This is a genomic window from Methylorubrum salsuginis (assembly GCF_900114375.1).
GTDB lineage: Bacteria > Pseudomonadota > Alphaproteobacteria > Rhizobiales > Beijerinckiaceae > Methylobacterium > Methylobacterium salsuginis.
The window spans coordinates 170,018-225,254 of the sequence record NZ_FOSV01000004.1 but is presented as its reverse complement, the minus strand read 5'-3'; the positions used below and the strand labels follow the sequence as shown (position 1 = coordinate 225,254).

56 protein-coding genes (2 of these 56 cut by a window edge) are annotated in these 55,237 nt (G+C 72.3%); 17 read left to right on the top strand and 39 right to left on the bottom strand.

Annotated features, from left to right (window positions below; all coding sequences use genetic code 11):
* A protein-coding gene (locus tag BM140_RS07790; protein ID WP_091943715.1) for a L,D-transpeptidase family protein crosses the window boundary here: on the bottom strand, positions 1-1,093 show its 5' portion. It extends 200 nt beyond the left edge of the window; 1,093 of the gene's 1,293 nt are visible here — the first part of the coding sequence; the start codon lies at positions 1,091-1,093; the stop codon falls past the left edge of the window.
* Positions 1,094-1,430: 337 nt separating this feature from the next.
* Here BM140_RS07790 and BM140_RS07785 point away from each other — a divergent pair, with 337 nt between their 5' ends.
* From BM140_RS07785 to BM140_RS07760, 6 genes are all read left to right on the top strand, one after another.
* Positions 1,431-1,814 (top strand): hypothetical protein, encoded by a 384-nt coding sequence (locus BM140_RS07785; protein WP_091943713.1) that lies wholly within the window; start codon positions 1,431-1,433, stop codon positions 1,812-1,814.
* A gap of 137 nt (positions 1,815-1,951) precedes the next feature.
* On the top strand, positions 1,952-2,962 hold the full coding sequence (locus BM140_RS07780; RefSeq protein ID WP_091943711.1) for a DUF1775 domain-containing protein: 1,011 nt from the start codon (positions 1,952-1,954) through the stop codon (positions 2,960-2,962).
* A gap of 119 nt (positions 2,963-3,081) precedes the next feature.
* Complete coding sequence (locus BM140_RS07775) at positions 3,082-3,582, top strand: copper chaperone PCu(A)C (protein WP_091943709.1); 501 nt, start codon at positions 3,082-3,084, stop codon at positions 3,580-3,582.
* Positions 3,566-4,201 (top strand): SCO family protein, encoded by a 636-nt coding sequence (locus tag BM140_RS07770; protein ID WP_091943707.1) that lies wholly within the window; start codon positions 3,566-3,568, stop codon positions 4,199-4,201. Before BM140_RS07775 ends, BM140_RS07770 begins: the two co-directional genes overlap by 17 nt.
* Positions 4,202-4,332: 131 nt before the next feature.
* On the top strand, positions 4,333-4,653 hold the full coding sequence (locus BM140_RS07765) for a hypothetical protein (protein ID WP_342030025.1): 321 nt from the start codon (positions 4,333-4,335) through the stop codon (positions 4,651-4,653).
* A 45-nt stretch (positions 4,654-4,698) separates the two neighbouring features.
* Positions 4,699-6,852, top strand: coding sequence for a TonB-dependent receptor family protein (locus tag BM140_RS07760; protein ID WP_091943703.1), 2,154 nt, complete (start codon positions 4,699-4,701; stop codon positions 6,850-6,852).
* A 15-nt stretch (positions 6,853-6,867) separates the two neighbouring features.
* Here BM140_RS07760 and BM140_RS07755 read toward each other — a convergent pair whose 3' ends face one another.
* Positions 6,868-7,527, bottom strand: coding sequence for a GntR family transcriptional regulator (locus BM140_RS07755; RefSeq protein ID WP_091943701.1), 660 nt, complete (start codon positions 7,525-7,527; stop codon positions 6,868-6,870).
* 190 nt (positions 7,528-7,717) lie between these two features.
* Between BM140_RS07755 and dctP the strand changes: the two genes are divergently transcribed.
* The 4 genes from dctP to BM140_RS07735 all read left to right on the top strand — a co-directional run bounded on the left by dctP (position 7,718) and on the right by BM140_RS07735 (position 11,165).
* Positions 7,718-8,740, top strand: a complete 1,023-nt coding sequence (gene dctP, locus BM140_RS07750) for a TRAP transporter substrate-binding protein DctP (protein ID WP_091943827.1) — start codon at positions 7,718-7,720, stop codon at positions 8,738-8,740.
* Positions 8,737-9,414 carry a TRAP transporter small permease gene (locus BM140_RS07745; protein WP_091943700.1) on the top strand — a complete coding sequence of 226 codons (678 nt, stop codon included), beginning with the start codon at positions 8,737-8,739 and terminating at the stop codon, positions 9,412-9,414. Before dctP ends, BM140_RS07745 begins: the two co-directional genes overlap by 4 nt.
* A complete protein-coding gene (locus BM140_RS07740; protein WP_091943698.1) occupies positions 9,411-10,763 on the top strand; it encodes a TRAP transporter large permease in 1,353 nt (450 codons plus the stop codon). Before BM140_RS07745 ends, BM140_RS07740 begins: the two co-directional genes overlap by 4 nt.
* 222 nt (positions 10,764-10,985) lie before the next feature.
* Positions 10,986-11,165: a hypothetical protein gene (locus tag BM140_RS07735; protein ID WP_091943696.1), complete on the top strand. Its 180-nt coding sequence runs from the start codon at positions 10,986-10,988 to the stop codon at positions 11,163-11,165.
* Positions 11,166-11,168: 3 nt separating this feature from the next.
* On the opposite strand, the gene BM140_RS07730 is transcribed toward BM140_RS07735, so the two are convergent.
* Both BM140_RS07730 and BM140_RS07725 read right to left on the bottom strand, forming a co-directional pair.
* Positions 11,169-12,227, bottom strand: a complete 1,059-nt coding sequence (locus BM140_RS07730) for a cysteine synthase A (protein WP_091943694.1) — start codon at positions 12,225-12,227, stop codon at positions 11,169-11,171.
* A gap of 69 nt (positions 12,228-12,296) precedes the next feature.
* Complete coding sequence (locus BM140_RS07725) at positions 12,297-12,494, bottom strand: hypothetical protein (protein ID WP_091943692.1); 198 nt, start codon at positions 12,492-12,494, stop codon at positions 12,297-12,299.
* A 161-nt stretch (positions 12,495-12,655) separates the two neighbouring features.
* On the opposite strand from BM140_RS07725, the gene BM140_RS07720 reads away from it, so the two are divergent.
* Positions 12,656-12,880, top strand: a complete 225-nt coding sequence (locus tag BM140_RS07720; RefSeq protein WP_091943690.1) for a hypothetical protein — start codon at positions 12,656-12,658, stop codon at positions 12,878-12,880.
* 10 nt (positions 12,881-12,890) lie between these two features.
* On the opposite strand, the gene BM140_RS07715 is transcribed toward BM140_RS07720, so the two are convergent.
* Complete coding sequence (locus BM140_RS07715; protein WP_091943688.1) at positions 12,891-14,366, bottom strand: trypsin-like peptidase domain-containing protein; 1,476 nt, start codon at positions 14,364-14,366, stop codon at positions 12,891-12,893.
* Between the two features lie 157 nt (positions 14,367-14,523).
* Between BM140_RS07715 and BM140_RS07710 the strand changes: the two genes are divergently transcribed.
* From BM140_RS07710 to sugE, 3 genes are all read left to right on the top strand, one after another.
* Positions 14,524-19,824 (top strand): alpha-2-macroglobulin family protein, encoded by a 5,301-nt coding sequence (locus BM140_RS07710; RefSeq protein WP_091943686.1) that lies wholly within the window; start codon positions 14,524-14,526, stop codon positions 19,822-19,824.
* Between the two features lie 3 nt (positions 19,825-19,827).
* The gene (gene pbpC / locus BM140_RS07705; RefSeq protein WP_114435984.1) at positions 19,828-22,077 is read left to right on the top strand and encodes a penicillin-binding protein 1C; all 2,250 of its coding nucleotides are present in this window, start codon (positions 19,828-19,830) and stop codon (positions 22,075-22,077) included.
* 99 nt (positions 22,078-22,176) lie between these two features.
* Positions 22,177-22,497: a quaternary ammonium compound efflux SMR transporter SugE gene (sugE, locus tag BM140_RS07700; protein ID WP_091943685.1), complete on the top strand. Its 321-nt coding sequence runs from the start codon at positions 22,177-22,179 to the stop codon at positions 22,495-22,497.
* A 114-nt stretch (positions 22,498-22,611) separates the two neighbouring features.
* Here sugE and BM140_RS07695 read toward each other — a convergent pair whose 3' ends face one another.
* The 3 genes from BM140_RS07695 to BM140_RS07685 form a co-directional block, all read right to left on the bottom strand.
* On the bottom strand, positions 22,612-23,415 hold the full coding sequence (locus tag BM140_RS07695; protein WP_091943683.1) for a helix-turn-helix domain-containing protein: 804 nt from the start codon (positions 23,413-23,415) through the stop codon (positions 22,612-22,614).
* Between the two features lie 51 nt (positions 23,416-23,466).
* Positions 23,467-24,015 carry a class GN sortase gene (locus BM140_RS07690; RefSeq protein WP_244535335.1) on the bottom strand — a complete coding sequence of 183 codons (549 nt, stop codon included), beginning with the start codon at positions 24,013-24,015 and terminating at the stop codon, positions 23,467-23,469.
* Between the two features lie 245 nt (positions 24,016-24,260).
* Positions 24,261-26,405, bottom strand: coding sequence for a marine proteobacterial sortase target protein (locus tag BM140_RS07685; RefSeq protein WP_091943681.1), 2,145 nt, complete (start codon positions 26,403-26,405; stop codon positions 24,261-24,263).
* A gap of 242 nt (positions 26,406-26,647) precedes the next feature.
* On the opposite strand from BM140_RS07685, the gene BM140_RS07680 reads away from it, so the two are divergent.
* Positions 26,648-27,241, top strand: coding sequence for a histidine phosphatase family protein (locus tag BM140_RS07680; protein WP_091943679.1), 594 nt, complete (start codon positions 26,648-26,650; stop codon positions 27,239-27,241).
* Here the strand turns inward: BM140_RS07680 and BM140_RS07675 are convergent.
* From BM140_RS07675 to BM140_RS07540, 28 genes are all read right to left on the bottom strand, one after another.
* Complete coding sequence (locus BM140_RS07675; protein WP_091943677.1) at positions 27,232-27,960, bottom strand: hypothetical protein; 729 nt, start codon at positions 27,958-27,960, stop codon at positions 27,232-27,234. The two genes, BM140_RS07680 and BM140_RS07675, sit on opposite strands and share 10 nt — an antisense overlap.
* 67 nt (positions 27,961-28,027) lie before the next feature.
* On the bottom strand, positions 28,028-29,041 hold the full coding sequence (locus BM140_RS07670) for a nickel/cobalt transporter (protein WP_091943675.1): 1,014 nt from the start codon (positions 29,039-29,041) through the stop codon (positions 28,028-28,030).
* The gene (locus BM140_RS07665) at positions 29,032-29,694 is read right to left on the bottom strand and encodes a DUF1007 family protein (RefSeq protein ID WP_091943672.1); all 663 of its coding nucleotides are present in this window, start codon (positions 29,692-29,694) and stop codon (positions 29,032-29,034) included. Before BM140_RS07665 ends, BM140_RS07670 begins: the two co-directional genes overlap by 10 nt.
* Before the next feature lie 78 nt (positions 29,695-29,772).
* Entirely contained in the window at positions 29,773-30,228 is a 456-nt protein-coding gene (locus BM140_RS07660) for a cytochrome c-type biogenesis protein (protein WP_091943670.1), read from the bottom strand.
* The gene (locus BM140_RS07655) at positions 30,225-32,225 is read right to left on the bottom strand and encodes a heme lyase CcmF/NrfE family subunit (protein WP_091943668.1); all 2,001 of its coding nucleotides are present in this window, start codon (positions 32,223-32,225) and stop codon (positions 30,225-30,227) included. The genes BM140_RS07660 and BM140_RS07655 overlap by 4 nt, the downstream gene beginning before the upstream one ends.
* A 43-nt stretch (positions 32,226-32,268) precedes the next feature.
* On the bottom strand, positions 32,269-32,775 hold the full coding sequence (gene ccmE / locus BM140_RS07650; protein WP_091943666.1) for a cytochrome c maturation protein CcmE: 507 nt from the start codon (positions 32,773-32,775) through the stop codon (positions 32,269-32,271).
* 152 nt (positions 32,776-32,927) lie between these two features.
* Positions 32,928-34,487, bottom strand: coding sequence for a c-type cytochrome biogenesis protein CcmI (gene ccmI / locus BM140_RS07645; protein WP_091943664.1), 1,560 nt, complete (start codon positions 34,485-34,487; stop codon positions 32,928-32,930).
* Positions 34,488-34,702: 215 nt separating this feature from the next.
* Positions 34,703-36,118 carry an ATP-binding protein gene (locus BM140_RS07640; RefSeq protein WP_091943662.1) on the bottom strand — a complete coding sequence of 472 codons (1,416 nt, stop codon included), beginning with the start codon at positions 36,116-36,118 and terminating at the stop codon, positions 34,703-34,705.
* Positions 36,119-36,236: 118 nt separating this feature from the next.
* Positions 36,237-36,449: a hypothetical protein gene (locus tag BM140_RS07635; RefSeq protein WP_091943660.1), complete on the bottom strand. Its 213-nt coding sequence runs from the start codon at positions 36,447-36,449 to the stop codon at positions 36,237-36,239.
* Between the two features lie 96 nt (positions 36,450-36,545).
* Entirely contained in the window at positions 36,546-37,223 is a 678-nt protein-coding gene (locus BM140_RS07630) for a response regulator transcription factor (protein WP_091943659.1), read from the bottom strand.
* Positions 37,224-37,318: 95 nt separating this feature from the next.
* Positions 37,319-37,690: a hypothetical protein gene (locus tag BM140_RS07625; RefSeq protein ID WP_056241858.1), complete on the bottom strand. Its 372-nt coding sequence runs from the start codon at positions 37,688-37,690 to the stop codon at positions 37,319-37,321.
* 172 nt (positions 37,691-37,862) lie between these two features.
* Positions 37,863-38,087: a hypothetical protein gene (locus BM140_RS07620; protein ID WP_091943657.1), complete on the bottom strand. Its 225-nt coding sequence runs from the start codon at positions 38,085-38,087 to the stop codon at positions 37,863-37,865.
* Between the two features lie 27 nt (positions 38,088-38,114).
* Positions 38,115-38,468, bottom strand: a complete 354-nt coding sequence (locus BM140_RS07615; protein ID WP_091943654.1) for a hypothetical protein — start codon at positions 38,466-38,468, stop codon at positions 38,115-38,117.
* A 48-nt stretch (positions 38,469-38,516) separates the two neighbouring features.
* Positions 38,517-39,071, bottom strand: coding sequence for a hypothetical protein (locus tag BM140_RS07610; RefSeq protein WP_244535334.1), 555 nt, complete (start codon positions 39,069-39,071; stop codon positions 38,517-38,519).
* A gap of 30 nt (positions 39,072-39,101) precedes the next feature.
* Positions 39,102-39,686 (bottom strand): lysozyme, encoded by a 585-nt coding sequence (locus tag BM140_RS07605; protein ID WP_091943652.1) that lies wholly within the window; start codon positions 39,684-39,686, stop codon positions 39,102-39,104.
* 35 nt (positions 39,687-39,721) lie between these two features.
* Positions 39,722-40,159 carry a hypothetical protein gene (locus BM140_RS07600; protein ID WP_091943650.1) on the bottom strand — a complete coding sequence of 146 codons (438 nt, stop codon included), beginning with the start codon at positions 40,157-40,159 and terminating at the stop codon, positions 39,722-39,724.
* 11 nt (positions 40,160-40,170) lie between these two features.
* Positions 40,171-41,697 (bottom strand): DUF2793 domain-containing protein, encoded by a 1,527-nt coding sequence (locus tag BM140_RS26560; protein WP_280142584.1) that lies wholly within the window; start codon positions 41,695-41,697, stop codon positions 40,171-40,173.
* Positions 41,698-41,716: 19 nt separating this feature from the next.
* Positions 41,717-45,604: a baseplate multidomain protein megatron gene (locus BM140_RS07590; protein ID WP_091943648.1), complete on the bottom strand. Its 3,888-nt coding sequence runs from the start codon at positions 45,602-45,604 to the stop codon at positions 41,717-41,719.
* Between the two features lie 34 nt (positions 45,605-45,638).
* The gene (locus BM140_RS07585) at positions 45,639-46,091 is read right to left on the bottom strand and encodes an NlpC/P60 family protein (protein WP_091943646.1); all 453 of its coding nucleotides are present in this window, start codon (positions 46,089-46,091) and stop codon (positions 45,639-45,641) included.
* Positions 46,092-46,101: 10 nt separating this feature from the next.
* Complete coding sequence (locus tag BM140_RS07580) at positions 46,102-46,995, bottom strand: DUF2163 domain-containing protein (RefSeq protein WP_091943643.1); 894 nt, start codon at positions 46,993-46,995, stop codon at positions 46,102-46,104.
* 10 nt (positions 46,996-47,005) lie between these two features.
* On the bottom strand, positions 47,006-47,641 hold the full coding sequence (locus BM140_RS07575; protein WP_091943641.1) for a DUF2460 domain-containing protein: 636 nt from the start codon (positions 47,639-47,641) through the stop codon (positions 47,006-47,008).
* 117 nt (positions 47,642-47,758) lie between these two features.
* Positions 47,759-48,352: a phage tail tape measure protein gene (locus BM140_RS07570; protein WP_091943639.1), complete on the bottom strand. Its 594-nt coding sequence runs from the start codon at positions 48,350-48,352 to the stop codon at positions 47,759-47,761.
* Positions 48,349-48,585 (bottom strand): phage tail assembly chaperone, encoded by a 237-nt coding sequence (locus tag BM140_RS07565; protein WP_091943637.1) that lies wholly within the window; start codon positions 48,583-48,585, stop codon positions 48,349-48,351. Before BM140_RS07565 ends, BM140_RS07570 begins: the two co-directional genes overlap by 4 nt.
* Entirely contained in the window at positions 48,582-48,905 is a 324-nt protein-coding gene (locus tag BM140_RS07560) for a gene transfer agent family protein (RefSeq protein ID WP_091943635.1), read from the bottom strand. The genes BM140_RS07565 and BM140_RS07560 overlap by 4 nt, the downstream gene beginning before the upstream one ends.
* Positions 48,906-48,909: 4 nt before the next feature.
* The gene (locus tag BM140_RS07555; protein ID WP_091943633.1) at positions 48,910-49,320 is read right to left on the bottom strand and encodes a phage major tail protein, TP901-1 family; all 411 of its coding nucleotides are present in this window, start codon (positions 49,318-49,320) and stop codon (positions 48,910-48,912) included.
* Between the two features lie 32 nt (positions 49,321-49,352).
* The gene (locus BM140_RS07550) at positions 49,353-49,805 is read right to left on the bottom strand and encodes a DUF3168 domain-containing protein (protein WP_091943631.1); all 453 of its coding nucleotides are present in this window, start codon (positions 49,803-49,805) and stop codon (positions 49,353-49,355) included.
* Complete coding sequence (locus tag BM140_RS07545) at positions 49,802-50,119, bottom strand: head-tail adaptor protein (protein ID WP_091943629.1); 318 nt, start codon at positions 50,117-50,119, stop codon at positions 49,802-49,804. The genes BM140_RS07550 and BM140_RS07545 overlap by 4 nt, the downstream gene beginning before the upstream one ends.
* A gap of 39 nt (positions 50,120-50,158) precedes the next feature.
* Positions 50,159-50,731, bottom strand: coding sequence for a head-tail connector protein (locus BM140_RS07540; protein ID WP_091943627.1), 573 nt, complete (start codon positions 50,729-50,731; stop codon positions 50,159-50,161).
* 30 nt (positions 50,732-50,761) lie between these two features.
* On the opposite strand from BM140_RS07540, the gene BM140_RS07535 reads away from it, so the two are divergent.
* Together BM140_RS07535 and BM140_RS07530 are read left to right on the top strand one after the other, a co-directional pair.
* On the top strand, positions 50,762-51,523 hold the full coding sequence (locus BM140_RS07535; protein WP_207549442.1) for a S1 family peptidase: 762 nt from the start codon (positions 50,762-50,764) through the stop codon (positions 51,521-51,523).
* Between the two features lie 143 nt (positions 51,524-51,666).
* Complete coding sequence (locus tag BM140_RS07530; protein ID WP_091943623.1) at positions 51,667-52,512, top strand: S1 family peptidase; 846 nt, start codon at positions 51,667-51,669, stop codon at positions 52,510-52,512.
* A 69-nt stretch (positions 52,513-52,581) separates the two neighbouring features.
* Here BM140_RS07530 and BM140_RS07525 read toward each other — a convergent pair whose 3' ends face one another.
* The 3 genes in view from BM140_RS07525 to BM140_RS07515 are tightly spaced (at most 56 nt apart) and all read right to left on the bottom strand, a layout consistent with a single transcriptional unit that may run on beyond the window.
* Positions 52,582-53,847, bottom strand: coding sequence for a phage major capsid protein (locus tag BM140_RS07525; protein ID WP_091943621.1), 1,266 nt, complete (start codon positions 53,845-53,847; stop codon positions 52,582-52,584).
* 35 nt (positions 53,848-53,882) lie between these two features.
* On the bottom strand, positions 53,883-54,353 hold the full coding sequence (locus tag BM140_RS07520; protein ID WP_091943619.1) for an HK97 family phage prohead protease: 471 nt from the start codon (positions 54,351-54,353) through the stop codon (positions 53,883-53,885).
* A gap of 56 nt (positions 54,354-54,409) precedes the next feature.
* A protein-coding gene (locus BM140_RS07515) for a phage portal protein (RefSeq protein ID WP_091943617.1) crosses the window boundary here: on the bottom strand, positions 54,410-55,237 show its 3' portion. Its footprint extends 333 nt past the window's final position; 828 of the gene's 1,161 nt are visible here — the last part of the coding sequence; the start codon falls outside the window, past its right edge; its stop codon occupies positions 54,410-54,412.

Sequence of the window (55,237 nt, the reverse complement as noted above, 5' to 3'; positions counted from 1 at the left end):
TGCGCTGGCCGCCTTCCACCGCGCGCTCGACCGCGGCGCGGTCCCAGCCGGGGGTCTCCTTCAGCAGCCACGTGATGTATTCGCGCACGTTCTGCAGGCGGACGCAGCCCGAGGAGATGAAGCGGAAGTCGTCGCCGAACACGCCGCGGGAATTGGTGTCGTGCATGAACACGCCGTAGGGGTTCGGGATGTTGATGCGCACCACGCCCATCGAGTTGAAGTCGGCGCCCGAATCCTGGCGATAGGTGTAACGAGTGCCCTCGTCCGAGTTCCAGTTGACCTGGCGCGGCGAGATCTCCTGGCCGCCCGAGAGGATGCGGATCTTGTTGTCCGTGAGGTAGTTCGGATCCTTCTGCATCTTCGGGATCAGGTCCTTCTTCACGATGGAAGCCGGGACCGTCCAGGTCGGGTTGAAGTTGATCTCCACCGCCTTGGTGTTCATGATCGGCGACTGGCGGTCGATCTTGCCCACGCCCGCGGCGTGCAGGGTCACGACCTGCCCGTTCTCGACCGTCTGCACCAGAGCGGCCGGGATGTTGGTGATGACGAAGCGCCGGCCGAGATCGCCCGAATACGAGCGCAGGCGGATCACGTTGGTCTCGAGCTGGCGCAGGCGGATGTCGGCCGGGACGTTCATCGCCGCCTGGGTGGCCGGGCTCATCTGGCCGGTCTGCGACAGGCCGTGGCGGGCCTGGAAGCGCTTCACGCCCGCCGCGACGTAGGAATCGTAGACGCCCGCGCCACCCGCGTTGGCGTCGAGGTCACCCGTCACGATCAGGCGCTGGCGCACGGCGGCGACCGCCGGGCCGCGGGAGCCGACGCGCAGACCCGCCGCGCCGGAGACCGGCTGCCAGCCGCCGCGGGCGACGATGGCGCGGTACTTCTCGACCATCGCCTCGGTGGCCGCGATGGTCTGCGGCGACAGGATCGGCGTCGAGGAGCGCGTCACCTGCATGGTCGAGGGCGAGGAATAGTCCTGCGCCCACTCGGCCTGGGCGAAGCCCGGCTCGCGGGCGAGGGCCGGCCCGGCCAGCAGCGTGGCCGCCGCCAGAGCGAAAGCGAGGGAACGGGTGGGGCGCGCGGTCTTCAGCATCGATCCGGGGCTCTGGATGAAGGTGCGGTTCGGTGGGTCCGGCCGGGACGACAGTCCCGCCAAGTCCTCGTGCCGCCGTTGTCGGGGTCTTAGCGTTAAGAAGCCATGCCGTTCCGGGCCATATTGTGGCGCCCCTGGTGCCGTGGCGCACGTGACCGCGCGGGTGGGGCGCTGGAGTCACGGATAGCGGCCAAGAGGGCTTCCCGTGTTCGGGACGCCCGGAGCGCGGCGCGCCGCGGCTGCCGCTGCGCGAGGCCGGACCGGAGGCAGGGCGCTCGCCCGGCCTGCGACGCGAATCCGCTGGCGGCCCGCACGCGGCTGTTCTAGGTCTTGGATCATGCCGACGAACCACCGCGACCGGACCGGGCGTGCGCCGCGCCGCCTGCGCGCGCTCACGGCCGTCGTCGCGCTCTATGCGCTGGTGCTCCAGGCCCTGCTCGGGGGCATCGCGACGCTGCCGGTGACGGGTGCGTCCGGTCTCCTCTGCGCCGCCCAGGCCGAGGCGGCGCCCGAGAGCCAGTCCGCAACGCTCCCGCCCCACGCCGCCTGCTGCCATGCGGCGAGCCACACCCCGTCCGCCGCCCCGCCGCCGGCGCTGGCGAGTTCGCCGGCCCGGCGCGAGTCGGACGCGACGGCGACCGACTGGCGGGCGCGCACCCGCCTCGCCGCCCGCGCACCGCCCTTCCTGATCGCCAGCGCCCGCGCGCCGCCGCTCGCCTGATCCCGCCTCTCCCGCAGGCCGTCCGCGCGGCCATCGCGGGATCGCGCCCCGCGCGCTCTCCCCGGCCGAGCCGGCCGAAAGTGCCGGCCGAGCGAGCCGCGTGCGACCTTCGACATCAGCTTCTTTTCGGATCGCCCATGCCCCACGCCCGCCCGCGCGCCGCCCTGCCGGCCGCCCTCGTCCTTCTGCCCGTCTTCGTCACCGCCGCCTCGGCCCATGCCGTGCTGGAGCGCAAGGAGGCCGCGCCCAACGCCGCCTATCGCGGCGTCGTCCAGATCATGCACGGCTGCGACGGCAAGCCGACCACCCGGGTCAGCGTCACGATCCCGGAGGGCGTGACCGGGGCCAAGCCGATGCCCAAGCCCGGGTGGACGCTGGCCACCACGCGCTCGGCCTATGCGAAAGCCTACCCGTCGTTCCACGGCACCGTCAGCGAAGGCGTCACCACGATCACGTGGAGCGGCGGCAGCCTGCCCGACGATCAGGTCGACGAATTCACCTTCCTCGCCCGCGTCTCGGACGATTTCGCGCCGGGGGCGACGATCTACTTCCCCGTCGAGCAGGATTGCACCGAGGGCGGTTACCGTTGGAGCGAGGTTCCGGCGCAGGGCGAAGGCGCCCGTGCCCTCAAGACGCCCGCCCCCGCCGTGCGGATCGTCGCCGCCAACACGACCGCGCCGGCCCCCGTCAAGGCCGAGGCGGCGGCCAGGACCGGTGCCCTGGCCGTCGAGTCGCCGTGGCTGCGCGCCACACCCGGCGGGGCCAAGGTCGCGGGCGGCTACGTGACCGTGCGCAACACCGGCACCGAGCCCGACCGGCTGACCGGCGCCACCATCGCCCGAGCCGGGCGGGGTGAGATCCATTCGATGTCGACGGAGAACGGCGTGATGAAGATGGCCCCGGTCGAAGGGGGCCTGTCCATCGCGCCCGGCGAGAGCGTGGCGCTCAAGCCCGGCGGCCTGCACCTGATGTTCCTCGACCTGAGCGACGGCCTGCGGGCCGGCGAGTCCGTGCCCGGCACGCTCATTTTCGAGCGGGCCGGCGCCGTTCCGGTGACCTTCACGGTCGCGCCGATCGGAGCGCAGGGGCCCACCGCCCAAGCCCCCGGCGCGGCGCCCGAGAGCGGTGGCCACGCCCATCATCACTGAGCCGGGACCGGCGTGCGACGCCGCGTCCGCCCCGGCCGTTCCCACGGCCTCCCCATCTCTTCCCGACGCCTCCGCGCCCCGCGGCCGACGCCCGGAGCGCCCACGACCGGAGACAGACCATGCGCCTTCGTCCCTCGCGCCTTGCCGCCCTCGCGCTCGCCCTCGCCGCCCTGTCGGCGGGCCCGCTCTCGGCCCACGATTACAAGGCGGGCCCGCTGAAGATCGACCATCCCTGGTCCCGCGCGACGCCGGGCGGGGCCAAGGTCGCGGCGGGCTATCTCAGCGTCACCAATACGGGCGCGAGCCCCGACCGCCTCACCGGCGCGAGCATCACCGCGGCGGGCCGGGCCGAGCTGCACTCCATGTCGACGGAGAACGGCGTGATGAAGATGGCCCCGCTCCCCAACGGCCTGGAGATCGCGCCCGGCGCCACGCTGACGCTGGCGCCCAGCGGCAACCACCTGATGTTCCTCGACCTGAAGCAGCCGTTCAAGAAGGGCGAGCGCGTCGCCGGCACCCTCACCTTCGAGAAGGCCGGCACGGTGCCGGTGGAGTTCGTCGTCGAGGGATTGGCGGCCAAGGGGCCGGATCAGGGACACGACCATGACCATGCCCACTGAGCCCGAGCGCCCCCGGGCGCAGCGGGGCGGCGGCCTGATCCTCGCCGTCTTCGCCCTCGGGCTCGCCGCCATCGTCGGGACGACGGTGGCGTTCCTGCCGCGGGGGCCGAAGCCCCCGCCGATCTCGGTGGTGGGCGGTTCGTTCCGGCTCGACTCCTCGAAGGGCGGCGTGCTCGATTCGCGCACGCTTCTGGGCAAGCCGTTCCTCGTATTCTTCGGCTTCACCCAATGCCCCAATGTCTGCCCGACGACGCTGGCGGACCTCGGCAACCTGCTCGACGCCTTCGCGAAGGAGGGGGGCGACCTTCAGGCCTACTACGTCACCGTCGATCCCGAGCAGGACACGCCGGAGGTGATGCGCGACTACATGGCCTCGTTCAGCGAGCGCATCACCGGCCTGACCGGCAGCCCCGAGGCGATCGAGCGGGTGACGCGCGCCTACCGCGCCGAGGTGAAGCGGGTGCCGCTGGCTGGCGGGGGCAGCACCATCGAGCACAGCCTGATGGTCTACATGATGGACCGCGACGGCGGCTTCGTCGGCCCGCTCGATCTCGGGGCCGGGCACCCCCTCGCCCTCAAGCAACTGCATCGGCTCGTCGCGGGCGGGCGCCCCAGCTGAGCGGCCGTCCCGGAGATGGAAATCGCGCGGCCGCCGCGCGGATCCGCATTGACGTACGGCCAAGCTTGACTCTAGCTGGCCCGATGCGAAGGCGCCTGCCCGGATGGACCGCGTGTCGCGCGGTCGTCGCCGTGGCCGCGCTCTACGCGCTCGCCCTGCAGGCCTTGCTGGGCCAGGCCGCCTTCGTGGGAAACTTCGGGCCCGCGCACATCCTCTGCGCCCCCGAGGCGGGGGAGGCCGACGGATCGTCGAAGCATCCGGCCCACGCCCACCTGCCCTGCTGCCCCGCCGCCCACGCGGTGACCGCACCGGCCCTTCCGCCGACGGTCGCCACCGCCGTCGTCTGGCCGGTCACCCCGGTTCACCGGGTCGCTTGGCGCCCCGAAGTCACCGCCTCTCCCCGCGCCCCGCCGGGCACCCGTCCCCGCGTCCGAGCGCCCCCCGTCGCCTGATCGATCGCCCCTTCCCGATCCTTCAGACCACGGACCTGTCCAGCCATGACCTCTTCCCGACGGGGCGCGCCGCGTGCCGCCCTGCCTGTGCTCGCCTGCCTGACGACCGTCTCCCCCGCCATCGCCCAGGCCCCGCCCGGCCGCACGCAAGCCCCGCCCGGCAGTGCGACGACCCTGGCCGAGATCAGCGTCGCCGGCGAACGCCGCCCCGATCCCCGCGAGACAGCCGGCTCGCTGACCGTGCCGAGCCTCGCCGCCCAGCGGGCGGCCGTGGAATCCACCGTCGGCTCGGTCGCCTTCGTCGACGCCGCCGCCTACCAGAACACCTACGCCAACACCGTGCGCGACGTGCTCAAGGACGTGCCCGGCGTGTTCGTGCAGACCCGCTACGGTCAGGAGATGCGGCTCTCGATCCGCGGCTCCGGCATCGCCCGCGGCTTCCACGTGCGCGGCATCGAGCTGTTGCAGGACGGCATTCCGCTCAACCTCGCCGACGGCAGCGGCGACTTCTACCAGATCGATCCGCTGGCCCTGCGCTCCATCGAGGTGTTCAAGGGCGGCAACGCGCTCAGTTTCGGCGCCACCACGCTCGGCGGCGCGGTCAACTTCGTGACGCCGACCGCCTACACGGCGCTCGCGCCCAACATCCTCCGCTTCGAGGCCGGCAGCTTCAACACCTTCCGCGAGAGCTTCCAGTTCTCGCGCATCTCGGGTCCGGCCGACTTCCTGATCTCCGGCACGCTGACGAACTCGGACGGCTATCGAACCCACGAGACCCAGCGCACGCAGAACTTCAACGCCAATCTCGGCTACCGGATCGCGCCGGGCATCGAGACGCGGTTCTATGTCGGCCTCTACGACACAGACCAGAAGCTGCCCGGCACGCTGACCCTCGACACGGCGCTGACGAACCCGAGCGTCGCCAACCTCAACGCGGTGAACAACAACCAATCGCGAAAGGTGCAGGCCGAGCGGATCGCCAACCGCACCTCGTTCGAACTCGATGTCGGCCGCCTCGACATCGATTCCTGGGCGATCCACAAGAACCTCTACCATCCGATCTTTCAGGTGATCGATCAGGACGGCTGGACCTACGGCGTCTCGCCCCACTGGTCCGGCACCTTCGATATCGCGGGCTATCGCAACGACCTGCTCCTCGGCCTGCGGGCGTTCGCCGGGATCAACGATGCCCGGCAATTCCAGAACGTCGCCGGTTTGCGCGGCGCCCAGACCCTGCGCGCTGTCCAGAGCGCCTCGAACTACGAGGCCTATGCCGAGAACCGGTTCTGGTTCCTGCCCGACCTCGCGCTGATGACCGGGGCCAAGGCCTTCTCCTCGAACCGCACCTACAGCAACAAGGGCGGCTTCCCGCCGCTGAATCCGGTCCCGCGCTACGCCGACGCGACCTACGAGGGCGTGAACCCGAAGGTCGGCCTGCTGTGGCAGCCGCTGCCGACCGTACAGGTCTTCGCCGACGCGACCCGCTCGGCCGACGTGCCGGATTTTTCGGACCTCGCGCAAATGAACACGGCGGGCACGACCTTCGTGCCGCTCAAGGCGCAGCGCGCCTGGACCTACGAGGCCGGCACCCGCGGCCGGCTCGAAAGCTGGACCTGGGACGTGACGCTCTACCGGGCCGAGGTGCGCGACACGTTGATCAACTTCAACACGGCCACGGCCAGCGCGGCGGGCGTGCCGGCGGCGACCTTCAACGCGCCGCGCACCCGGCACCAGGGCATCGAGGCGGCGCTCGGATACGACCTCTCGCGCGACCTCACCGGCATCGGCGACCGCCTAAACCTCACGCAGATCTGGACGCACAACGACTTCCGCTTCGTCGGCGACCCGGTCTACGTCAACAACCGCATCGCCGGCATCCCGCAGGACGTGCTGCGCACGGTTCTGAGCTACGCCCATCCGAGCGGATTCTATCTCACGCCTTCGATCGACTGGGTGCCGCAGGGGGCCTTTGCCGATCATGGCAACGCGCAACGGGTGCCGGGCTACGCGCTCTTCAACGTGCAGACGGGCATCGACTTCTCGAACGGCGTCTCGCTGTTCGTGGACGCCCGCAATCTGACCGACGAGCGATACATCTCCGACATCTCGGTGCTGGCGCTGGCGCCGAATGCAGCCTCGGCGATCTACTATCCCGGAATCGGCCGAAGCGTGTTCGGCGGCATCCGGGCCTCGTTCTGAAGTTCCGGCGGGCCCTCACGCCGCGCTGGTGTCGAGGGCCCGCAGGTTGGCCACAAGCTCTGAAAACCCGTCGCCCTGGATCAGCACGTGGCGGCGCAGTTGCTCGGCCGCCGTCGCGCCGTCGCCCGCCCGGATCGCGGCCACCACCGCCTCGTGCTCGGACAGCGACTGCGCCACCCGGTGACGGGTGCGCAGTTGCAGCCGCCGATAGGGCGAGAGGCGCCGGTGCAGCGCCAAAGCCTGCCCGCACAGGAAGGCGTTGCGGCAGGCTCGATAGATCACGGTGTGGAACACGTAGTTCTCGCCGTAATAGGCCTCCGGGTCGCCCTCGGCCGCGGCGCGGCGGCAGGCGTCGAGGGCGGCGTTCAGCTCGGTCTCCAATTCCGGCGTGAGGCGGCGCGCGGCGAGCCGCCCGCAGGACGCCTCCAGTTCCGCCATCGTCTCGAACATCTCGAGCAGATGCCCCGGCTCGGGGGCGCTCACCACCATGCCCTTGCGCGGCTTGGTCTCGACGAGGCCCGTGGCGGCCAGTTGCAGCAGCGCCTCGCGGATCGGCGTGCGCGACACCCCGAACCGCTCGGCGAGCTGGGTCTCGTCGAGACGCGCGCCCACGGCGAGGCGACCGTCAACGATCTCGTCCTCGATCGTCTGCCGCAGGCGCTGGGTCTGATTCATGGGGACGGCTCGTCGGCGATTTTGTGCCGAGCCATATTCGGAGCGGTTGACAAAATATGCAAGATGGCGCGATCTTGTATATTATGTTGCGCAGCAAGAATATATTGCAGCGCACAAAAAGCTGCAAAAGCAGCGACCGCGCGCGCATTCGCGAAAGCGGATTTCGGAAGGAAACGCCATGACGAACGCCATGACGCTGAGCCGCCGCCACCTCCTCGCGGCCGGGCTCGCCGCGCCGGCCCTGCTGACGCTCGGCCGCGGCTCCGCCCGCGCGGCCACGACCCTCAAGATCTCGCATCAGTTCCCCGGCGGCTCGATCGACGAGGGCGATTTCCGCGACCGGATGTGCCGCAAGTTCGCCGCCGCGGTGAAGGAGCGCTCGAAGGGGGCGCTCGACGTGCAGGTCTATCCCGGCTCGTCCCTGATGAAGACCAACGCGCAGTTCAGCGCCATGCGCAAAGGGGCGCTCGACCTCTCGCTCTACCCCTCGCCCTACGCGGGCGGCGAGGTGCCCGAGATGAATATCGGCCTGATGCCGGCCCTGGTGCCCTCCTACGCCCAGGCCGTGGCCTGGAAGAGTGCGCCGGTCGGCAAGAAGCTCACCGAGATCCTCGACGCCAAGGGCATCGTCCTCGTCTCGTGGGTCTGGCAGGCCGGCGGCGTCGCCAGCCGCGAGCGCCCGCTGCTGACGCCTGAGGACGCCAAGGGCATGAAGGTCCGCGGCGGCTCGCGCGAGATGGACCTGATGATGAAGCAGGCGGGTGCCGCGACCCTGTCGCTACCCTCGAACGAATCCTACGCCGCGATGCAGACCGGCGCCTGCGACGCGGTCCTGACCTCCTCCACCAGCCTGATCTCGTTCCGCCTGGAGGAAATCTCAAAGGCCCTGACCTCGGGCCGCGAGCGCTCCTACTGGTTCATGCTGGAGCCGATCATGATGTCCAAGATCGTGTTCTCGGGCCTGCCCAAGGACCAGCAGGACCTGATCATGGCGGTCGGTGCCGAGCTGGAGAGTTTCGGGCAGGAAGGCGCCAAGGCCGACGACACCAAGGTCGAGGAGGTCTTCTCCAAGGCCGGCGCCAAGGTCGTCCACATGGACGAGGCGACGCTGGGCAAGTGGCGCGACATCGCCCGCGACACCGCCTGGAAGGACTTCGCCAACAAGAACGCCTCCTGCGCCGAGCTCCTCAAGCTGGCGGAGCAGGTCGCGTGAGCCACGCCTTCGACGCGGCCTCGGCCGCCTCCGAGACCCGCAAGGCCGAGGAACCGCGCGTTCCCGGCCTCCTCGGGGTCATCGACCGGACGCTGCGCCGGCTCAACCACGCCATCCTGGTCTGCGGCGGCATCGCCCTCGTCGCGGCCTGCCTCGTCCTCAGCTACTCGGTGGTGATCCGCTACGTCCTGCACGAGCCGACCGAGTGGCAGGACGAGACCGCCGTGTTTCTGATCGTCGGCGCGACCTTCCTCTCGGCGGCGGGCGTGCAGGCCAAGCGCGGCCACGTCGCCATCGAGGCGCTGACCGGCCTGCTCTCGCCCGCGGTCAACCGGGTGCGCCTCATCCTCGTCGATGTGGTGAGCCTCGCCTTCGTGGCCTTCTTCGCCTGGAAGAGCTGGAGCCTGTTCCACGAGGCCTGGGTCGACGGCCAGATCTCGCAATCGACCTGGGGACCGCCGCTCTGGATCCCCTACGTGCTGATGTCGGCGGGCATGACCCTTCTGACGATCCAGTTCGTCCTGCAGATCTCGCAAGCCGTGCTCTACGGGCCGTGGGCGGCGGGTTTCGCCGGTCGCAAAGTCGGCATGGGCGCCGACCTCAACAAGAACCGCGACGACGCGGCCGCCCTCTCGGGCGCTCCGCTCCACACCAAGACGGGGGGACACCGATGAGCACCGCCGCGATCGGCTTCCTCTATGCCGGGGCGACGCTGGGGGCGATGCTGTCGGGCATCCCCATCGCCTTCGCGCTCGGCTTCGTGGCGCTCGCCTTCATGTACGTGTTCATGCCCGCCGCCTCGCTCGATACGGTGGCGCAGAACGTCTACGAGGAGATGGCCTCGATCACGCTCCTGTCGATCCCGCTCTTCATCCTGAAGGGCGCGGCGATCGGGCGGTCCCGCGCCGGCCAGGATCTCTACTCGGCGATGCATGCCTGGATGCACCGCATCCCGGGGGGCCTCGGCATCGCCAACGTCTTCGCCTGCGCGCTGTTTGCCGCCATGGCCGGCTCCTCGCCCGCGACCTGCTCGGCGATCGGCTCGGCCGGCATTCCGGAGATGCGCAAGCGCGGCTACTCGCCGGGCTTCGCCGCCGGGATCATCGCGGCCGGCGGCACCCTCGGCATCCTGCTGCCGCCCTCGATCACCATGATCCTCTACGCGGTCGCCGCCGAGCAGTCGCTGGGCCGCCTGTTCCTCGCCGGCATCGGGCCGGGCTTCCTCTTGGTCGCGCTGTTTGCCGGCTGGTCGGTGTTCCGCTTCCGCTCAGAGTTCGCCGCCGCCAAGGCGGCCTACGAGCGGACGGGAACGCAGCACCCGATCCTGAAGGAAGACACCTACAGCATGCGCGAGCGCTTCTCGACGCTGCCGCGGGTGCTGCCCTTCGTGGTGCTGCTCACCGGCGTCATGGTCGCGCTCTACGGCGGCTACGCCACGCCCTCCGAGACGGCGGGGCTCGGCGGCCTGCTGGCCTTGGCGCTCATCGCGGTGATCTACGGCGTCTGGCGCTTCCGCGACCTCGACCCGATCCTGACCGCGACGCTGCGGGAATCGACCATGCTGATGCTGATCATCGGCATGTCGCTCCTCTACGCCTACGTGATGAGCTACCTCCACATCTCCCAGGCGGCGGCGCAGGCCATCGTCGAGATGCAGCTCTCGCCCTGGGTGCTGCTCGCCACCATCCTGTCGCTGGTGATCGCGCTGGGCTTCTTCCTGCCGCCGGTCTCGATCATCCTGATGACGGCGCCGATCATCCTGCCGCCGTTGAAGGCCGCCGGGTTCGACCTCGTCTGGTTCGGCGTGGTGATGACGATCACCATGGAGATGGGCCTGATCCACCCGCCGGTGGGCCTCAACATCTTCGTCATCAAGAACATCGCCCCCGACATCCCGTTGAAGGACATCATCTGGGGCACGCTGCCCTTCGTGATCCTGATGGCCGTGGCGATCGTCCTGCTCTGCCTGATGCCGGGCATCGCCCTCTGGCTGCCGGACCTGCTGCTGCCCTCGACGCGGTAGGCGTCCTTTCAGGAGCCTCGAAACGGCGTCCGATCCGGGAGGATCGGGCGCCGTTTCGCGTCCGGAGCATCGGCCCGAACGGTGGCCGCCGGCTTTCGGGCCGATGCGACACGAGCCTCCGGGCGCCCCACGGTGAACCGTCCGTCAACGATCCCGGTAAAACCCGCCTTAACCGTCTCCTGCCAAAGTACGGTCTTCGAGGGGCCGGACGGGAGACGATCCGTGACGAAGACGGTCACCGAGACGAAGTCGACGGCGGGCGACGCCGTCCCGCCGCTCAGCCAGGGCGTGCGCCGCCATCTCGGCAAGAACCTGCGCAGCCTCTACGCCGGCTGCCTCACCGAACCCGTCGGCGAGCGCATCGAAGCCCTGATCGCCCGTCTCGGAAAGACGCGGGGGTAACCTTCAGGCCCGCCAGTCCGGCAGATCGCCCGCCGCCGCGCCGAGCCAATCCGGCGTCGGCAGGCCGCGCTCCTTGAGGAAGGCCGGATTGAACAGCTTCGAGGCGTAGCGCGCCGCCCCGTCGCACAGGATCGTCACGATGGTGTGGCCGGGGCCCAAGGCGCGGGCGAGGCGGATCGCGCCGGCCACGTTGATTCCCGAGGAGCCGCCGAGGGACAGCCCCTCCTCCCGCATCAGCCGGAAGACGATCTCCAGCGCTTCCGCGTCCGGGATCCGGAAGGAGTGATCGGGCGCGAACCCTTCGAGGTTCTTCGTCACCCGGCCCTGGCCGATGCCCTCGGTGATCGAGGAGCCTTCGGCCTTGAGTGTGCCGGTGCTGTAGAGGCTGTGCAGCGCCGAGCCTTCCGGGTCGGACAGCGCGATCTTCACCTCGGGCTTGGCGGCCCGCAAAGCCTCGGCGACACCCGCCAGCGTGCCGCCGGTCCCGGCGGCGCAGACGAAGCCGTCGACCTTGCCCTCGGTCTGCGCGAAGATTTCCGGGCCGGTGCCCTCGATATGGGCGCGGCGGTTGGCGACGTTGTCGAACTGGTCGGCGAAGAAGGCGCCGGCCGCTTCCGTCTCGGCCAGCCGCTCGGCGAGGCGGCGGGCGGCGTGGACGTAGTTGTTCGGGTTGGCGAAGGGGACGGCGGGCACCTCGACGAGACGGGCGCCCGCGAGCCGCAGCGTCTCCTTCTTCTCCGCCGACTGGGTCTCCGGGATGACGATGACGGTGCGGTAGCCGCGCACCGAGGCGACCAAGGCCAGCCCGATCCCGGTGTTGCCCGCCGTGCCCTCGACGATGGTGCCGCCCGGCCGGATCAGCCCGCGCGCTTCCGCGTCGCGCACGATCGAAAGGGCGGCCCGGTCCTTCACCGACAGGCCGGGATTGAGGAACTCGGCCTTGCCGAGGATGGTGCAGCCGGTTTCCTCGGAAGCACGGCGCAGGCGGATCAGCGGCGTGCCGCCGACCGCGGCCAGAACGTCCTGCGAGACCCGCGGTTGGACGTCGTGGGATGCGGTCATGCGATTAAAACCTCCGGCTCCGGCCCCAGATCGGGCGCCGGATGTCGGCGAGGCTTAATCGCCGGATTTTCAGGAATCCAGATAGCCCGCTTCCTGCAGCGCCTCGGCGACCGCAAGAAAGAAGGGATCGTCCGGCGTCACCGCATCGGGCGACAGATTCCTTCTCTCGGGCTCGGCCTCCGGCGGCACTTCGGGCAGGCGGGCGGCGAGCGCACCGAGCCCGAGCAGGCTCGCCGCGCTCAGAAGGGATTCGCTCAGGGAGATCATGTCGCCACTGTCTCGAAACGGCACATCCGCGAAACCGCATCCGTTAACGAAACCTTGCCGAATTTGCGGCGCAGGGGCCTACCGGACTCGTACAGGCGAGACTGTGGCCGCCGGGCGACAGCCGGTTCACGAGCGGTTCAAGCGTGACGGACGATGAGGGGATGAGTGTGCTCTCCCTGCACCGCTTTCGGGCACCTCAGGCCCCGCCGCCGCCGCAATCGGACCGGAGGGAACACATCGTCAAGCTTCTCGGGCTACCGCCTGGGTGGCGCGCCTTCCCGACCTCCCTCGAAAGTCAAAAGCGTCCCATGACGGTCGTCGTCCTCATCGCCTGCAACCTGCTGCTGGCCGGCCTGTTCTCCCTCGTCGCCGTGGTCCTCGACTGAACGGCTCCCCTCAGCGCCCGCATACGATCCCGACCACCGCACCGAGAACCGGCGCGGCGGCCCTGACAGGCGGGGTCGCGACGGGGGTCGTCCCACTTCCCTTCGACACTTCGGCCAACGCGCTCGCCGGCACCATCGGATAGCGCGTCGGCGGCATGACCCCGGCGATCAGACGTGGGCCCGCGGGCGCCCGCGCCACGAGGCCGACGAGGCGCCCCGCCCGGTCGAGCACGGGTGCGCCGCCCGCGCCCGGCTGAAGCGGCGCGAACACGCCGCCCGGTCCGGCGATGCCGGGGGCGACGCTGCGCCCGCCCCCCGCTTCCGCCGCGAGCACCAGCAAGGCCTCGTCCGCGCCGGGCGCCTCCGTCCGCAGGGCCGGCGCCATGCCGCCGCCGAGCCCCTCGACCCGCAGCACCACCCCGGGGCCGCCCCCCTCGCTCCGGGCCGGCAACCCGCCGATTCGGGGCGCCGGGCAGTTCTCCAGGGCGGAGGCCGCCGTCAGCACCCGCCCGCCGCCGAGGTTCAATCCGGTCGCGGAGGCCCGCGCCTCGCTCGAAGGCGGTGCCAGAGCCGGCGCCGCGGCGAGGCCGGGTCCCGGATTCGGCGCCGGCTTAGGGAGCGCCACCGCTGCGGCCGGCGGCGCCGCCGCGACCGACGGCGACACGCCGTCCGCGGGAAACGGCGAAAAGCTGTTCGCCACCGCGATCACCAGGGGCTCGACCTCGCTCGCCAGCGCCCGGTCGTAGCCCAGGGCGAAGCCGCGGATGCCGGCCTCGCCGAGTGCGTAGCGGACATAGGAGCGCCCAACCGCGGTCTCGGCGGTGACGACGATGAAATCCGGCTTCTTCAGCTTGTAGGTGACCTTGCGCTCCGGGCTCGCGGCGGTGGCGCGCTCGAACAGGGCGTCGAGATCGGTCGTGCCGGGCGGGAAGGAGCGGGTGTCCAGGGTCACGCGCCCGTCGGCGCTCTGCCAGCGGGTGCCGCCGGGCATCAGGCTGCGCTTCGACAGCAGCCGCTCCGGCACGCCGATGACGGCGCCGCTCGCCCCATCCGTCTGGACCCGGAACCGCGCCGCCTTGCGCGCCGCCTCCGCTGCCGTTGCGAGCGCCGCCCGCTCGGGGGCGGCGAGCTGGCCGGTGGGCGCGGCGCCGGTGCGCCGCTGGTAGGTGGCGATTCCTTCGAAAGTCCGGCGCCCGAAGCCGCCGGTCGTGACGCCGTTGTAGTCGCCGGTCCAGACCAGCGCGTCCTGCATCGCGCGCCGCTCGGCCTCCGGCAGCGCCTCGAACGCCGCCCGCGCCGCCTCGAAGGCGGGGTCGGGCGTGGGCGCGGCCGGCTTCGGAGCCGGCGCGGATACACCCTGCGCCGCAGCCCCGAGCGCGAGGCCGAGGCAGGCCAAGGCCGTGATGCCAAGGCTGGCCAAGGCCGCGAGGCCAAGGCTGGCGAAGACCGCGAGGCCCGTTCGCAAAGCTGCCGTCCGCTCACGCATCGCCGTCACCCGCTCCGACGCGGTAGGCGCGTCGGAGCAATGATGCCCGGGTCGGACGCACTCCCACAAGCCGGGACAAGCGTTGCAGCGCCCGCGCCAAGTGATAGCGTGCCGCCCGCCGCGCCGGCCTCGAACGGTGCCGGTCGGGGAGACGCGCATGACCCAGGGCAACCGTATCCGGCGCCTTGCCGTCCTGATGAGCATGGCCGTGGCCGTGCCGGCCGCCGCCCAGGCGCCGCGCCCGGCAGCACCGCCGAAATCCGCGACGACCCCGGTGCAAAAGACCTTCGTGCGCGAGGCGCTCGCCAGCGCGGGCGTCCGGCTGGAAGCTTCGCTGAAGGCCGAGGCGCCCCCCGGCGCCAAGCCCGCCACCCAGTGGCGCCGCGAGGCGGAGGCCGCCGCCAAGAGCGAGGAGGCCGAGCCCGACGCCGAGATGAACGCCTACGCCGCAGCGATTGCGGCCGACCCGAACGATGTTCGGAATTGGCTCGACTACGCCCGGACGGCGGCAGCGGCGGGTGCCGACGAGGAGCGCGGGGATTATGCGTCCCGGCTCAAGCTCAAGGGCCGCGCCGCGGCGGCGGCCTATCAGGGCTACCTGAAGGCGAAGACGCCCGCCGACGAGGCCCGCGCGCTGGCGCGCCTCGGCGAGGTCCAGGCCGCGCAGGCCGAGTGGCGCCCGGCGATGGAGGCCTACCGGGCGAGCCTCGCACTCAAGGACGACGCGCCGACGCGGGGGACCTACGAAAAACTGCGCGAGGAGCACGGCTTCCGCATCCTCGACTACAAGGTCGATTCGGACGCCGCCGCGCCGCGGGTCTGCTTCACCTTCTCGGAGGCCCTGCTCCCGAAGACCGACTACGCCCCCTTCGTCGCCGTCTCCGGCGCGAGCAACGCCGCAGTGACGGCGGAGGGCCAGCAGGTCTGCGTCGATGGCCTGAAGCATTCCGAGCGCTACGCCTTCGTCCTGCGTCAGGGCCTGCCCTCGACCGTCGGCGAGACTCTGCTGAAGCCGGCCGATTACGAAGTCTACGTTCGCGACCGCTCGCCCCAGGTCCGCTTCACCGGCCGCAACTACGTCCTGCCGCGCACCGGACAGGCCGGCGTGCCGCTGGTCTCGGTGAACACGCCCAAACTCGATGTCGAGGTGCTGCGCATCGGTGACCGCGGCCTGCTGCCGACGCTCCGCTCGGAGGAATTCCTGAGCCAGCTCAGCGGCTCCACGGCCAAAACGATCGCCGATCAGAAGGGCCAGCGGGTCTGGAAGGGCACCCTCGATACGGCGAAGGCCGACACCAACCGCGAGGCGGTGACCGCCTTCCCCGTGCTCCAGGCGGTCGGCAAGCTCGAGCCTGGGCTCTACCTGATGCTGGCCAAGCCCACCGGCACCACCGATGCGGCGGCGGACGAGGAGGGCGGCTACGAGACTCAGGCGACGCAGTGGTTCGTCGTCTCCGATCTCGGGCTCACCGCCTTCAAGGGCCGCGACGGCGTCCATGTGCTGGCCCGCTCGCTCGCCAGCGCCAAGGCGGTGTCGGGCGCCGAGATCCGCCTCGTCGCCCGCAACAACGACGTGCTGGCCACCGCCAAGACCGACGGCCAGGGCCACGCCGCCTTCCCCGGCGGGTTGGCCCGCGGCGAGGGCGGGCTGGCGCCGGGCCTCGTCGTTGCGCAGATCGGCGACGATTACGGCTTCCTCGATCTGGCGCAGGGCGCCTTCGATCTGTCCGACCGCGGTGTGAAGGGCCGTCCGGCGCCGGGAGGCGCGGAGGCCTACGTCTTCCCCGAGCGCGGCGTCTACCGCTCCGGCGAGACGGTGCAGTTGACCGCCCTGCTGCGCGACCCGCAGGGCGCGGCGGTGAGCGGCCTGCCGCTGACCCTCGTGGTCAAGCGCCCGGACGGCGTCGAGTACCGCCGCGCGGCCGTGTCCGACGAAGGCCTCGGCGGGCGCGCCCTCTCCCTGCCGCTGATGGCGGGTGCGATGCACGGCACGTGGCGGGTCTCGGCCTACACCGACCCGAAGGCGCCGCCGGTCGGCGAGGCGAGCTGGCTCGTCGAGGATTATGTCCCCGAGCGGCTCGAAGTCAGCCTCACCCCCAAGACCCCGACGCTGAAGCGCGGCGAGCCCGCGACGATCGACGTGTCGGCCCGCTACCTCTACGGCGCGCCGGGCTCCGGCCTCGACGTGTCGGCGGCGGTCGCGGTGCAGCCCGCCTCCACCTCCGGCATCAAGGGCCTGGAAGGGTTTTCCATCGGCCTCGACGACGAGGCGGTGGAAGCCACCACCACGGAGGTCGATGCCAAGGCGACCACCGACGCGCGGGGCCAAGCGAGTCTCACCGTGCCGGTGCAGGAACTCGCCGCCCCCCGGCCGCTGGAGGCCAAGATCACGCTCTCGGTCGGCGAGCCGGGCGGGCGGGCGCTCAGCCGCAGCGTCACCCTGCCGATCCTGCCCTCCACCCCGGTCCTGGCCCTGCGAAAAAATTTCGGCGGCGACCTGTCGGACGGGGCGACCGCCACCTTCGACCTCGTGATGGCCGCGCCCGACGGGCGGCGCCTGCCGCAGGACGGCGTGGTCTGGACGCTCTCGAAGGTCGAGCGGACCTATCAATGGTACCGCGAGGACGGGCGCTGGAGCTTCGAGCCGGTGAAGTCGAGCCGCCGCGTCGCCGACGGGCGCGTCGCGACCTCGGCCGATGCGCCTGCGCGCATTTCAGCCCCCGTCGGCCTCGGGCAGTACCGCCTGGAAGCCACCGTGCCGGGCCAGCCGCAGGCCGCCGTGAGCGTGAGTTTCTCCGTCGGCTGGGGCGGCTCCGAGAGCGCCGACGTGCCCGACCTTCTGGATCTCACCCTCGACAAGGCGGCCTACGCCACCGGCGAACGGCTGAAAGCACGCCTCGTCCCGAAATTCGCCGGCACGGCGACGCTCGCGGTGGTGAGCGACCGCGTCCACGACATCCGCGACGTCACGGTCTCGGAGGGCGGCACCACCGTCGATATCCCGGTCAAGGCGGAATGGGGCTCCGGCGCCTACCTCGTCGCCACCGCCTACCGGCCGCTCGATCAAGCCGCCAAGCGCATGCCGGGCCGGGCGCTGGGGCTCGCGTGGTTCTCGATCGACAAGGAGAAGCGCGGCCTCTCGGTTTCGCTCGAAGCCCCGGAGAAGGTGCGGCCCCGCGGCACGCTGACCGTGCCGGTCAAGATCGCCGGGCTCCAGGCCGGCGAGGAGGCGCGGGTGACGCTGGCCGCGGTCGATGTCGGCATCCTCAACCTCACCCGCTACGAGGCGCCGAACCCGTTCCAATACTTCTTCGGCCAGAAGGCGCTCGGGCCGGAGGTCCGCGACCTCTACGGCTACCTGATCGACGGCATGCAGGGCACGCTCGGCGCCATTCGCTCCGGCGGTGACGGCGGGGCGACCGAACTCGCCGACACGCCGCCGACCCAGGCGCCGCTCGCGCTCTATTCCGGCGTCGTCACGGTGGGCGCCGACGGCACGGCCAAAATCCCGCTGGACCTGCCGGCCTTCAACGGCACCGCCCGGCTGATGGCGACCGCCTGGACCAAGACCCGCGTGGGTCAGGCCCAGGCCGACGTGATCGTGCGCGATCCGGTGGTGCTCACCGGCACCCTGCCGCGCTTCCTCAATGTCGGCGACCGCTCGCGCTTCTTCGTGGCGCTCGACAACGTCGAGGGCGGGGCGGGCGACTACACCGTCGATCTCGACCTATCGGGTCCCGTCGTGGTGGCGGGCGAGGCCCTGCGCTCGACGCTGCGCCTGGAGGCCGGCGCCAAGGGGCAGTTCGTGATCCCGATCACCGCCGCCGGCCCCGGCCTCACAAGGCTCGACCTGACGCTCACCGGCCCCGGCATCCAGGGCAGCGCCGGCCAGTCCTTCGCGCTCGCCATCGGCCCCGGCACCGGCGCCCTGGTGCGCCGGACCGTGCGCCCGCTGGAGCCCGGCGCCGGCCTCGACGTCTCGTCCGACCTGCTCGCCGACATCCTGCCGGGCACTGGCGCGGTCTCGGTCGCGGCGAACCGGCTGGCCGGGATCGACGTGGCCGCCCTGCTGCAATCCCTCGACCGTTACCCCTATGGCTGCTCCGAGCAGACGGTGAGCCGGGCGCTCCCGCTCCTCTACGTCAACGGCCTGGCAGCTTCCGAAAAGCTCGGCCTCGACGGGCAGGTGGACGAGCGGGTGCGCGGCGCCATCGAGCGGGTGCTGGCGCGCCAGGATTCGAGCGGCGCCTTCGGCCTGTGGTCGACGGAGAATGCCGGCGACACGTGGCTCGACGCCTACGTGACCGACTTCCTCACCCGCGCCCGCGAACGCGGCTTCGCGGTGCCGCAGACCGCCTTCAACAGCGCGCTGGACCGCCTGCGCAATACGGTCGCCAACACCACGAACGTCGAGAACGGCGGAATGGACCTGGCCTATGCGGCCTACGTGCTCGCCCGAAACGGCCGCCCGGTGATGGGCGACCTGCGCTACCTCGCCGACACCAAGATCGAGGATTTCGCCACCCCGCTCGGGCGCGGCCAGCTTGCCGCCGCGCTCGCCCTCCTCGGGGATCGCGGCCGGGCGCAAAAGGCGTTCGACGCGGCGGTGACGGCGCTCCGGGCCGGTCGCGACAAGGGCGATTACCGCGCCGATTACGGCTCGCGCCTGCGCGACGGCGCCGCCCTGCTGGCGCTCTCGGCCGAGACCGGGTTTTCGCGCGAGACGCTACAGCCCGTCGCCGCCGTGATCGGCCAGGAGCGGACGGACGCCCGCACCACTAGCACCCAGGAGAACGCCTGGATGGTGCTGGCCGCCCAAGGTCTCGCCAAGGAATCGGAGGGCCTCAAGCTCTCGGTCGACGGCAAGGCCGAAACCGGACCGCTCTCCCGCCTCTACCGGGCGCCCGCCCTGGAGGCGCGGCCGGTGCGGATCGTCAACGAGGGCCGCGAGCCGGTGCAGGTGACGGTCGGCGTCACCGGCAATCCGATCGCGCCGGAGCCCGCCGCCGCCCACGGCTACACGGTCGAGCGGAGCTTCTACCGCCTCGACGGCAGCCCGGTGGAGGCCGGCAAGCCCCTGCGCCAGAACGACCGCCTCGTCGTGGTGTTGAAGGTGACCGAGGCCAAGGCCAGCGCGGCGCGCCTGCTTCTGGTCGATCGCCTGCCCGCGGGCCTGGAGATCGACAATCCGAAGCTCCTGGACTCGGACGCGCTGAGTGGCCTGAGCTTCGCGAAAAGCGACGTGCAGCCGGTCCACACCGAGTTCCGCGACGACCGGTTCGTCGCCGCCTACGACCGCACGCCGGAGCAATCGGCGTTCTTCTCGGCGGCCTACACGGTGCGGGTGGTCTCGCCCGGCACCTACGTCCATCCGGGCGCCAGCGTCGAGGACATGTACCGCCCCGAGCGGTTCGGACGCTCCGCGTTCGGATCGGTCGAGGTGGTGTCGGCGAAGTAGGTCATGGGCGCCGACGCGAAGAACCCTCCCCCCTCTGTGGGGGAGGGTGCCTGCGGAGCGGGCGGGAGAGGGGCAGCGCGACGGCTCCGCTTGGCCGCCGTCGACCAGCCCTCTCCGGAAGCGTCGCTCCCCTCTCCCGCCCCCCTTCGGGGGCCACCCTCCCCCGCGGAGGGGGGAGGGAAACGCGTCGGAGCGCTCGTCGCCCTTATCGTTGTCATCGCGCTCCTCCTGCCCGCCCTCGCCCTCTGGCGCACCGCCGACACCCTCCCCCCGCTCGACCTCACCGCCGCCTCGCTCCGCTCCACCGTCGTCCTCGACCGGAGGGGCCAGTTGCTGCGCCCCTTCGCCACCGCCGACGGGCGCTGGCGCCTGCCGGTGACCGCAAGCGAGGTCGATCCGCGCTTCATCGCCATGCTCAAGGCCTACGAGGACCGCCGCTTCGACACCCATCCGGGCATCGACCCGGCCGCCAGCTCTCGCGCCGCCTGGCAATGGCTCGCCCACCGAAGAATCGTGTCGGGCGGCTCGACGCTCTCCATGCAGGTCGCCCGCCTCGTCGAGCCGCGGGCGGAGCGCTCGCTTGCCGCCAAACTCCGGCAGATGATCCGCGCGGTCGAGCTGGAGCGGACTTTTGGCAAGGCCGGCGTGCTCGACCTCTACCTCGCGCTGGCCCCCTATGGCGGCCCGGTCGAGGGCCTGCGCGCGGCGAGCCTCGCCTATTTCGGCCGCGAGCCGGCCCGCCTGTCGTTTGCCGAGAGCGCGCTGCTGGTCGCCCTGCCCCAGGCCCCCGAGGCGCGCCGGCCCGACCGCTTCGCCGCCCATGCCCGCCGCGCCCGCGACCGGGTGCTCGACATCGCCCTGGAACGGGGTGTCCTCACCGCCGAGGAGGCCCGCACCGCCAAGGCCGAGCCGGTGCCGTCCCTGAGAAAACCCTTCCCGATGCTCGCGGCGCATGCCGCCGAGCAGGCGGTGGCCGCCGATCCCGCGGCGCGGGTGCAGCGCTTGACCCTCGACGCCCGCCTCCAGGCGAGCCTGGAAACGCTGGCGGCGGAGCGCGCGGCGGCACTCGGCCCGGCCCTGTCGGCGGCGATCCTCGTGATCGACAACCGCAGCGGCCACGTGCTCGCCCATGTCGGCAGCGCCGGCTATCTCGACGCCGCCCGCGCCGGCGCGGTCGATGCCACGAACGCAATCCGCTCGCCGGGCTCGGCGCTCAAGCCCTTCATCTACGCGCTGGCCTTCGAGAACGGGCTCGCCCATCCGGAAACCCTGCTCGACGACCGCCCGGCGCGCTTTGCCGCGAGCTACGCGCCGGAGAACTTCGATCAAGGCTATCGCGGGACCGTGACGGCCCGCGTCGCGCTCCAGCAATCGCTCAACCTGCCCGCGGTCGATCTGCTGGAGACGGTGGGCGCGGCCCGCTTCGTCGCGCGGCTGCGGGGCGCCGGCGCCACGATCCTGCTGCCGCGCGACACCGCGCCGGGCCTGCCGGTGGCGCTCGGGGGCCTCGGCATCACGCTGACCGACCTCGCCCGGCTCCATGCCGGGCTCGCGCGGGCCGGAAGCGTGCCGAATCTGGTACGCCGCCTCGACGGGCCGCCCTCCCCCGCCGAGCCAGAGCGCACGGTGACCGACCCGGTCTCAGCCTGGTACGTCGCCGACATCCTGCGCGGCGCCCCGCCGCCGGAGAACGCGCCTTCCGGCCGGCTCGCCTATAAAACCGGCACCTCCTACGGCTACCGCGACGCCTGGGCGGTGGGGTTCGATGCCCGCGTCACGATTGCGGTCTGGGTCGGGCGGCCGGACGGCGCCTCGGTGCCGGGCCTCGTCGGGCGCATCGCCGCCGCGCCGATGCTGTTCGACGCGTTCAGCCGGTTCGGCGGCGAGCCCGAGCCCCTGCCGCGTCCGCGCGAGGCGCTGGTGGCGGCCACCATCGCCCTGCCCCCGCCGCTGCGCCACATCCGCCGCGATGCGCCCAAGACGCTCGCCGCGACGCTCGGCGTGCCGCTGAAGATCGCCTACCCGCCCGACGGCGCCCGGGTCGATCTCGGCCTTGGGGCGGGCGAAAAGATCCGCCTCGCCCTCAAGGCGCTCGGCGGCCAGCCGCCGCTGACTTGGATGGTCGATGGCCTCCCCGTGGCCGAGAGCCTGCGCCGGCAATCGGACTGGAGCCCGGAGGGCGCGGGCTTCGCCCGCATCTCGGTGATGGATGCGGCCGGGGCCAGCGACAGCGTGGTGGTGCGGCTGGAATAACCGGCCTTTCGCCTTAGCTTGGCGCAAGAGGCCACGCCCTCCCCCGCTTGCGGGTCTCAAGACCGGGACGGCCCGGCGACCAACGCCAGGAGGCCCGTGTTGGCCTGGATCATCCTCATCGTCGCCGGACTGTTCGAAGTCGTCTGGGCGTTCTCGATGAAGCAGTCGGAGGGATTTTCGCGGCTCTGGCCGTCGCTCGTCACGGTCGGCGCCATGGCGGTGAGCCTCGCCGGGCTCGCCTGGGCGATGCGGACGCTTCCCCTCGGCACCGCCTACACCGTCTGGACCGGCGTCGGCGCGGTCGGCGCCTTCGTGGTCGGCATCGCGGTGCTCGGCGAGGAATTGAGCGCAATGCGGGTGCTGGCCGCCGGGCTGATCGTCAGCGGGCTCGTGCTGATGAAGCTGTCGAGCACGGCCTGATACCAATCGGCGATGATCCTGACTCATCGCCGATCGGCCCCCGCGACTGCGGGGCGGCGGTCGTCCGCCGGGCGCATCGAAGCCGACCATCGGTCGGTCTCGATGCAACAAGGATCAATCCCCGGCGCAGCCGGGAAACACCGCAAACCCATCCGCCCGCACCCGGTCGAGGATGCGGCGGTAGCCCGGCTCGCAGGCCATGCCGGGCTCGATCCGGCCGTATTGCGCGCCGTCCGTCAGGGCCCCGCGCTCCGGCACCAGGGCGATGGGTGTCGCGGCGGGCGTCAGGTGGGCGCCGCGGCCGGAGAACAGGGTGGTCAGGATGCCGAACAGCTCGCCCTGGATCGTCGGCCGCCCGAGCATGGCGAGCCGGTATTGCCCCTGGAAGTTCGTGACGAGATAGATCTGGCCCGACTGGTTCGGCACCGAGACGGTGCCGGATTGCGCGAACGGCGCGTCGAGCCGCTCGGCCTCGCGGAAGACGAGACGGGCGGTCTCCGCGTCCCAGGCGATCTCGGTGCGGTAGGCGAACAGGGCACCGGCCTGCCCGAACGAGGTCCGCAGGGTCAGGTAGCGCCCTTCCAGAAAGGCCACAGCCTCGCGGGTGTAGGAGCCGAATTCTTCCGGCGCATGGCGCGGCACGGCCGGCTTCGGCAGCGACGCCGCGGCGGGAATGCGCAGGGGAAGGCCCAAGGCCTCCTCCAGGCGGATCGTCGTCGCGAGGGTGAAGGGGCGGCGGCCCGACAGCGCCTTCTCCAGGGTCGAGATGCTGATGCGCGCCTCATCCGCCAGCGCCTGTCGCGACATCCGGCGCCGCGCCAGCGCCTCGCGCACGGCGTCCGCAATGGCGCGGCTCTGCGCGTCGGGGAGTTCGGTCTCGGGATGGTCGGCCGGAAGAGCGGCCTCGAAGGTCGGCATCGTGCGTGGGTCCGGACGAACCCGCACAGAACCGCACCGCGGCCGCCGCCGTCAAGGCGCGGCGGTCGCGTCCTGCTCCGCCTCCACCAGCAACCGCTCCGGCCCCTGCGTCAGCCCGTCGAGTGGCCAGCAGGTCGCCAGCGCGAGGCGCCGCCCCGGCGCATCCGGATCGAGACCGGAAGCGTCCCAGCGGACCACGCGGGCGCCCGTCACCCGGAACCGCACGGTCCGGCCGTCCCGCCGCTGCACCGTGACGGGATCGCCCGGCCGCAGCCGGCCGAGGCTGCGGAACTGGGTGTCGCGATGCGCCGCATAGACCGCGACGCCGGGCTCGCCCGCCTCCGGCGTGCCCTCGACATGGCCGGGCCCGAAGGCCAGCGCCTGCCCGCTGGAGCCGGCGAGCGCGATGTAGCGCTCGCCGAGGTCGGGGAAGGTGATGCGGGCGACCGGCACGGTGTCGGCCCAGGGCCAGGGGCGGACGGGTGCGCCCTCGGCGAGCGTCCGGGCGAAGGCGCGCTCCAAGAGGAACTGCGCCAGGGCCGCCTTGGCGGGAATCCAGGCTGCCTGCGCGAGGAGCGCGAGGCCGACGAGGCAAAGCATCAGGGGGAGGATAGAAGATAACGCGGGTCCCCTCCCCACGGATCTCGGGCTTGCCCGAGATCCGCACCTTGCCGGCCCAGATCGGGCAAGCCCAATCTGGGTGGGGAGGGGTTCGGGGTGGGGGTGGTGCAGGATGGGGCGTTCCGGCGCCTTCTGAACCACCCCCACCTCCTGCCTCCTCCCCAAAAGGGGGAGGAGAGGTGCTTGGTCCGGCCGCCTCGGAGAGTTGGTCATCATCTGAGCCATCACGCCAGCCTGCGGCGACGCGCGGCCATCAGTAGGCCGAGGCCGAGGAAGGCGAGGCCGGCGAGCGCCCGCAGTTCGAAATCCGTGGCGGTCTGCGGCAGCGGGACGGAGGGGGCCGCGGCGTACCGGGCCGGGGCCAAGCCGGCGCGGCGCTGGCGCGGCGGGGCGGCTTCGCTCTTGGTGCCGAACAGGGCCTCGAAATCCCAGCCGGCGGGCAGGTTGAGCGGCAGGTCGGTCCTGACGAGGCGCTGGCCCTCGGGCCGGCGCGGCGTGGCGTCGATCGCCACCAGCGAGGTCAGCCGCGTGGTGAGGCCGTGGTCGAGGGCAAGCCGCAGGATCGCGGCGTCGGCCGCCTCCGGGCCGAGCCGGCCGGTGATCCGCGCGGTCTCGGCATCCGCGATCTTTGCCCGCGCCCAGACTTTGCCGATGCCGGCGCCCTCCGCAGCACCGTCGAGGTTCAGCACCGTGCGCCAGGGTTGCCCGCCGATCCGGCCCGTGATCGTCAGCGTGCCCTTGGCCTCCGGCATCCGCGCCGCGACGGTGACCGGCTCGCCGCGATAGAGGTCGGGCATCTGCGCGGGCGTGGCGTCGGCGGCTTCCGAAAACGTCGCGGTGAGGTCGGTGACGACGGGGCTTTCGAGCTTCACGAGCAACTCGCGCATCCGCTCGCTCACCTGATCGACCGAGCGGATTTCCGTAAAGCTGCCCCGGCCGAGTTCGGCGGCGTGGCGCATGAGATAGCCGTTGGGGGCCGAGCCGATGCCGACCATGAACAGCCGCGTGCGCCCGCGCTCCGCGGCGATGGCGGAGAAGATCTGGGCCTCGTTGCCGACGGCGCCGTCGGTGAGGAACACGACCTGCCGCAGGCGGCCGGCTTCGTCCGGGTGCGGATCCTGCAGCGCAGCCTTGAGCGGCGCCAGCATCTCGGTGCCGCCGCTCGCCTCCAGCCCGGCCACGAAGGTTTTGGCTTGCGCGAGATGGCTCTCGTCGGCCGTCACCGTGTCGGGAAACAGCGCGTCGTAGGTGTGGTCGAAGCGGATGACGTTGAAGCGGTCGCCCGGCCGCAGGCGGTCGAGGCCGACGAGCAGGCTGGCCTTGGCCTGCCGGATCGAAGCGCCGCCCATCGAGCCGGAATTGTCGATGACGAACACCACGTCCCGCGGCAGCGCGGGCGCCGGGGCGGCCTCGGCGGGTGGCGTCACGACGGCGAGCACGGCCTCGGCCCCGGCGACGCGCTCGCGGAACAGGCCGATGGCGGGTGCGGTGCCGGGTGCGGGCGCCCAGGTCAGCTCGAAATCGCGGTCGGCCGCCGTGGCGCCGTCGACAAGCGTGATGCGGCGCTCGGATTGCGAGATATCTTCGACGCGGATCGCGTGGGTGGCGCTCTTCACGGCGCCCAGCACGAAGCCGGCCTTGAGGTCGATGGCGAGCGTCAACGGGTTGACCGGCGCGTGGCGGGCCGGATCGAGCACGGGCGCCTCGATCTTCGCGCGATCCGGGACGGGATCGGGCATGGCCGCGCCCTCGGCGGCACCTTGGACGAAGGGCGGGGCCGGGCTGTAGCGGGGCGCCGCGACGGTGGGCAGGCGCAGCGCGTAGGTGCCGCCGGAGAGCCGGACGCTCTGCTGGTAGGTGATCTGCACCAGCATGGTCTCGCCGGGGCCGATATTGGCGACCGCGTTGGTGAACAGGTTCGGGCGCTGCTGCTCGGTGAGCGCGGCGGCCTTGCCCTCGGCTTTCGCCGCCTCGTAGGCGCGCCGCGCCGCCTGCCGCTCGCGGATGTCGGCGACGATCACCCGGTCGCCGATCACGAGCTTCATCGAATCGACCGCGGCATCCTCCGGTAGGGGAAAGAGGTAGGTGCCTTCCACCCACTCGGCGGTGGTGTTGCGGAAGGCCTGGGTGATGGTCGCCCGCGCGGTCGGGCCGCTGACCGTGATGGCAGCGTCCGCCCGGAGGCGCGGCGCCTCGACCGGGGCGGCCCCCTCGCGGCGCAAAACCAACGCGCCGCTTCCCGCTTCCTCGGCCCGGGCGGGCTGGCCGCCCGCGAAGAAGGCGAGGATGATCGCGACGAGGGGGCCGATCAGGAGGTTGCGGGGCAGGCCCTGGCTGGGCAGAGGGCTCGAGACCGGAGGATGGGACATCGGGGGGCTCCTTGAGGGTGGCGCCGGCCGGGGCCGGTTGTCCTCAAGCTCCTCCGGGCCGCCCGTCCCCGCCACGGGAAGCTTTCCCCTCCTTCCGCCCACGCCCGCACCGCTGCCACGGCCGCGGTGCGGAAACCGGCGCGGCTGCGCACGCACGGTGACGCTTCGTCCGGTTCCGTGCGCAGGCGAGACCCGCCGTCGCGGCAGGTGGCGCGTGGCCGCCCCCGGCCTACATCGGGCTCATGTCCACGACCCGCATCCTCTGCATCCGCCACGGCGAATCGACCTACAACGCCCTCCACGAGGCGACGGGGCGCGATCCCGGCCATATCGATGCCCGCCTGTCCGAGCGCGGCCACGCGCAGGTCGCCGCCGCCCGCGCGCGGTTGCGCGACGAGCCGTTCGAACTCGTCGTCACCTCGCCGCTGACCCGCGCGCTTCAGACCACGGCGGGCATCTTTTCCGATCACCCGGCGAAGCCGAAGGTGCTGGTCGAGGTGCTGCACCGGGAATGCCAGGAGAGCAGTTGCGACATCGGCCGCGCGGCCTCGGTGCTGGCCCGGGAATTCCCGGACTTCCAAGTCGATCACCTGCCCGAGACGTGGTGGTATGCCGAAGGCGCGGTCGGCCCCGAGGGCTGGCACGTCGAGCCGCGGACGATCTTCGACCAGCGCGTCGCGGGCTTTCGCGAATGGCTGCGGGCGCGGCCGGAGCGGACCATCGGCGTGGTCGGCCACTGCACCTTCTTCTACCACCTGACCGGGCGCTGGCTCGCCAACTGCGAGTCGATGGAGATCGACCTCGCCGAGGAGCCGCGCCCGCGCGCCTACGCCTGAGCGCGAGCCCGTTCCAAGCGGTCGCGGGCTTCGATCAGGTCGATCGCCGGTGCCTGCCGGCCGATGCCGAGCGCCCCGTCGAGGATGCCGAGCGCGGCGACCCAGATGCCGTCGGCGAAGGGCGCGGCTCCCTCCGCCACCTCCGCGGCGCAGCGCGGATCGGCGAACGCCCGGATCGCCGCCGTGGCGGTGCGGGCGACCGCCGAGGCGTGCGCACCGATCACCCAGGCGCGCCGGCCCGACGCGGCGTGGGCAAGCGCCCCGCCCTGCGCTTCCGCGACTCTCACCGCCAGAAGCGCAGCGTCTGCATCGGGCGCGGTCTCGCAGCGGGCGGCGAGCGCGGGCAGGCCGGCCCGGTCGAGCAACGGGGGCAGGATGCGGCGCACGCTCTCCAGCGCGAGGAAGCGCGTGCGGGCGGCCTCGATCTCGGGCGTGTCGGCGGAGCCCGAGAGGCGCAGCACGAAGGCCATCAGCCCCTGCCGTTCGGCTTCCGGCATCGCGTCGTTGAGGCCGAGCGCGTAGGCCGCGAGCGGGCGCGAGAAGCAGGGCGGACAATCCTCCGTCGCCCGGATCGTCCGATAGGGCAGGCCCGCCGCGACGATGGCCGCCTCGTTGATGCAGGTGCCCCCGTCCGGCCCCGGAAAGGCGTGGGAGCCTTTCAGCAAACGCCAGTTCAGGATCGGCGCGAAGGCGTCGAGGGCATCGCCGGGTGCGGTCACGCGGGGCTTCTCCTCTGATCGAGGGGCGTAGCCTGCCACGGCTTCCCACCCCTTGGCGAGAGGACGTTCAGCCGCCGACCCCGGAGGCGATTCCGGCGACGAGGGCGAGGCCGAGCACCAGCACGAAGGCCGCGGCCAGGAGTTCGAGCCCGCCGACCACGAGTGTCCCGCCTTGACCGCGTCCGCCGGCGAGGCGGAGCGCCAGCGCCTTGGCGAAGACCGCCAGGCTCGCCAATACCCCGGTGGTGAGCGCGGTGCCGAGCGCCATGGCGAGGGTCGCGGCGATGCCGGCCCACAGCAGCCCCTGGCTCGCCGAAAAGACGAGGATCAGCACCGCCCCGGCGCAGGGGCGGCTGCCGGCGGCGAGCACCACGCCGGCCCGCTCGCGCCAGTTGCCGAGCCGGTCGAGGGCTGCGGCATCGGTGAGGTGGGTGTGGCCGCAGCCGGGGGCGCAGGCGGCTGTCGGCGCATCGGTGGCCAGCGCCGCGAGCCGCCCGGCCTTGCGCCATGTCACCGCGGCGCCCAGCAGCGCGACGAGGGCGAAGCTGACGGTCTCGATCAGCATGCCGGCCCGCGTCATGCCGCTCGCGGTCGCCTTGAGGATCAACACCCCGACGCCGACGATGGCGATGGCCACGAAGGCCTGGAGCAGGGCCGCCGCCGCGCTCAGCGAGAAACCGCGGCGCAGGGAGCGCTCGCCCGCCACGATGTAGCCGGCGATCACCGCCTTGCCGTGGCCGGGGCCGGCGGCATGAAAGACGCCGTAGGCGAAGCCCATGGCGACGAGCGGCCACCAGCCGCCCCCCGCCTTCAGCGCGGTGACGGCGCCTTGCAGGTTGCGCGAAAAGTTCGATTGGACGTTGAGAAGCCAGCCGCCGAGTCCGGTCGCGGCCGGGGCGGCTTCGCGAAAGCCGATGCCGAAGGGTGAGCGCGGCGGTGGGGCCGCGATCGGCCCGACGATCCAGGCGAGGGCACCGAGGACGCCGACGGCGGCGAGCACCGCTCCGGCGGCGAGCGCGAGGCGCAACGGGAGCCGGCTCGCCACCGGCTCCTTCGGGACGAGCGCCGCCGTCAGGGACACGCGACGATGGCCCGGTTGGCGAATTGCTCGCCGTAATTCGAGGCGGAGGTCAGCGCCTCGAACATCGCCTCGCTCATCGACTTGCCGGCATCCGCCACCGCCGGTTCGGCGTTCTTCGGCCGCGTCACCGTGGTGGTGCAGCCCGCCGCCGCCCCGGGCAGGCGCACGGCGTCGGCGCCCTCGGCAAGGCTGAAGGAGACGAAGTAGGTCGGGTCGTAGACTTCCAGCGCGGCGACGCCCTTGCCCTGCACGGCGGGCGCCTTCAGCGGCAGCAGGAAGCTCAAGGTGAGCCGGTCGCCGTCCATGGTCATGCGGGCATCCCGCGGATCGGCGAAGGCCTGCTCGCGGCCCGCGACCTTGAGCTTGGTGAAGTAGGCGAATTCCGCCAGGTTCGTGGTGTTCTCGGTGGCGAGCCCCTGCAACTCCTCGGGCGAGAGCTTGCCGTCGCCGTTGGTGTCGAGGCCCTGCGTCACGAAGGCCGAGTAGGACGCGTCGAAGCTCCACGTGTGGCGGATGCCGGCGACACGCCCGCCCTCGTAGGCGACCTCGGCCTTGGCCGTGACCCAGACATGGGGATGGGCCTGCGCGGCGACAGGCGCGGAGGCCGCCACGGTCGCGAGGAAGAGGCGGCGAAGAGAGGCGGCGATCGGCATGGCGCTCGGGAGAGGCTCGCTGCGGGTCGAAGACGGCACATCCCTGCCCGAACGATCTGGCGAAAGCAGGGCGCGCCTTCAGCGCCGCTTGAGCAGCGCCTCGACCTCGGCGGCCTCGGCCTCGGACAGCGTGTCCGCCTTCGGCGCCCGGCGGCGCGACAGGCGCCAGATGCCGAAGGCGCCGAGGCCAACGGCCAGCAGCGGGCTCAGCCAGAGCAGCAGCGTGTGCCAGCCGAAGGTCGGCCGCAGCAGCACGAACTCGCCGTAGCGGGCCACCACGTAGTCGACGACCTGATTATTGGTGTCGCCCTCCTTCAGGCGCTCACGCACGATCAGGCGCAGGTCCTTGGCGAGCGGCGCGTCGGAATCGTCGATCGACTGGTTCTGGCAGACGAGGCAGCGCAGGCCCTCCGAGATGACGCGCGCCCGCGCCTCCAGGCCCGGATCCTTCAGCACCTCGTCCGGCTGCACCGCCAGGGCGGGAGCCGGGGCGAGCAACAGGACGAGGGCGAGGCGGGTCAGAAGGCGGGTCATTCGGCCGGCACCGCGGCGGGCGGCAGCTTGGCCCGCGCCTTGACGGGGGCGCCGACGCGCATGCGCCGGTCGGTGAGCGACAGGCCGCCGCCCGCGGCCATGACGAGCGCGCCGATCCAGATCAGCAGGATGAACGGCTTGTAGTAGAGCCGCATGCCGATGGAGCCATCGGGCATCACCTCGCCGACGCTGGCGTAGATCTGGCTGACCCCGACCGTCTTCAGGCCGGCCTCGGTCACCGTCATCCGGCGGGAGGGGTAGAAGCGTTTTCCCGTCTCGACCGTGCCGACGACATCGCCCGCCCGGTTGCGTAGGGTCAGGAAGGCGGCGGTCTCCTCGTAGTTCTCGCCCTTCTTCGGGCCGACGCGGTCGAGGGTGGCGACGTAGGGGCCGGCCGTCACCTGACCGCCGGGGCGGATGGTGCCGAGGCCTTCCGCGGACCAGCCCTGCGCGGCGATGCCGAGCACCACGACGCCGACGCCGGCATGCGCCAGCGCCGTGCCCCAGGCCGAGCGGGGCAGGCCGACGGCGCGGCGCCACGTGGTGCCGAGGTCGCGGCTGCGGCTCTGACCATAGCCGCGGGCGCGCACCCAGATTTCCAGCGCCGATCCGATGATCAGGTAGGCGCCGATGCCGACACCGACCGGGGCCATGACCGGGCCGCCCCAGGTCAGCGCGGCGGCGGCGAGGCCCGCCACGAGGGCCACCGCGAAGGCCGCGATCAGGCGCTGGGCCGCCGCCGCCGCGTCCCCCCGCTTCCAGGCGAGCCCCTGCCCGAAGGGCACGATGAACAGCAGCGGCAGCGCCAGCGGAATGAAGGTCCAGTTGAAGAAGGGCGGGCCGACCGAGATCTTGTCGCCGGTCAGCATCTCCAAGAGTAGCGGGTAGAGCGTGCCGACGAACACCGTGGCGCAGGCCGCCACGAGGAACAGGTTGTTCATCACCAGGGCGCCCTCGCGGGAGATCGGCGCGAACAGGCCGCCCTGGCGCAGGGTGGGCGCGCGCCACGCGAACAGACTGAGCGAGCCGCCGATGAAGAGCGCGAGGATGCCGAGGATGAACACGCCGCGGCTCGGGTCCGAGGCGAAGCTATGGACCGAGGTGAGCAGGCCCGAGCGGACGATGAAGGTGCCGACCAGCGAGAGCGAGAAGGTCAGGATGGCGAGAAGCACCGTCCAGACCTTCAGGGCGTCGCGCTTCTCCATCACGACGGTGGAGTGCAGCAAAGCCGTGCCGGCGATCCACGGCATCAGCGAGGCGTTCTCGACGGGGTCCCAGAACCACCAGCCGCCCCAGCCGAGTTCGTAATAGGCCCAGTAGGAGCCCATGGCGATGCCGAGCGTCAGGAAGCTCCAGGCGATCAGGGTCCAGGGCCGCACGGCGCGCGCCCACACGGCGTCGATGCGCCCCTCGATCAGCGCGGCGACCGCGAAGGCGAAGCTGATCGAGAAGCCGACATAGCCGAGATAGAGCAGCGGCGGATGGATCGCGAGGCCGAGGTCTTGGAGCAGCGGGTTGAGGTCGTTGCCCTCCAGCGGCGCGGGCGCCACGCGGCTGAACGGGTTCGAGGTCGTGATGATGAACAGCACGAACACGAAGGTGATCGAGGCCTGCACCATCAGGGTGTTGGTCCGCAGGACCGGCGGCACCGAGTTCTTCGCGGTGGCGACCCAGGCGCCGAACAGGGCGAGGATCAGCACCCAGAGCAGCATGGAACCCTCGTGGTTCCCCCACACGCCGGAGATCTTGTAGATCAAGGGTTTGGCCGTGTGCGAATTCTCGACGACGTTCTGGACCGAGAAGTCCGACATCACGTGCGCGTAGGTGAGCGCGCAGAACGAGAACAGGATGCAGGCGAAGGTGCCGAGCGCTGCCGGCACCGCGACCTCGCGCAACGCCGCATCGCCCGAGCGGGCGGCCCAGGCCGGCATCACCGCCTGGACGAGGGACAGGGCCAGGGCGAGCGCCAGGGCGTAATGGCCGAGCTCGACGATCACGAATGCGTCTCCCGCGCGGTGTCAAACCGGTTGGTGGTCATGCTCATCGCTCGCTGCGCTGGCCGAGGGTCGCGTCGGCGGCCGGCTTGGGAGCCGCTTTGGGCGCGTCCTTGCCGGCGCCCTCCTGCCAGCGCCCCTGTGCCTTGAGGGCGTCGGCGACCTCGCGCGGCATGTAGTTCTCGTCGTGCTTGGCCAGCACGGTATCGGCGCGGAACACGCCGCCCACATCGAGCGTGCCCTCGGCGACGATGCCCTGCCCCTCGCGGAACAGGTCCGGCAACTGGCCGCGATACTGCACCGGCACGGTCGCGCCGGTATCGGTCACCGAGAACTCGACGTTCTGGTCGGGCCCGCGCTTGAGCGAGCCCTCGGTCACGAGGCCGCCGAGACGGAAGCGGGTGCCCGGCGCCACCCCTTGCGCGGCGACCTCGGTGGGCGAGCGGAAGAACACGATCGAGCCGGTCATCGCCGACAGGATCAGCCCCAGCGCCAGGGCCAGGACGGCCCCGCAGCAGGCGATGAGGACGAGGCGGCGGCTCTTGCGGGTCAACGGTTCCGTCCCGGTTCGTCGGCGCGTCCTTGTCCCTCAGCTTGGCGCGAAGGGGGGCCCGACGTCTTTAGACTCGTTCGTCTGAACGGTTTCGGCCCGTGCGCCCTTCGGGTCAAGGTTGCACGGGCGGGACCGATTGTCAGTGGCTCGTCTCAGGGCTTGGGCGCGAGGTCCAGTTCCCGCCCGAGCGCGTCGAGCCGCTCCACCGCGCCGGGGTTGGCGGCGAGCGCCATCTTGGCGCGGTCGAGCGCCTGGGTCGCGGCGGCGCGATCTCCCAGCACGCCGTAGGAGCGCACGAGCCGCATCCACTCGTCGGGGCTGCCGCCCTTGGCGGCCAAGCGCCGGTCGAGGGTCGCGACCATGCCGCGGATTGCCGCCTCGCGCTCGGCGGGCGGCATCACCCGGATGGTGTTGGCGGCGGCATCGGCTTCCATGCCGACGGTCGGCTTCGCTTCCGTGGCATTGGCCTCCGGCGGCTTGGCGGCGGTCGCCGCCTCGGCGGGCGCGCCCGACTTGCCCTCGGCGAGGCCGAGTTCGCGCGCCTGCGCATCGAGGCGCTCGCGGGCGGAGGCGTCGTCCTTCAGGGCCTCGCGGGCCCGGGTGAGCGCGTCGAGCGCCTTGTCGCGCTCGCCCAGCACGGCGTGGGAGCGCACGAGGCGCAGCCACTCGTCGACGGTGCCGCCCTGCTTGGCCAAGCGCCGCTCCAGCCCCTCGACCATGCCGCGGATCGCGTCGATCCGCTCGGAGGGCGGCAGCGCCTGGATGGCGGCGGCCGGCCCTGCGACCGATGAGCCGCCCGCCGCGCCGCCCGCAGGCGCTTCGGGCTTCGGACCGCCCTCGGGGGTCGCCGCCGGGGCGGTCTCGCCCTTGAGGCGGGCGAGCGTGTCGCGCACCGTCGGCAGCCAGGGCGCGTCGGCGGGGGCGCCCTCGGCGAGGCCGGAGAGGCGGCGGATCGCGCCGGCCACGTCGCCGGCCTGCTCGTCGCCGCGGGCGAGGTAGAACTGGGCCTTCGGCGCCTTCGGATCGGCGGCCACCGCCCGGTCGAGCACCTTGCGGGCTTCCGGCGAGACCGTGCCCTCGGCCGCGACCACCAGCGCCTCGCCCCAGTCGGACAAGGCCGAGGCGTCCTCGCCCTTGAGGCGGACGACCGAAGCGTAAGCGCGGGCCGCGTCGTCGTAGCGCCCGAGGCGCATGTAGACCGGGGCGAGCACGCTCCAGCCGCGAACGTCGTCCGGGTGACTGGCGAGCCGCGCCTCGATCTGGCCGATCGCCGTCATCATGTCCTGCGCCCCGGCCCGGGTGGCGCTGCGGTCGGCGTCGGTCTGCGAGGGGAGGTTCGGCGAGCCGTAGAGGCCGTAGACGACGAGCGCGACCAACGGGATCGTCGAGAGGGCGAAGGCGGAGGCGGCGCGGCGCTGGCGCAGATGCGGCTCGGCGAGCGGCGCGACCGCGGATTTCGCCGCGCCCTCTTCGCGGCTCGCCCGCAGCAGCCGGCGCGCGGCCTCGGTGCGGGCGGCCTCGGCTTCGGCGGGCGCGATCAGACCCCGGGCGAGGTCGCGCTCGATCTCGGCGAGTTGATCCTCGTAGAAGCCGGCCTCGGTCGACAGCTCCGCCGCGGCCGTCTCCCGGCGGCGGCGGCGCGACATCGGCCAGAGCAGCGCGAACACGGCCGCCGCGGTCATGGCCGCCAGGATGAACCAGATCGCCGTCATTGGCCCCCGAGAAGTAGCTCGGCCCCGTTTAGTGCCCGAGAGGAGCCCGCACGACATCGCCTCCGGGCGACACGTCGTCACGCGAAGCGAAGCATGCGCCTTAGCATAGGCGCGGGCCCGCGTAACCTTGGCCTTGGATCATGCCCCTGAGATCATGCCCCTGAGATCATGCCCCTGAGATCATGCCCTCGAGATCATGATCCTGGGATCGCGCCTCAGCGCTGACCCGCTCCGGCGGGCGCATCGCCCGGCACCTCGATCACCGCGCGCAGCCCCCCCAGCCCCGCGGCCTCCAGGCGGAAGCGGCCGCGATAGAGCGCGGCGAGGTCGGCGACGATGGAAAGGCCGAGCCCGGAGCCCGGCTTGGTCTCGTCGAGGCGGCGCCCGCGCTTCAGCACCGCCGCGCGATCCTCCTCCGGCAGGCCCGGACCGTCATCCTCCACCGCGACGATGAGATGGGGATAATCGTCACCGCCGACCGGCGCCGCCGAGATCGAGACGCGGCTGTCCGCCCATTTCGAGGCGTTGTCGACGAGATTGCCGATCATCTCCTCGAAATCCTGCTTCTCCCCGCGGAAGCGCAGGCCCGGCGAGACGTGGACCTCGTAGGCGATGTCCTTGTCGCGATAGATCTTTCCGAACGTCCGCACGAGGCCGGCGAGCGCCGGCTCGACCTCGGTCGAGGTGCCCAGCGTGCCGGCGAGCGCCGCGGCGCGGGCCCGGTCGAGGTGGTAATTGACCTGATCGCGCATCACGGCCGCCTGCTCACGGATCTTCTCGGCCAGCTCCGGCGGCGCCTCGCTCGAGCCGACCTCGTTGACGATGATCGAGAGCGGGGTCTTGAGCGCATGGGCGAGGTTGCCGACCTGGGTGCGGGCGCGCTCCAGGATCTCGCGGTTGGTTTCGATCAACAGGTTGATCTCGCCCGCGAGCGGGGCGATGTCGCGCGGATATTGCCCGTCGATCCGGTCGGCCTCGCCGCGGCGGATGGTGCCGAGCGCCGTGCGCAGCGCCCGCAACGGCGCGAGGCCGAAGCGGATCTGAAGGAGCGCCGTCGCCGCGAGCGAGAAACCGAGCAGGCCGAAGGTCATGAACAGCGAGAAACGGAAGCGCTCGACGTCGTTCACGATCTCGTCGGCGGGCCCGGCGACGCGGACCGTGTAGCGCCCCTCCTGGCCGACATCGACATCGCGCTCGACGATGCGCAGGGTCCGGTCGTCCTGGCCCTTGCCGTAGCCCTGGCGGATCTGGCCGATCGTCGCAGTGCCGGCCTGATCCGGCCCTTTGAGCGGCACGCCGACCAGCGAGCGCGAAGTGCGCAGGTCCCGCGGCTTCGCGTCCGGCCGCCCGACCTGCCAGTACCAGCCCGACAGCGGCAGATCGAAGCGCGGATCGCCCAGCGAGAACGAACGCGTCTCGGGATCGCTCGGGGAGACGAGGTCGGTGGCGAGGTTGTTGGCGAAGACCAGCAGCCGGCTGTCGAAGGCGCGCTCGGTGTTCTCGCGATAGAGCGTGGTGAGGATGAAGGCCGCGATCACGAGGATCGCGGTGCTCGACAGGAACGACGAGACCGCGAGCCGGACCGCGATGGAGCGGCGGCGCAAGGGGAGCCAGGCGAGGCGGTCGGTCATCGGGATTTGTTACTTGTTGTCCTCTGCCCGGCCAGGGCCATGCCGGTACAAAAAGGGGCTTTGGCACCCAAGATTGGCTTCGGCCTTTTCGGTCGGCTGCGCTTGCCGAGCCGATGCGCTACTTTACCGTAGCTTGTGCCCGCTCGATCACGATCCGCATGTCGTCCCCGCTTCGGAGCCCATCACCGAAAAGCGCCTCCGCTTCATCGTGGTGCGGATAGCGCAGCGGTTCGGAGGAGGCGGGCCAAATGTCGGCCAGAACGCCCAAGCAGACGAGAAAGCTGCCGAGCCGCGTCATCGGCTTGGAAACGCGTTTCGCTTCGAAGGCCATGGCAGATTCGTCGGAGAGGAAGCTCAGGAGCGAGGACGGCCAGAACCCTACAGGCTTTTGCATTGAGCGACAAAAGCCGATCCAGCGGGACGAGGACTAACCCTTCCCCCCCGGCTGGTTCGGATCGACCAGATACCCCAAGCCCCGCACGGTCTGGATCAGGTCCACCGCGAGCTTCTTCCGGAGGCGTCCGACGAACACCTCGATGGTGTTGGAATCGCGGTCGAAATCCTGGTCGTAGAGGTGCTCGGTGAGTTCGGCGCGGGAGACGACGCGGCCGGTGTGGTGCATCAGGTAGGAGAGCAGGCGGTATTCGTGGCTCGTCAGCTTAACCGGGTTGCCGTCGACGAAGACGCGGCCGGAGCGGGTGTCGAGGGTGACGGGGCCGCAAGCGATCTGACTTGAGGCATGACCGGCCGCGCGTCGAAGAATCGCGCGCACGCGGGCCATCAGCTCCTCCATGTGGAAGGGCTTGGTGACGTAGTCGTCGGCGCCCGCGTCGAAGCCGTCGACCTTGTCGGACCAGCGGTCGCGGGCGGTGAGGATGATGACCGGCGTCTTCACTCCGGCCCGGCGCCAGTTCTGGAGGACGGTGACGCCGTCGGCCTTGGGCAGGCCCATGTCGAGGATGATGGCGTCGTAGGGCTCGTTCTCGCCGAGATAGCCGCCCTCCTCGCCGTCGAACGCCTTGTCGGCGACGTAGCCGGCCTCTTCCAGCGCGGTCACCACCTGTCGGTTGATGTCACGGTCGTCCTCGACCACGAGCAGACGCACGGTCGGTCACTCCTCGAATCATCGGTCCATCGCCGGGAATATCTATTCGCAGCGACGTTTCTCAATCCTTCAGCATGGGCAACTTCGCAGCGCCCTTACCACTGCCCGCTGACCTGCCCCGACTGGCCGTCGACCATGACCTGGACGAAGTGCCCGTCCCGGCGCAGGGCGGTGAGCAGGTAGACGAGGCCGGCATCGTGGCGGCACAGCCGGGCGCGCTGAATCTCGGCCCTGGGAATCGCTTGGCGCGCGGCGCGGATCGCGGCGATCGGCGGCACCACGCGCTTCTCGGCCACCGCCTCGCGCAGGTCGGCGGGCGACAGACAGTCGTCGCCGCGGTTCATCGGCTCGCGCACCTCCGGGACGGGGGCGAGGGCGCCGGTCTCCTCGGCGAGGGGGCCGACCGCGCCCGCCGCGAGAACCGCGGCGGTCGAGACGACGATCAACAGGGCGAAAGCTTGGCGCATCGGCAACGACATTCGCGCCAGGGCACTGAATGCGTCCTGAATGTTCGGGACGCCGAGCCCACCGAGATGCCGACCAAGACGAGAGAATGCGGATTTTCGGTCGGTTGCCATGGTCGCGGGCGCGCTACGGTGCAGGTTAAGCCAGGATCGCGGCGCGGGTTCCCCGGCGGCGTCACGCCGTCCGGCCGCGCTCGGCCCGGCGATCGAGGAAGCCGCGCAGGGTCAGGCTCGCCGGATCCTGGCTGTCGACATGGTCGAGCGCGGCCTTGCGGAGCGCGACGATCGAGCGCTCGAAGCCGCAGAGCGCGGCCGCGAGACGGCCGGCGGCGGCCCGGCTGCGGCGGCGAACGCTCACGGGGCGCCAGACGGGGCCCGCAGGGGACAAGCGCGGGAACATCGTTTCCCTCCCGATTCGACAAGCCGGTCAGGCCCGCGGGCGGTGTTGAAGCTCGCCGAGACGCCGGAGGATCTCCTCGAGCTTCTCGCGGGCGCGGGCGTCGCTGCGCTCGACCTCGCGGGCGATCTCGCCGGAGAGGCGGGTGAGGTCTTCCAGCACGCGGGTGCGGCTCTCCAGGGCGGCGGCCACCGCCGCGTTGGTCTGGGAGGCCCGCTCCAGGGCGGCGGCCGTGGTGCCGGTCTCCTCGATGCGCGCCTCCAGGGTGCGCAGGCTGTCGCGGTAGAGGTGCAGGCAGGCGAGGCCGAGCAGGACCGCGACGATCCAGCCGGCCCCGCCGTCGGAGAACAGCAGCCGGGCGGCCTCGATGGCGATCTTGTCCACGGGGGCCTCCGGCGCAGCGGTCGGGATGGGCGGGGCACCGCCCTCCGGTCAGCCGCTCCGGGGCGGAACGGGACCGAGGACGCGCTCCAGGGCGGGGCGCAGGGTGTTGGCGGCGGTCGCCCCCTCCTCCAGCGGCAGGGCGCGAAACACCTTGGCGGCGACGCCCTCGCCGCCGCCCGCCGCCCGGATCAGCCAACTCGGCGCCTCGTCGAGCGCCCGCTGCACGGCCCGCGCGATCACCGCCGAGCCGAGGGAGACCGTGAGCGTACGCCCGCGGACGGCGCCGGCGACGGCGTTGAGGGCGTAGTCGGTGGCGTTGCGCACCAGCCGTTCGACCAGGGCGTCGGTGACGAGAAGCCGCAACGGCCCCAGGATGCGGGCGACCAGCGCCGCGACGACCGTGGCGAGTACGGGCGTCGCCAGGGCGGCGAGCCCCTGGGCCAGGGCGGCGAGCCCGTCGCCCCAGGGCAGCACGATCGCGGCGGCGTCGGTGGCGTGGGCCGGGGAGCAGGCCTGGGGCGCCACGAGCAGGAAGGCGCAGGCGAGCAGCATCCCCCGCAGGCCCATGGCGGAGGGCCGCGGAGCGGGTTCGGTCGTGAGCATGGCGGATATCCTTTTTCGGGGGTGCGGGTGTCAGCGGCTGCCGCCGAGCCACGCCCGCAGGCGGGCGAGCCAGCCGGCAGGCGGTGCCGCGGCGATGGGCGGGGCGGCGGGCGTGTCCGGCCGGACGGGCGCAGGCGCGGCGACCGGCTGCGGATCGCCGCGCCGCGCCCGCGGCAGGGCGGTCTCGTAGGGGGTGCGGAACTGATCGACTTCCGCCTGCCGCCGCGGGATCAGCACGGCCGGGCGGTTCCACATCAGCATGGCCTCGGCCGCCCCCTCCCGATCCCCGGCCCGCAGCCGGCGCAGGACGGTGGAGCGCAGGAAGGCCGCCGGGCCGATGTTGAAGGCGAGCGAGACCAGGGCGTCGAAAGCATGCTGCGGCAGCGGCGCCGGCAACGCCTGATCGACGGTGCGGACGAAGCGGGCGATGTCGCGGGCGAAGATCGCGTCGCATTCGGCCGCGGTGATGCGCAGGCCCGCGCGCGGCAGCGGCGGACCGGCGGCGGCGGTGTGGCCGACGCCGATCGTCCAGATGCCGACGCTGTCGCGATAGGCCTCCAACCGCCGCCCCTCGCGCGCGACGAGAGCGGCCTCGCCGATACGGCTGAGGTCCATGGTGGTTCTCCAGTATTGGGGAAGGATGCCGGGCGCTAAAGGGCTGCGGCACGGCGCCAGAGCTCGTCCATCCGCGCCTCCGACCAGCCCAGTGCGTGGGCCAGCGCCAGGGTGCTCGGGTGGGCGCGCTCGAATACGGTTGCGCCGCTCACCTGCATGTCGGCGGCGAAGCGTTCGGCTTCATCGGGGATGGCGTCGATGGCAGCCTTGAGGGCCGCCGGCACCTCGCCGCGCTTGACGAAGGCGAGGGCCTCCGCGCGCGCGATCACGCCGAGGTCGGCCAAGGCCTGGGCGAACTGGCGATCCGAGATCGCGGGCAGTCCCGTATCGGGCGGGGCCTCACTCCAAAGCGGCCTGCCGTCGTCAGGCTCGATGCGCTGTCCATCCGAGGGCGCGTAGGGGGCTTCGCCGTCCCACTCGACGACGTTGCATTTGCGGCCGGTCGCGATGTCGATGATCTGGTAGCGGGCCATGGGGCTTCTCCTCAACCGCGAGAGACGATCCAGACCTCGCCGCGCCCGCCATCGGCGCCGGCACCGGAGGCCGCGCCGTTGGTCGAGGCCCCGCCGCCGCCGCCGGGGCCGCCGGCCGCAGCGCCGATGCCACCGTTCCCGCCCGCGACCGTTCCGGCCGCGTTGCCGCCCGCGCCGCCGCCACCGCCACCGCCGAAACCGCGCTGCCAGGACTTGGCAGCGCCCACGGACCCGTTTCCGCCCGGCGCGTTGCCGCCGGCCGAAATCGGAGTCACGCGGCCATTGCCGATCAGGTAGCCGTATCCGCTGAAGCCGCCCGGAGACGGCGTATCTCCCGACGTGAGGCCGCCGCCGGCCCCGCCGCCGGCTCCGGCCCGATAGCCGTTCGCGGCTTGCGGGGCGGTTCCGCCGGAGCCGGAGGACGACGCTCCGTTGCCGGAACCGCCGATGTCCATCGTGAACGCGGAACCGGCCAGACCGCCGCCCGCGCTCCCCGTCGATCCCCCCTGACCGCCGAGCCCGCCACTGGCCGCCAAGATGCCGAGGCCATTCGAGACGACGCGACTGGCGCCGCCCTGGCCGCCGGGATTGCCGTTGGCATTGTCGGCCGCGACGGCGGCTCCCCCGAGACCGCCCGCGCCGATCTCGATGGAGAGCGTCGCGGCCAGTTCGCTGGCTAGGAACGTTTCCTCGGCGAGGCCGCCGGCCCCGCCCCCTCCCCCGCCCGTCCGCACGCTGCCACCCGCCCCGCGCCGGCCGGATCCCCCGCCCCCGCCCCCGCCGATCGCGATGCAGGTCACCTCCCGCGCCCAGGACGGCTTGGTCCAGGGGCCCGTCGCGGTGACGACGGCGACCTCCTCGCGCAGGGTGCCCTTGTCGAAGGTGGCCGCGCCGGTCGTGCGCTCCACACTGAACACGGGGAGCCAGGTGGCGCCGTCCGGGCTCACGCGCAGGCCGAGATTGTCGCTGCCGACGAGGCCGATCTCGGCGCGACCGGAAAAGCCCGTCTGCAGCAGCAGCGACAGCACGTTGCCCGCCGCCTGCTTGTTGAGGGTGTAGCGCAGATCCCCCGTCCCCCCCTCGCCCGTCGCCAGCGCAGTCCAGAGCGCCTTGTTGAGCTTGGCCGCGAACGGGTTCTGCGCGTCGGCCGACGTGCCGAGCCCGAGCCGCGTCAGGTTCTGGAGCGTGGTGAAGGTGGAGCGGAAGGCAACCCAGGCACCGCCGACGAAGCTGTAGAGTTCGGCCTCGTCGGCCACGAAGGCGAGCCAGCCCGGCCGCGGCATCCGCGAGAGCCACGCCCCGTCCTGATAGCGGGCGATCCGCCCGGCCCAACCGGCCCAGGCCCCGGACGGATCGGCGGCGACGATGTAGCGGTCGCCCTCGGCCGGGCTCGTGGGCGGGGCGGCCAGATCCTTGTCGATCACCGCGAGCTGGACCAGTGCGTCGAGGAGCGCCAGGGCCTCGTTATGGGTGACGTGCTTCTGCGCCTGCCCGGCCGCGATCAGGGGCAGGGCGAGGCTCGGGGTGGTGTCGGCCATGATGTGGCTCCGGTGAGGATTACGTCTGCACGCTCACCCGCGCCCGGCAGGCGGGACCGCGCCCGCCGACGGTGCCGAGTTGCGCCACCGCGACATCGATCTCGGTGACGGGACCGCCGAAATCGCCCGCCTCTGCCGCGTAGAGCAGGCTCGGGCCGGTGGCGGTGAGGCTGCGCCGGAGGGTGCCGTCGGGCCCGAGGATGTCGACGGCGTAAGCCTCCGACGCCTCGTCGAGGGGCACGTCGGCGGGCTCCCAGGCATCGGCGTCGCGCCGGGCCCGGCGGGTCCAGGAGAGACGCAGGCCCCCGGCCTCCCGCCGCGCCCGCAGGTGGACGGGGCTCAAGGGGACGAAGGCGGTAAGGCCCGCGGTCGCCTCCAGGCCGATGAAAGCCGGATCGGCCGGGTCGCGGCCCGCCGGCCCGATCCGGTAGAGGAAGCGGCGCCCGGCTTCGTCGAGGCGCTCGACCAGGGGCACGACCGCGCCGTCGTCGAGCCGCACGATCAGGCTGCCCGCGGGCACCGCGCGGCCCGCGGCCGCCTCGCTGCCGGCGAGCCCCCGCAGCAGCATCGTCAGCCGCCACGTATCCGGCCCGGTCAGCGCGGCCCCGGCCGCCGAGAAGAGCTCGACACCCCCATCCGGCCCAACCAGGGCGAACAGGTTGGCGCCCGACAGCGCCGCCGCCTCGGTGACAGAACCGAGCCCGTCCGCATGGCGCAGTGTCACGTCGAGCCGGGCATTGCGGTCGAACCGCCAGAGGGGTCCGGGGGCCAGGGCGGACAATGTTTGGCCGAGGCAGGCCGGATGATCGACGAGGCGGTGGAGCGCGAACGGCGCGCCCTCGCCGCCCGAGCGCCAGACCGCGACGGCGCCGGGCCAGGGCTCGGCGGCGACCGCCAGATAGGAGAGCGGCGTCGGCGCGCCCCGCGTCACCGGCAGGTCGAGGGCGCGGGCGAAGACCGGGCCCGGCAGGAAAGGCGGGGTCCGCGCAGGCGACACAGGGGAGCGGACGGGGCGGGAATCGCGGCCCGTCGGCGGCACGCCTTGCGTTTCGAGCCGGCGGCCCTCCGGCGAGTCGTCGATGCGTGCGATCCGGTGCAGGGCGCCGCCCGGCAGGCGCAGGCGGTCGCCGGGCTCCAGATCGAGCCGCCGGGGGCTCAACGCGAAGGCAGCGGTCTCGCGGCCGGCCAGACTCGCGTCGAGCAGGGTTTCCGCCAGGTCCTGCGCCGCATCGCGCCGCGTCACCAGAGCCGCCTCGATGCGGGCCTCCCGCCGCCGGGCGCCGCCGGGGCGCTGGGCCGACGCCGAAGCGCGGCGGTATTCCGCGCTCTCACCGTCCGAGAAGCCGATCTCGACGGCGCGGGGCAACGCGCTCTCCTCGGCCCGCACGAGGCGCAAGGGCGCGTCGTCGCGCTCGGCCAGGACGAGGTCGTCGGCCGCGATCGTCACGGGCGGACGGCCTTCGGGTCCGCTCACCCGCAGGGTGCCGGCGGAAACCGAGACGTCGAGGCCGTAGAGGCGGGCGAGCGGCTCCAGCGCCTCGCGGGCCGAGAGCGGCCGGTCGAGGACGTAACCGTCGAGGAAACCCGCGGCCTCGATCACCGCGGGCGCCTCGATGCCGAGATCGGCCAGGATCGCGGCGATCAGCCGGTCGAGGTCGAGCCCCTCGAGGCGTCCCGTGATCCAGTGACCGAGCGCCCAGTTCTCGGCATCCGACCAGACCGTCCGGAAATCCGGAAAGACCGGAAAAGGCCGCGCGTCCCAGGCCCAGACGAACACGTCGTCCGGCGCGATCATCCGACCGCCATAGAGCGGCGAAACCGGATTATGAGCCGGCTCAAATTTTTCGGTCGTCGGGTCGAACCGTGTGAGGATCGCCTCCAGGCCGCGGATCTGGATGAGATCGTCGCGGAAGCCGCGGGAGAAGGGGGGCGCGGCGTTCTCCGAGGATTTCGGATCGGGAAAGACGTTCGGGCCGTTGGTGCCGCGATCGACCGCCGGCACCCCGATCTCGGTGAGCCAGATCGGCTTCGATTGCGGCACCCAGGCGGTCGGGCCGGTCTCGACGCCGCCCACCCGCTCGACATGCGGGTTCGACCACCACGCCACCAGATCCTTGGCCCGGAAGACCCACGGCTTCCGGTCGGCGCCGTTGGTGATCGGCGTGCGAACCTGCGCGGCGCGGTCCTGGGGGCTGGCATAGAACCAGTCGAACGCCTCGCCCGCGCCGAGCCGCCGCTTCAGATAGGCACGGTCGTAGATGCTCGCAGCCTCCGCCGCGTCGCGATGACCGGTGCCGTCGCGCCAGTCGGAGATCGGCGGGTAGTAGTCGATACCGACGGCGCTGATCGCCGGATCGGCGAAGAGCGGATCGAGGGGGAAGCGCACCGAAGCGCCGCCCTCGCGGACATCGGCGCCGTACTCGGTCCAGTCGGCGGCGTAGACCAGGGCGACGCTCGGGCCGAGGAGACCACGCACCTCCCCGGCCAGGGCCCGGAACCGCTCGACCGCCGGGTAGCCGCTCGGGCCCCGCACGCGGGTGAGGCTCGCGAACTCGCTGCCGAGGATGAAGCCGGCAAGCGGCATGCCCGCTGCAGCCCAGCCGGCGGCGAGACCGGCGTAGTGCAGGATCATCGCCCGGTAGCCCTGAGGCCCGGTGAAGAAGGCGGCCACCTGATCGGCCGCGGCCGGGCTGCCGTCCGGGCTGCCGGGCAGACCGGGGGCGGGATCGCAGGTGATGCGCCCGCGCCACGGATAGGGCGGCTGCGTGCCCGCGGGATTGCGCGGGTCCGGCAGGACGTTGCCGGCCGCCACGTCCATCATCACGAAAGGGTAGAGCACGGTGGCCAGCCCGCGGCGGGTCAACTCGGCCACGAGGCGGGTCAGGCCGGCATCGGAGGGCGTGCCGCCATAGGCGGCCCCGTCGCCCGAGCGCGAGACGGTCGCGGCGCTCGCGCGGGTGCGGCCGGCGACCGCCCAAACGTCGCCCGTCGTGACCTTGGCGGCGGAATCGACCCGCGGCGTCACGGTGCAGCGGCCGGCGCGCAGATCGTCGCCGAACCAGCTCGCCACCACCGAGACCCGCACGAGGTTCGGGCAGAGCGCCTGCAGGGCGTCGAGGGAAGCCAGCACGTCGCTCGCCCCCTGGAGCTGAAAGCGGTTGGCCGGCTTCGTCGCGCCCAAGCCCGCATCCTCGCTCACCGGCAGCGGGTCGAGCCCGAACTCGGTCGAGCCGGGGATCAGGCAGACGGCGCGGATCTGCTGCGCCAGCCCGGCGACCGGGCGGACCACCTCGAAGGCGAATTGCGGGATGCGGTTGCCGAAGGCGGCGAGCGGCAGGCGCTCGAACACGATGTAGGCGAGGCCGCGATAGGCCGGGGCGTTGTCCGCCCCCTCCTTGGCGACGATCAGCGGGTCGGGCGCCTGCATCGCAGTGCCGGTGTGGATGCGATAGGTCAGCGTCGTCAGGTCGAGCTCGGTCCCGTCGGCCCAGATCCGGCGCACGAGAGCGATCTCGCCCGCGCAGAGGCCGACCGCGAGGTCGGCGAAGATGCTGTAGGCGGTGCGCACGGTCTTCGGGCCGCCCCCGCCGCCCTTGGCACCGGAGCGCGAGCGCTCCACCGTGGTGTTGGCGACTTCGAGCGGGCGCGTCGCCCAGATCAACGTGCCGCCGATCCGCGCCCGGCCATAGACCCGCGGCACCGGCGCGCCCTCGGTGGAGGCGAGGCCGGCGACTTCGGTGAGGCGCGGCCCCTCGACGACACGGGCGCCGCCGGCCCCGCCGAACAGGGCATCGTCGAGGGCCGCGCCACCCGCCGCGCCGACGACGCGGCCGATCATGCCGCCGATGGGCCCGCCGAGCGCGCTGCCGACCGCCTCGCCGGCCGTCTGGAGGACGATCGTCGTCATGGCAGATCCTCCAGGGTGAGGAATGAGGCCAGCCTCAATCGAGGCCGGGAAAACGGAATGCGTAAGCGAGGTGGCGGCGCCACCATGGTGTCAGGGCGACCTCGGTCACCGCCGCGCCGTCATGGGCGTGGATCATCGCGGCCGGGCCGGTGGCGATGGCGCAGTGCTTTGCCGGCAAATTGGCGCGAAAGGCGAAGAGCAGCACGTCGCCGGCCTGCGGCACGTAAGCCGGCAGCGGGGTCGGCACCGGCACGAGATGGCGGCGCGCGGCCGCCGCCAGGGGATCGTCGCCCTCGGCGGGTTCGGCCCAGGAGGCCGCGTAGGGCGGCGCCTCCTCCGGCTCGGGCCCGAGCACGCCGCGCCAGACGCCGCGCAAGAGACCGAGGCAGTCGCAGCCCACGCCCCTGAGCGAGGCCTGATGCCGGTAGGGTGTGCCGGCCCAGGCGCGGGCCTCCGCGACGATCCGGTCGGCCACCGAGACTCCCATAGCGACCTCCTCACCGGAACAGGCTGCCGCCGTCGAGGCGGGCCGGGCCGCCCCCGACGCCGCGCAGCACGAAGTCGTTGCCCGGCATGTGCGGGAAGCCCTGGAAGTTGACCGCGTTGGCGAAGCGGTCGCGACAGGTGGCCAGCCGCTTGTCGCAGCCCGCCGTGAGCCGGAATGTGTCTCCCGGCACGACCGGCCGAGGCGGCGGCTCCCATAGATCGAGCTGGGCGATTGCGCCGTCGCGGCTCTCGGCCCGCAGGTCGGCGGTGCTGCCTGTATTGGCGCCCCCGGTCCAGGTGAGGCCCCCGCCCGAGAACCAGCCCGGGGCGAAGTCGTCGGCGAGGGTGACCTCGAGCCGGCTCGGTTCGAGGGCGGCGAGGACGGTTCCGGTGGTGCGGTAGCGCGGATCGGTGAGAGCGATGCCGCAGCGGGCGTCGCCGAAATCGGCGTCGCAGGTCGCGCGGAAGAGGCGGCCGGTCGGCACGTCGAGGCGGTGCATCAGCCCGCGCAGCTCCGCCACGAAGGCGCCGCCGGCCCGGCGCAGCTCTCCCAGATTCGCCACGTCGAGGAGCAGGCGCGCCTCCGGCACCATCCAATCGACCAGCCAGGTCTCGATGCCGGCGCCGTCGTAGAGGCCCGCCGCCACGTCGGCCTCGTGGATGCCCGTCGAGGTCAGCGCGCCGGCCACCTCGCCGCCGCCGACGGCGAAGCCGAGCTCGGTGGAGGCTTCGGCCGCCTCCAGCCCGGTGCGGGCCTCGTAGGTGAGGCCGCCGAAGCTCAGGTCGCGGTCGTGATCGGTGAAGCCGAAGCTGACGCCGTCGCGGCGATGCAGGGCCCAGCAACGGCACAGGGTGGTGGCGGCGCCGTCGAGGCGGGCGGCCAGGGCAGCAGGAATCGCGCGCATGGGTCGGGTCTCACGGCACGATCTCGACGAGGGGCACACGCGGCACCTCGCCCGCGGTGAAGGCGGCGAGATCGATGGACAATTCGTCGGTGTCGAAGCGGACCGGCACGTCGAACTCGAAGCCGGCGGTGATGGGAACGCCCGGAGGCGGTGGTGCTGCGAAGGTGACGAGGCCGGTGGCGGCATCGCAGACGGCCTGCGCGCCCGTCATCTCGACGGCACCGAGGGCGATCCGCACCGAAGCCGCCACCGGCTTGGCGATGACGCGGCGGTAGGGCGCCGGGCCGTCGCCGTAGGTCTTGGCCAGCGCGAAGACGCGGGTCGCACCGTCGCCGACGCCGATGCGCTGGTCGGCCGGGGTGACCGCCTGCGACGGCGGGCCGGACCGGTGATCGACCCGGTCGCGGTAACGGAAGCCGTAGAGGCGCCCGCGCCGCTCCTCGAAGAAGGCCAGCACGGCGTGGAGCGCATCGAGGGTGCGGATGCCGAGGCCCGCATCGTAGCGGCGGCGCGAATCCGCCCAGCGGCTGTTGCGATGCTCGCGGCCGGAGGCCAGCGTGACGATCTCGGTGCGGCGCACGGGGCCGCCGCTGCCGCGCAGGGCCACGTCGAGGGGAAAGCGCACCTCGTGGAAGTCGGACGGCATGCGGGCAAGCCTCTCACGGCGTGGACGGACCAGCCGCGCGACCCTCGCGAGGCTGCCCCTGCGACGGCAGGCGGATGCGGTGCGGCCGACCCTGGGTCAGGCGCACCGCGACGCGATTCAGAGTGCGCGGCGGCCGCGGGCCACGGCGCGGGCGAGGCGGGCGGCGACCTGGGCCTCGGAGCGGCGAAAGCCCTCGATATCGGGGGTCGCGATGTTGACGGTGACGGCGACCGGGCGCTCGGCCCCGCCCGCGGCGACGCCGAGGCGGCCGTCGCTGCCGCGCCGGAGCGGCAGGATCGCCTCCGGCCCGGCCTCGCCCATCAGGCCGAGGTCGCCTCCCATCGGGAAGTAGGTGGGGGCCGCGACGATTCCGCCGGCCGCGAAGGGCCGCACACGAGGCCCCCCCGGCCCGAGCCCGTCGAGCACGCCGCCGTGGGCGAAGGCCGTGGGATTGGCGGCCGACGGGGCGGACGAACTCAGCAGCGTGTCGACGAGCCCCTTCACGCCGGCCTTCAGCGGATCGAGCGCGGCTTTCGCCGCCACGCCCGCGAGCTTGGTGGCGAGCGTACCGAGCAGGCCGTCGAGCTGGCGCCCCGCATTGAGGTTCTGGTTGAACGCCGCCGACAGGCTCTGCCCGAATTTCTGGGCGAGCCGGTCGAGGGTTTCGAGCTGCTTGACGCGCTCGGCGGTGCTGCGGTCGCTGTCGCTCATCGAAGGGTCTCCGGATCCGGATGGGCGGCGATGAGGCGGGCGAGCTCGGCCCGGCCGAGGGCATCGCCGGAGGGTCGGGGGCCAAGGCCCGCAGCGGCGGCGATCTCCCGGGGCGTGGCGGCCCAGACGTCGCGCGGGCGCCAGCGTAGGGTCGAGAGCCCCAGCGCCATCACGGCATCCCACGGGAAGGCGGCGGCCTGCGCCGCCGGCGCCGTCCCGCCCGTGGGGCTCAAGGGTTTGGGGTCGCCTCGCCGAAGGCGGCGGCGAGCGCCTCGCCGAGCGCCGCGGTGACGGCGGAAAAACCGCCCGCCAGCGGCAGGGCGGCGACCGCCGCATCGTCGAGGGCGTGGCCGCCGCCGCGGAGCGCCGCGCCGAGCAGGACGATGAGGTCGCGGGCGCTCAGGCGTCCGCGCTCGAACCGCTCGGCGAGCCCGACGAGGTCGCCCGTCGCGAGGGCGTCCTCCAGTTCGGCGAGCGCGCCGAGCGTCAGGCAGAGGGTGTAGCGTTCGGTGCCGAGGGCGAGGGGCACCTCGCCGCGTCTGCGGTTGGCCATGGCCTCAAGCCGCCGTGAAGGTCAGAGGCCCAGCGGAATCGAGGGCCATGTCGTAGGTCACCTCGCCTGCATGGTCGCCGCGATATTCGAGGCTGGAGATCTGAAACAGCCCCTCGATCGTGCCGAAGGCCGGCACCACGATCTGGAAGCGGTCGATCGTGCCGTCGAAGAACATCTGCCGCAGCCGCGCGTCGGAGGCCTCGTCCCGGAACACGCCGGCCCCACTGATCGCGGCGCGGCGCACCCCGGCCCCGTCGAGCAGCTCGCGCCAGCGCCCGGCGGAATCGGCGTTGGTGACGTCCACGGTCTCGGCGTTGAAGGCGATCTGGCGGGCGCGCAGGCCTGCGACGGCGACGAAGCCGTTCGTCCCGTCCTTGACCCGGACCAGCAGGTCCTTGCCCTTCTGTGCGCTCATGGTCGGCTCCGGTTCGGTCTCGGGGTTCGGGGTCAGGCCGTTGGCAAAAGTTCGGTCACGGCCGCGAAGGTGAGGGTCGCGCGGGCCTCGCCCGTGCGCTCGTCGCGGGCGGCGGCGAGCGTGCCGAGGCGCAGGAACACGAGGGCGTGGCCGTCCAGGCCGAGCGCCGCGTCGTCGAGGAGCACGGCGATGCGCTCGGCGGCGTCCAGCGCGGTGCGGGTCGAGCCGGGCTTGGCGATCACGTGGAGTGCCAGGGTATGGCGGTGGCGGCGCGCGCCCTCGACGGAATCGTCGTGGACCTCGCCGTCGCCGAACAGGGCATAGACCGGCGCCGCGCCCCGCGGCAGCTCGTCGTAGAGCCGCACCACGCCGCCCATCAGCGCGGCCAGCGCGGCATCGCTGCCGAGTCGCGCGAGGATGCCGGCGCGCAGGGCCAGCATCGGGCTCAGAGCCGTCCGTGTGGCGGTGATCGTGGCGGTGCTCATGCGGAAGCCTCCTCGATCACTTCCTCGACCTCGCATACGAGGGCGCGGCGGGCCCCGTCGGGATCATCGGCGGAACGGATGGCGAAGCGGCGCGGGCCGTCGGCGAACCGCATGGCCGGGACGACGCCCGGCCGATAGCGTAGGCGGACCCGGTATCGACCGCCGCCCGCGGCAGCCCCCGCCGGCTCCACGGCGCCCCACAGGACCGGGCCGGCAACGAAGCGGCGCAGCCGGCCGCCGAACCCGTCGGGCTCGTCCACCGGCCGTTCGAGCACGAGGCGCCGCCGCCGCGCGCCGAGGGGCACGTGGGTCATGGCAGGAATCTCCCTGAGAGCTTGGGGCGAGGCGGTCGATTACAGCCGCATCCGCCGGCAGGCGGCGCAGAGGCCGGCGGCGGCGGGCGGCAGGGCACGGGGCGGGCCGGCCTCAGGGCCGTCGCCGCGGTTCTCGAACCCGTCGGCCACGGTCAGGCGCACGGCCTGCGCCAGGGGCTCGGGCACCGGCGGGCCGTCGCCGCCGCAACCCGCGATCACCTCGACGAGGATCGTGCGGCCGTCCAAGGAAGGCCGGTCGCGCCCGATCGTCAGGCAGGGCGCATCCCAGGGGTCGGGACCGAGACCGACCGGCGCGGCGACCGCCGTCACGTCTCCGTTCGATTCAATGAGACCGACCCGCTCGACCGCCACCAGCGGGCTCAGCGGCAGCGGGATCAGGCCGTCGCCCGGCCAGCCCAGCAGGATCGTCCGGAAGCGGGCACGCCGCAGCAGGCGGCGGGAAGCCGCCTCGACCGCGGCGCGGGCGCTCGCGATCAGGGCGAGCACGAAGGCGTCTTCCGCCGTCTCGTCGGAGCCGAGGCGCAGCACGGCGCGCATCTCGGCCAGGGTTACCGGCTCGACGCCGAGGTCCGCCACGCGTATCGGGGTCATGCCGTTCTCCGTGAACCGAACTTTTTCGTGATGACCGTGTCGATCCCACCCGACCGCCACGCGCCGTCGAGGAGCCTGCGGGTGATGTCGGCGCTCGCGCTGGCTTGCACCCTCGCCTCGCCGGCCGAAGCCATCGTCGGCGGGCGCGAGGGGGCGGACCTGCCCGGCGCCCGCTCGGCCGTGATGGTGCTGACCTCCGGGGGCGGGGTCTGCACCGGCATCGTCGTGGCGCCCGACGCGGTGTTGACCGCGGGCCATTGCGTGGCGGGCGTCTCCGAGAACCGCATCCATTACCGCGACGAGGCCGGTCGCCCGGTGCTCGCGGAGGTCGCCGCCCGCGTCATGCATCCGGGCTACGACGGCGATGCGGTCCGCGGGCGCACCCGATCCATCGACCTCGCGCTCCTGCGCACCCGCGCAGGCCTGCCGGCCCGGTTCGAGCCCGCGACCTTGAGCGCGGGCCGGCCGAGCGCCGGCGCCGCCCTGACGCTCGCGGGCTACGGCGCGGCGCGGGGCAACGACCGGCGATCGATCGGCCGTTATCGCGGTGCGACACTCACCGTGGTCGAGCCCTACGGCCCAAGCCGCATCCTGGTCTGGCTCCAGGCCCGCCAAGCGGGCGGCTGCAACGGCGATTCCGGCGGCCCGGTCCTCGACGGCGCCGCCGTGGTGGCCGTCGCCGCCTGGGTCAAGGATGCCTGCGGCGGCCTCACCCAGGGCGTGCTCCTTGGCCCCCAGCGGGACTGGATCGATCGGACGCTCAGTGGCTGGGGTACGGCGGCACGCTGGTGAGCGGCGTTTTTCAGTGTCGCGCTGAGCGGAAGTTGATCGCTCGCTCGGTTACACCTGGGAACCGGACCTTGGCCGCCGAATTGCGTTCGGATACGCTTCAGTCGCGTCCGGCGTCGGAACGCCCGGATCTTCGGAGAACCTCGATGGCTTCGAGCCCCCTGCGTGCCTGCCTGCTCGGAGCCCTGATCGGGCTCGTGCCGCTCTCGGCTCAGGCCGTGGTCGAAGGCCATACCAGCCGCGATCCGTCCGGCCTGCGCGCCTCGGTGGTGCGCGTCGAGAGCAGCCAGGGCGAGATCTGCTCCGGCACGCTGATCGCACAGGATCTGGTGCTCACCGCCGCCCACTGCGTGATGCGCAAGGCGAGCTATCAGGTCTACGTCGTCGATCCCGATTTCCGCCAGCGCCGCCTGCGGGTGGTCGCCGCCTCCATGCATCCCGATTTCGTCCCCGGCACCACGCCGGAGGAGCAGCCCGGCATCGACCTCGCGATGCTGAAGCTGGAGCGTCCCGTCGGCCAGGGCTTCCGCCCGCTCGATCCCCGCGGCGGCGCTATCGGCACCGGCGATTCCGTCGACATCGCCGGCTACGGCGTGCTGGCGGAGAACCGCCGCGGCACCGCCCGGACGTTGCGCACGGCGCAGCTCGTCTCGATCGGCTCGCTGCAGGTCGCCAACCGCGTCACCGTCGTCACCGACGCGCGGCGGATGGCCGAGACTGCGGGGGCGGGCGCGTGCCTCGGCGATTCCGGCGGTCCGATCCTGCGCGGCGGCCAGATGGTCGGCGTGGTCAGCTGGTCGAGCGGCGCCATGCGCCAGGACCGGCGCGCCCGCACCGCCTGCGGCGGCTTCACCGCCGTGACGCCGACCGCCGAGCACACGAGCTGGATCTCCAACCGCGCCGCGGAGATGGAGGCCCTGCCGGCTGACGTGGCGGCCCAGGCCGGTGAGACCCGCTGGGTCGCCCGGCCGGGACGGCGCTCGGCGCGCTGAACGCGACGCAGATTCGAACCATGAGAGGGCGGCCCCGAGTCGAGCGGGTCCGCCCTTGTCGTTTCACGGTCAGCTGAACTTCAAGAGCTTGATCGCATCGAAGTCCTGCACGCCGCCGCCGACGCGCTTCGTGGTGTAGAACAGCACGTAGGGCTTGGCCGAATACGGGTCGCGCAGGGTGCGCAGGCCCACGCGGTCCACCACGAGATAGCCGCGGCGGAAATCGCCGAAGGCGATCGACAGGCTGCCCGCGGTGATGTCGGGCATCGCCTCGGCCTCGACCACGGGAAAGCCCATCAGGGTCGCGGCCCGGTCGGCGGCCAGCGGCGGCTGCCAGAGATAGTTGCCGTCCCCATCCTTGAACTTGCGGATCGCGCTCTGGACCCGGCGGTTCATCACGAAGTTCGCGCCCTGCCGGTAACCGGCGCGGAGCGCGTAGATCAGATCGAACAGGATGTCGGTCGGGTTCGAGGCTGGGAAGGCGCCCGCCGCCCCGGTCGCGACGAAGCCGAGCTTGCCCGGCACCCAGGACGCGTTCGCCACCGTGTCGTAGGTGAGAAAGCCCTTGGGCCGGGCGACGCCGTTGCCGGTGACGAAGGCGACGCTCTCCTGCTCGGCGAACGCCGTCTCGACCTCCTCGGCGAGCCACGCATCGATATCGAGCACGGCATCATCGAGCAGCGTCTGGGTCGCCGCCGGCATGGCGTAGAGTTCCATCGCCGGGAAGCTCAGTTCGGACAGGCTCGGCGCATCGGTCTGCGGTCGCGGCGCGGTCTCGGCGACCCAGCCGGAGGCGAGGCCGTTGACGCTCACGGCGCGCTTGTACTGGCCGCCCGAGACGACGCGCACGGTGGCGATGGAGCGGATCGGCGAGATCTCGGCCAGCCGCCGCAACACCTCGCGCTCGATGATCGGCGGCACGAGATAGCCGCCGTCCGGGCCCGAGCCCGCCGACAGCGCCTTCTCCTCCAGGCGCTTGAGGCCGCCGCTCTCGCCGGCCCGGACATAGAGATCGAAGGCCGCCTTGTGCTCGGTGGCCGAGGCATCGCGCGCCGGCTCCGCACCGCCGAGCGGCGGGCGGGCGCGATCGAGGCTGATCCGGTCGAGGCGGTTCTTGGCGTGATCCAGGGCCGCGTCGATGCGGGCAAGCTTTTCCTCGGTCACCACATCGACGCTCAGCCGATCCTCGATCTCGGCCAGCCGCGCATCGTTGGTCTCCTTGAACGCCTCGAAGGCGCGGGAGAACTCCTCGACGAGCCCATCGTGGCCCATCGGCACGGCCTTGTTCTCAGGGTAGCCCGCGGGCGCCTTGGTCTCGAAACGGGTCTCGGTCATGGCAATCCTCTTTGAGTGAAATGTGAAGGGGGGTGTCAGGCGCAGGCGCGCATGGGCCCGAAGGGGCGCAGGCGCGGCAGCGGTCGGGTGAGGCGCGGCTGCGCGGCGTGCGCGATCCGCGCGCCCGGCTGGAGCGGGAAGGTCACGAGCGAGACCTCCCACAAATCGACAGTGACGAGCCGCCGCCCGCCGCGCTCCGGCACGGCGCGCACGGCGCGGAAGCCGATCGACAGACCGTCGAGGGCGCGTTCGCGCATCAGCGCGTCGAGTTCGCGGGCGCGCTGGACCGCGAGGTTGAGGCGGCCCGTGACCCGAAGGCCGCGGGCATCCTCCTGCAGCGAGAGCCAGGTGCCAATCGGCTCGGCCGGATCGTGCTGCCAGAGCATCCGCACCCCGCCCGGACCGCGCCGAGCGAGACTCGCGGCAAACGCCCCCGGCGCGACGGTGTCGCGACCGAGATCGGGCACGCCGAACAGGCTGGCGTAGCCGGTGAAATGGCCATCCATCGAAGGACCTCAGACAAAGGGGACAGTACGGGCTCTGCCCGAATCCCGCCGGGGCCTCAGGCCCCGGACCCCGGGACTTGTGCCGGGTAGCCGACCGCTTCGCGTTTCTCGGCGGCCGACAGGAAATCCGCTCCCTGCACCCGGCGCCAGAGCGATTCCCGCTCGGTCGCCAGCGCCTCGATGCCGTCGAGGTCGGGCTCCAACCGGGCCGGGCCGAGCGACGGCTCAAGCCAGCGGGCGATGGAATCGGCGGTGCGGCGCACCAGCGGGATCACCGTCTGGCGGTAGAAGGCGCGATTGGCTTCCGCGTAGTTCGCGTGGGTGTTGTCGCCGGGGAGCCCCAGCAGCAGCGGCGGCACGCCGAAGGCCAGCGCGATCTCGCGGGCCGCCGCCGCCTTGGCCTCGACGAAGTCCATCTCCTTCGGCGAAAGCGAGAGCGGGCGCCAATCGAGTCCGCCGTCCAACAGCAGTGGCCGCCCGGCATTGCCCGCGCCCTGGTAGCTCGTCTCCAGTTCCGCCTTGAGCCGGGTGAACTGCGTGTCGCTGAGCGAAGCGCCCGTCGAAGGCGCGAAGACCAGGGCACCGGAGGGGCGCGCGGCGTTGTCGAGCAGCGCCTTGTTCCAGGCGCCCGCCGCGTTGTGGATGTCGAGCGGCACGGCGGCCGCCTCCATCGGCGAGAGGCCGTAATGGTCGTCGAGCGGGTTGAACAGGGTAAGGTGCAGGATCGGTGGCACCGCGCCGTCCTGATCGTAGCGCACAGTTCGCCCGCCGACGTTGTACGCGTAGGCCACCGGCCAGCCATCGGCACCGGCGATCACGCGCATCCGATCGGGGCGCAGGCAGAAGAGTTCGCGCGGCACGCCGTCGAGGGCGACGGCTTCGAG

What these genes read in the sequence shown, in the direction of transcription:
- BM140_RS07730 (WP_091943694.1), bottom strand. Translation starts at nt 12,227, where the DNA reads ATGACCGCATCCCACGACGTCCAACCGCGGGTCTCGCAGGACGTTCTG.
- BM140_RS07775 (WP_091943709.1), top strand. Translation starts at nt 3,082, where the DNA reads ATGCGCCTTCGTCCCTCGCGCCTTGCCGCCCTCGCGCTCGCCCTCGCC.
- BM140_RS07525 (WP_091943621.1), bottom strand. Translation starts at nt 53,847, where the DNA reads ATGACCGAGACCCGTTTCGAGACCAAGGCGCCCGCGGGCTACCCTGAG.
- BM140_RS07740 (WP_091943698.1), top strand. Translation starts at nt 9,411, where the DNA reads ATGAGCACCGCCGCGATCGGCTTCCTCTATGCCGGGGCGACGCTGGGG.
- BM140_RS07755 (WP_091943701.1), bottom strand. Translation starts at nt 7,527, where the DNA reads ATGAATCAGACCCAGCGCCTGCGGCAGACGATCGAGGACGAGATCGTT.
- ccmI (WP_091943664.1), bottom strand. Translation starts at nt 34,487, where the DNA reads ATGACGGCGATCTGGTTCATCCTGGCGGCCATGACCGCGGCGGCCGTG.
- BM140_RS07585 (WP_091943646.1), bottom strand. Translation starts at nt 46,091, where the DNA reads ATGGGAGTCTCGGTGGCCGACCGGATCGTCGCGGAGGCCCGCGCCTGG.
- BM140_RS07570 (WP_091943639.1), bottom strand. Translation starts at nt 48,352, where the DNA reads ATGAGCGACAGCGACCGCAGCACCGCCGAGCGCGTCAAGCAGCTCGAA.
- BM140_RS07545 (WP_091943629.1), bottom strand. Translation starts at nt 50,119, where the DNA reads ATGACCCACGTGCCCCTCGGCGCGCGGCGGCGGCGCCTCGTGCTCGAA.
- BM140_RS07555 (WP_091943633.1), bottom strand. Translation starts at nt 49,320, where the DNA reads ATGAGCGCACAGAAGGGCAAGGACCTGCTGGTCCGGGTCAAGGACGGG.
- BM140_RS26560 (WP_280142584.1), bottom strand. Translation starts at nt 41,697, where the DNA reads ATGGCCGACACCACCCCGAGCCTCGCCCTGCCCCTGATCGCGGCCGGG.
- BM140_RS07680 (WP_091943679.1), top strand. Translation starts at nt 26,648, where the DNA reads ATGTCCACGACCCGCATCCTCTGCATCCGCCACGGCGAATCGACCTAC.
- dctP (WP_091943827.1), top strand. Translation starts at nt 7,718, where the DNA reads ATGACGCTGAGCCGCCGCCACCTCCTCGCGGCCGGGCTCGCCGCGCCG.
- BM140_RS07550 (WP_091943631.1), bottom strand. Translation starts at nt 49,805, where the DNA reads ATGAGCACCGCCACGATCACCGCCACACGGACGGCTCTGAGCCCGATG.
- BM140_RS07710 (WP_091943686.1), top strand. Translation starts at nt 14,524, where the DNA reads ATGACCCAGGGCAACCGTATCCGGCGCCTTGCCGTCCTGATGAGCATG.
- BM140_RS07575 (WP_091943641.1), bottom strand. Translation starts at nt 47,641, where the DNA reads ATGCCGTCCGACTTCCACGAGGTGCGCTTTCCCCTCGACGTGGCCCTG.
- BM140_RS07605 (WP_091943652.1), bottom strand. Translation starts at nt 39,686, where the DNA reads ATGGACCTCAGCCGTATCGGCGAGGCCGCTCTCGTCGCGCGCGAGGGG.
- BM140_RS07600 (WP_091943650.1), bottom strand. Translation starts at nt 40,159, where the DNA reads ATGGCCCGCTACCAGATCATCGACATCGCGACCGGCCGCAAATGCAAC.
- BM140_RS07720 (WP_091943690.1), top strand. Translation starts at nt 12,656, where the DNA reads ATGAGTGTGCTCTCCCTGCACCGCTTTCGGGCACCTCAGGCCCCGCCG.
- BM140_RS07685 (WP_091943681.1), bottom strand. Translation starts at nt 26,405, where the DNA reads ATGTCCCATCCTCCGGTCTCGAGCCCTCTGCCCAGCCAGGGCCTGCCC.
- BM140_RS07760 (WP_091943703.1), top strand. Translation starts at nt 4,699, where the DNA reads ATGACCTCTTCCCGACGGGGCGCGCCGCGTGCCGCCCTGCCTGTGCTC.
- BM140_RS07560 (WP_091943635.1), bottom strand. Translation starts at nt 48,905, where the DNA reads ATGGCCAACCGCAGACGCGGCGAGGTGCCCCTCGCCCTCGGCACCGAA.
- BM140_RS07580 (WP_091943643.1), bottom strand. Translation starts at nt 46,995, where the DNA reads ATGCGCGCGATTCCTGCTGCCCTGGCCGCCCGCCTCGACGGCGCCGCC.
- BM140_RS07625 (WP_056241858.1), bottom strand. Translation starts at nt 37,690, where the DNA reads ATGCGCCAAGCTTTCGCCCTGTTGATCGTCGTCTCGACCGCCGCGGTT.
- BM140_RS07535 (WP_207549442.1), top strand. Translation starts at nt 50,762, where the DNA reads ATGACCGTGTCGATCCCACCCGACCGCCACGCGCCGTCGAGGAGCCTG.
- BM140_RS07540 (WP_091943627.1), bottom strand. Translation starts at nt 50,731, where the DNA reads ATGACCCCGATACGCGTGGCGGACCTCGGCGTCGAGCCGGTAACCCTG.
- BM140_RS07690 (WP_244535335.1), bottom strand. Translation starts at nt 24,015, where the DNA reads ATGCTTTGCCTCGTCGGCCTCGCGCTCCTCGCGCAGGCAGCCTGGATT.
- BM140_RS07695 (WP_091943683.1), bottom strand. Translation starts at nt 23,415, where the DNA reads ATGCCGACCTTCGAGGCCGCTCTTCCGGCCGACCATCCCGAGACCGAA.
- BM140_RS07725 (WP_091943692.1), bottom strand. Translation starts at nt 12,494, where the DNA reads ATGATCTCCCTGAGCGAATCCCTTCTGAGCGCGGCGAGCCTGCTCGGG.
- BM140_RS07770 (WP_091943707.1), top strand. Translation starts at nt 3,566, where the DNA reads ATGACCATGCCCACTGAGCCCGAGCGCCCCCGGGCGCAGCGGGGCGGC.
- pbpC (WP_114435984.1), top strand. Translation starts at nt 19,828, where the DNA reads ATGGGCGCCGACGCGAAGAACCCTCCCCCCTCTGTGGGGGAGGGTGCC.
- BM140_RS07780 (WP_091943711.1), top strand. Translation starts at nt 1,952, where the DNA reads ATGCCCCACGCCCGCCCGCGCGCCGCCCTGCCGGCCGCCCTCGTCCTT.
- BM140_RS07530 (WP_091943623.1), top strand. Translation starts at nt 51,667, where the DNA reads ATGGCTTCGAGCCCCCTGCGTGCCTGCCTGCTCGGAGCCCTGATCGGG.
- BM140_RS07610 (WP_244535334.1), bottom strand. Translation starts at nt 39,071, where the DNA reads ATGCTCACGACCGAACCCGCTCCGCGGCCCTCCGCCATGGGCCTGCGG.
- BM140_RS07620 (WP_091943657.1), bottom strand. Translation starts at nt 38,087, where the DNA reads ATGTTCCCGCGCTTGTCCCCTGCGGGCCCCGTCTGGCGCCCCGTGAGC.
- BM140_RS07520 (WP_091943619.1), bottom strand. Translation starts at nt 54,353, where the DNA reads ATGGATGGCCATTTCACCGGCTACGCCAGCCTGTTCGGCGTGCCCGAT.
- BM140_RS07785 (WP_091943713.1), top strand. Translation starts at nt 1,431, where the DNA reads ATGCCGACGAACCACCGCGACCGGACCGGGCGTGCGCCGCGCCGCCTG.
- BM140_RS07635 (WP_091943660.1), bottom strand. Translation starts at nt 36,449, where the DNA reads ATGGCCTTCGAAGCGAAACGCGTTTCCAAGCCGATGACGCGGCTCGGC.
- BM140_RS07715 (WP_091943688.1), bottom strand. Translation starts at nt 14,366, where the DNA reads ATGCGTGAGCGGACGGCAGCTTTGCGAACGGGCCTCGCGGTCTTCGCC.
- BM140_RS07665 (WP_091943672.1), bottom strand. Translation starts at nt 29,694, where the DNA reads ATGCCGATCGCCGCCTCTCTTCGCCGCCTCTTCCTCGCGACCGTGGCG.
- BM140_RS07640 (WP_091943662.1), bottom strand. Translation starts at nt 36,118, where the DNA reads ATGACCGACCGCCTCGCCTGGCTCCCCTTGCGCCGCCGCTCCATCGCG.
- BM140_RS07660 (WP_091943670.1), bottom strand. Translation starts at nt 30,228, where the DNA reads ATGACCCGCCTTCTGACCCGCCTCGCCCTCGTCCTGTTGCTCGCCCCG.
- BM140_RS07590 (WP_091943648.1), bottom strand. Translation starts at nt 45,604, where the DNA reads ATGACGACGATCGTCCTCCAGACGGCCGGCGAGGCGGTCGGCAGCGCG.